Here is a 57,671-nt window from a genome sequence, read left to right as displayed (position 1 = left end):
CAATTTCAAAGATTTCTTAATAACAATAAAGCACATGCAGCAATTTGTACTGTTTACAGTGATAATATTCCTGTTTCTTCCGAGCTTCTTTTAGTTTCTGAAGATGCGATTTTTTCTTTCCTTGGCGGAACTAATGAACATTATTTTGATAAAAGGCCCAATGATTTTCTGAAAGTTGAAGCACTAAATTGGGCTCGATCAATAGATAAAAAATACTACGTTCTTGGTGGTGGATATGGTTTTGAAGACGGCATTTTTAAATATAAAAAATCTTTTTTTCCTAATGATGTAGTGTCGTATTACACAGGTAGAAAAATTATAAACAATAAAGTTTATAATGAACTCCTTAATAAAGTTAATAAAGTTAGGCTTTCTAATGGTTTACCTACTTTAGAAATACATGATGCTTCTTTTTTTCCTTTGTATAATAAACTTAATTGATTTTTTACTGAAAATTAAAGTGATATTAAATAATAGTAAGTTCTTATAATCAATGCTCAAACGACTTTTTGATATTTTATTTTCTATATTGGCTCTATTGTTTTGTGGCTGGATTATAGTCTTTTCTTTAGTTGTCGCAGCAATTGTCACCAAAAGTAATGGCTTATTTTTTCAAAAACGTATAGGTCGTTATGGCGTTACTTTTACAATAATAAAGATTCGTACTCTTGTAATTGATGCCGATGGTGCTATAAAAATATACAAAATAGGATTGTTTCTCAGAAAAACTAAACTGAACGAGCTTCCACAACTGGTAAACATACTTCTTGGTGACATGAGTTTTGTAGGCCCTCGGCCAGATGTAGCAGGATACTACAACAACTTGCAAGGGGAAGAGCGACTGATATTACAATTAAAACCAGGCTTGACGTCTGAGGCATCATTAAAATATTTTGATGAAGAATCGCTTTTACAACAACAGGAAAATCCAAAGGAATACAATGATACTATTATTTTTCTGGATAAAGTACAACTCAATTTACAGTATTATTACAACCATTCATTTGGGGGAGACCTGAAAATTATTTACAAAACATTATTGAGATATTTACAATGAACAATCAAAAAATATGGCTTTCATCCCCTCACATGGGCGGAAACGAGCAAAACTATGTAAACGAGGCTTTTGATACCAACTGGGTGGCACCCTTGGGGCCTAATGTAAACTGTTTAGAACAGGATTTGGAATCCTATTTAGGGCAAGATGCTGCTGTTGGAGCGCTCAGTTCGGGTACGGCGGCTATTCATTTAGGTTTGATTTTATTAGGGGTTCAAGCAGGAGATGTGGTGTTGTGCCAAAGCATGACCTTTTCGGCATCAGCAAACCCTATTTTGTACCAAGGCGCTACACCCGTTTTTATAGATAGTGAATCACAAACCTGGAACCTTTGCCCCATTGCTTTAGAGCAAGCCATCGTTAGTGAAATAGCCAAAGGTAAAAAGCCAAAAGCTATTATTGCAGTTCACTTGTATGGGGTTCCGTATCAAATTGAAGCTGTACGTGCAGTAGCCGATGCCTACCAAATCCCAATTCTGGAGGACAGTGCGGAGGCGTTAGGGAGTTCTTACAAAGGACAAAAATGTGGTACATTTGGTAATATTGGGGTGTTGTCTTTTAACGGTAATAAAATCATTACCACTTCTTGTGGTGGTGCTATTGTGACTCCTACCGCAGCCCTAAGGCAAAAAGCCGTTTTCTATGCGACTCAATCTAGAGATGATGCGCCACATTACCAGCACAGCGCCATTGGGTACAACTACCGCATGAGTAATATTTGTGCTGGAATTGGTAGAGGCCAAATGGAAGTACTGGATTCCCATGTGGCCAAACGCAGGGCGATGCATGATTTTTATGTTGATTTATTTCAGAACTACAGCGGTATTTCTGTATTTACAGTACCTAATGCCGATTATTTTGCTAATTATTGGTTGAGTGCTATTGTGGTAGATCCGCTTGTAGCAAATGGATTGACAAGAGAAACATTGCGATTAGCATTAGAGGCTGAAAATATAGAATCAAGACCGTTGTGGAAACCGATGCATTTACAGCCTATTTTTGAGAAGTATTCGTACTATGGCACTACAGTAGCTGAAACGCTTTTTGAAAATGGTTTATGTCTGCCATCGGGTTCCAATTTAGATGATGAAGCGCGTACGCGAATTAGAAATGTTATCGTGAAATTGATTGGCACATAAAAATTATGCCATAAAGTATAAGTTTAAAATAAGTAAAAAAACTTACAAATTGTTGAATTTAGTATTTCTAATTGAAATATTTTTTTAATAGAGTCTTCAATAAATTTGAATTAATAAAAAATAGTCAAGGTTGTTTTTTTAGTTGTGATAAGGTCATATTACCTATATTTGCAGTCTTAAAAATAAAATTTTAAAGAAGTTGTTCCAATAAAAATCAAATAGTATTTATGAAATATTCTCTTTCCATAGAAAAAATAGTTACGTTATTTTTTCTATTCTTATTTTTTTCATGTGCCTCTAAAAAAGATATTGTTTATTATCAGAGCATTGATGGTTTACAGAATCAAGAAAAGGGGAGTTCTTATGAAATTAAAATACAGCCGGATGATTTGTTGTCTATTATTGTATCGGCAGAGGATCCTGAAATTGCAGCCCCTTTTAATTTAAGCTCGGTTATTACACAACAAACCACAGACCTTAAAAACGTTGGAGGTCAAATGACTATGCAATTGTATTTAGTAGATGCGAATGGAAATATAGAATTTCCCATTATTGGAAAGTTAAAAGTGAGTGGGCTGACCCGGACTGATGTAATGCAAATGTTACATACTAAAATTGCGACCTATATTAAAAATCCAATCATCAACCTGCGTATCGCCAATTTTAAAATATCCATACAAGGAGAAGTAACGGCTCCAGGTTCGTATCCCGTAAATTCAGAGCGTATCACCTTAATTGAAGCACTTTCTATGGCTGGAGATTTGACCATTTATGGAAAGAGAAGCAATATACTGATTATAAGAGAAACCAATGGGGTGAAATCTTTTAATAGAGTTAATATTACCAATGCTAATTTTATAAATTCTCCGTTTTACTATTTGGTACAAAATGATGTCATATATGTGGAACCCAACAAAAGTAGAATCAATGCAGCAGCAGTAGGAACAAATACTGGAGTAATTATATCTATTTCTTCGCTGTTGATTACTTTAATTACCTTAATCATTACTTCTTCAAAATAAATAGTTTCAATGGAAAATAACATGTCAAACGAAAATCAAGAACAGGGTTTTCAAATAAAAGCTATTTTAGATCAGTATGCTTCCCACTGGAAATGGTTTGTCTTAGGTGTTTTTATCAGTTTACTGATCGCCTACCTTTATCTTAGATATACCACGCCGCAATATCAGGCTGCCACCACTATATTGGTAAAAGATGAAAACAAAGGAGGTATGCTTTCTGAACTTTCTGCTTTCGCCGACATGGGAATAGGGGGTAGCGGTATTAAAAATAATTTAGACAATGAAGTTGAGATTTTAAGATCAAGAACATTAATTGAGAGTGTTGTCAAAAAATTGAATTTGAATACAGCTTTTATAATTGAAGGGAATATAATTAAATCTGAAGTGTATAAGAATCCTCCTATTATGATTAATTTTCTGGATCAAAAGGATGGTTTTTTTGATAATAAAATGCAATTTAAATTTGTGGGAGTTACAGCCAATACATTTGAATTAAAAGATGTATTGCCAGAAGAAGGCACCCTAATTGAAAATAGTAATGTATTCAGATATGGTGAGTCTATTAAAACAAAATACGGGACTTTTGTTATTAATAAATCAGCTGCGCAATCAGAGGTGATAGATAATGATGATAGTCCAATTTTTATTGTCATTACGCCTCTTGAGAATATAGTTGAGGGTTTTAGAAATAGAGTTAAGATTACTCCTTTAAGCAAGACAAGTAGTGTAGTTGAAATATCTTTAATTGATCCGGTATTAACTAAAGCAGAAGATTTCTTAGATAATCTAGTGCAGAATTACAATGAAGATGCTGTAGCGGACAAGAATCTTATTTCTGAGAATACATCCAAATTTATTGCGAATAGACTAAAATTAATAACAGAAGAGCTGGAAGGTGTTGAGCAGAATGTGCAAAGTTTTAAAAACACAAATCAGTTAACGGACATTGAAACAGAAGCCAAGCTTTTTATAGAAGGATCTAGTGAATATGATAAAAAAGGAGTAGAAGCGGATATTCAATTGAATATTATTTCTTCCTTGCTGGACTTTATGAAAAAAAGTAAAAAATCAGACTTGTTACCCGCGAATATAGTAAGCGGTGAAGCAACGGAAATGATTAGTTCATACAATCAATTGGTTTTAGACCGTAATAGGATTTTGAAATCAGCTACAGAGGAGAATCCAACTGTGGTTAAAATAGACGAGCAACTTTCTTCTTTAAAATCAAGTGTAGCTTCAAGTTTAAGTCGCATGCAGTCTAATTTAAGCATTCAAAAAAGAAATTTAAACAGTCAGGAAGGACTTTTGAATTCTAAATTAGGGAGAATACCAATACAAGAACGTCAGTTTAGAGTGATTGCCAGACAACAAAAAGTAAAAGAAGAGCTGTATTTATATCTGTTGCAAAAAAGGGAAGAAACGGCCATTTCATTATCGGCAACTGAACCTAATGCCAGAGTAATCGATTCTGCCAAAGGTTTGAAAAATTCAGTAGCTCCTAAAAAAAATATTATATATTTAGCTGCTTTGCTGTTAGGAATTTTTGTGCCTTTTGGAATTATTTACCTTATAGACCTAATGGATACCAAAATAAAAAGTCGCTTGGATCTGGAAGGCAAGACAGCAATTCCATTTGTAGGTGATGTACCCACTTCAGATTCTCCTTCAGAGATTATAAAGTCAGAAAGCAGAACCAGCTCTGCTGAGGCGTTACGGATCATTCGGACAAATTTAGAGTTTATGCTTAGTAAAGTTCCAGAAGGTCAAGCCAAAACTATTTTTTTGACTTCTACTTTTCCTAAAGAAGGAAAGACCTTTGTCTCTGTTAATCTTGCGGCTACTTTTGCCTTGTCAGGTAAAAAAGTATTGTTGATCGGAATGGATATTAGAAACCCTAAATTAGACGAGTATTTAACGTTGCCTGATCGGGGTGTCACTAATTATTTATCTGCTAAAAATATAGTTCTGGAAGATTTGATTGTTAAATATGATGGATTTGAGGATTTTTATGTGCTTCCTGCAGGTATAATACCTCCTAATCCTGCAGAGTTGCTAATGAATAAGAAAGTGGATTCCCTTTTTGAAATCTTAAAAAAACAATACGATTACATTATTGTGGATACTGCTCCGGTGAGTTTAGTTACCGATACACTATTGATTGCTAAGCATGCAGATTGTTTTATTTACGTGGCACGTGCTAATTTTTTAGAAAAACGAATGCTCAATATTCCCAATACATTATATAAAGAACATAAACTGCCTAATATGTGCCTGCTACTTAATGATACTGATTCCACTAAAGGGTATGGGTACGGGTATGGGTATGGTGTCGTAGTAAAAAGAGAGCCATGGTATAAAAAAATAGTAAAAATGTAATTATTTAGTTGCTCAAAATTAAAAAAAGTTTAAAAAAGAAATGTTTTCTATTTTAAACTTTTTTGGGTTGTAGACACTTCGGATTTTTAAATACTTATTTTATTTTAGAAAGGATTTAATGAAAAAAAGATAAACGAATTAAAAACAGCAAAAAAAATTCGAATAACAAATTATTTATAGAATAAAATTGATTATGACTATTGAAAAAACACCTATTAAAGATTTAGTAATTATTACTCCAAGGCTTTTTGAAGATTCAAGAGGCTCTTTTTTTGAAGCGTATAATCAAGCCCAATTTTTAGAAAAAAATATCAATTATTCTTTTATACAGGACAATCAATCTTTCTCGAAAAGAGGTGTGATTCGGGGATTGCATTTGCAGATTAGCCCTTTTGCACAAGCTAAATTAGTACGGGTATTAGAAGGAGAAATCCTTGATGTAGCGGTAGATTTACGTAAAAATTCGGGAACTTTCGGACAGCATGTTAGTGTGATTTTAAGTGCAGCCAATAAAAAACAATTGGTAGTTCCTTCCGGATTTGCTCATGGATTTTCGGTTTTGAGTGAAACGGCTTCGGTACTTTATAAAGTAGATCAATTGTATGATAAAGAGAGTGAAAGAGGAATTCGTTTTGATGATCCTTCTTTAGCGATTGATTGGCAATTAGATTCTAGTGAAGTTATTGTTTCTGAAAAGGATTTGCTATTGCCTAACTTTAATCAAATCGACTGGACTTTTGAATAATAGAAAAAAAATTTTAGTGACAGGAGCCACCGGGCAATTGGGCTCGGAATTAAAGGTGTTGTCCAATAATTATGCTCAGTTTGAATGGGTTTTTGCAGATAGAGTGCAAGTTTCATTGGATGATCTTTCAGTGTTGCTTAGCCAATTAAAAAAGATACAACCAGATATAATCTTGAATTGTGGTGCTTATACCGGAGTAGATAAAGCGGAAACAGAAACTGAATTAGCTGATACTGTCAATCACTTGGCCGTTGGTATTATTGCTCAATATGCCAAAGATAATACAACAAAATTAATCCATATTTCTACTGATTATGTTTTTGATGGAACATCATCTGTCCCATTGGCCGAGGAAGCGATAACGCAACCTATTAATGCGTATGGAATAACCAAAAGAGCGGGAGAGTTAGTTTGTTTAAAAGTAAATCCCGATGCAATTATCATTAGAACGTCATGGGTGTATAGTAGGTTTGGAAATAATTTTGTAAAAACCATTCAGCGATTGTTACAAGAACGTGACAGTATTAGTGTGGTCAACGATCAAGTTGGTTCCCCAACTTATGGCGCCGATTTAGCTCAGGTAATGATGGATATTGTAGTGTCAAAAAATTGGATTCCCGGGATTTATAATTATTCCAATGAAGGCGAAATCAGTTGGTACGAGTTTGTATTGACTATCCAGAAAATAAGAGGATATACTTGTGAAGTGAACGGTATTCCCTCATCGGAGTATTCTACCCCAGCCAAGCGTCCAGCTTATTCTTTATTAGATAAGACAAAAATTAAATGTGTATATGGAGTTAGTATACCTCAATACACGGAAAGTCTGAAAAAATGTTTAGAGTTTAGTGCTTAAATTATTTGAACGAACAAAAATTAAATAATAATGAAGAAAATATTAATCACTGGAGGTGCTGGTTTTATCGGATCTCATGTAGTACGACTTTTCGTTAATAAATATCCTAATTATCAAATTTTTAATTTGGATGCTTTGACTTATGCTGGAAATCTAGAAAACATTATTGATATTGAGGCAGCATCCAATTATACTTTCATCAAAGGCGATATCGTTGATGCGGCATTTATAGATCAATTATTTACGGAGCATCAGTTTGATGGAGTTTTGCATTTAGCTGCTGAATCCCATGTAGATCGTTCTATAACGGATCCGTTATCGTTTGTAAAAACAAATGTTATTGGAACCATGAATTTATTGAATGCGGCTAAGGGTACTTGGCATGGAAATTATGGAGGAAAACGTTTTTACCATATCAGTACCGATGAGGTTTATGGCAGTTTAGGGACCGAAGGATTGTTTACAGAAACAACTGCTTATGACCCAAATTCTCCATACTCCGCTTCGAAAGCCAGTTCTGATCATTTTGTGCGGGCTTATGGCGAAACCTATGGTTTACCGTATGTGTTGACTAATTGCTCTAATAATTACGGACCTTTTCATTTTCCTGAAAAATTGATTCCATTGTTTATCAATAATATTATTCAAAACAAACCTTTACCCGTTTACGGCGATGGGAAATATACCCGAGATTGGTTATTTGTAGAAGATCATGCCGTTGCCATTGATTTGGTTTTTCACGAAGGCGTAAATCAGGATACGTATAATATTGGAGGTTTTAACGAATGGCAAAATATCGATTTGGTGCAATTGCTGTGCAAAATCATGGATGAAAAATTAGGTCGCCCACTAGGAACTTCGGCACAGTTAATTTCGTATGTAAAAGACCGCCCAGGGCATGATTTGCGCTATGCTATTGATGCCAGTAAGATAAACAAAGAATTAGGATGGAAACCCTCGGTTACTTTTGAACAAGGGTTAGAAAGAACGGTGAATTGGTATTTGGAAAATCAAACTTGGCTGAGTAATATCACTTCTGGAGCCTATACTTCGTATTATGAAAAACAGTATAATTAGTAATCAGTGACTACGTTTTATTGTTAAGTAGTTATTCTTCTGGTATCAGTGATTCTTTTTTATAGTTATCAGTTAAAATTTGATCGTTATTTAATATAAAAAATCAAACCCTTAACGGTTCGTTATCTTGGGGGTTACAAAGTATAAAGAATATGAAAGGAATTATATTAGCTGGGGGTTCAGGAACCCGTTTGCATCCATTAACGCTTGCTATGAGCAAACAAATGATGCCAGTTTATGACAAACCCATGATTTATTATCCATTATCTACTTTGATGATGGCAGGAATCAATGAAATATTAATTATTTCCACCCCTCATGATTTACCGAATTTTAAAAAATTATTAGGAGATGGAGCATCAATAGGATGTCACTTCAGTTATGCGGAACAGCCCATTCCTAATGGATTAGCACAAGCTTTTGTTATTGGAGAAGAATTCATAGGGAAAGACAGTGTGGCTTTGGTTTTAGGAGATAATATTTTCTTTGGAGCTAATATGGATGAATTGCTGCAGTCTAATACGAATCCTGAAGGAGGAGTTGTGTTTGCGTATCACGTTTCAGACCCGGAACGGTATGGTGTAGTTGAATTTGATGCTGATTTTAAAGCGCTTTCTATTGAAGAAAAACCTTTAAAACCCAAATCAAATTATGCGGTACCCGGTTTGTATTTTTATGATAATTCAGTGGTGGAAATTGCCAAAAATATTAAGCCAAGCGCGAGAGGGGAATATGAAATTACTGATGTGAACAAAGTCTATTTAGAAAAAGGAGGCTTAAAAGTGGGGATTTTAAGTAGAGGAACGGCTTGGTTAGATACCGGTACTTTTAATAGCTTAATGCAGGCGGGGCAATTTGTTCAGGTAATTGAAGAGCGTCAAGGATTGAAAGTAGGTTGCATTGAAGAAATTGCTTGGAGACAGGGGTTTATTTCAGAACAGCAGCTAAAAGCATTAGCCGAGCCCTTAAAAAAATCAGGGTATGGGGAATACCTTTTGGGATTATTGAAACAAAAACTTAACCAATAATAGAAATTTTAAATACTTATTTTTATATAAAAGATTGTTAGTTATAGTATGCGATAGTATATTGTATTGGGAGTAAAGGCTTATAAATAGTTTATTTGCTGAATTTACTATTGTCGTTCAGAAATTAATAAAATCATGTTGTGAAAAATTTATAAATTCCCTTTTAATTCAGGATTTAAGAATAGCATAAATTCATGCATAGTTTATTTTTAAGTTAGATTTTGTATTCTTTTTTTGCTTCGATGGGATTAGGATAAAATAAAAGTCAGTTATTGTTTGTTTTTGGTTATAGTTAAAAATAAGCAATTATTGGAACTTGAAAATAAAACACACTTCATTAAAAAAACATTGCCAGTTTGAGTATTTATTCAAATTTAAAAAATTGGTTATTGGCAATCGCTTCTTTCAATGGAGTTAAGTCTTTAATTACTATTTTTTGATCAAAAGCTGCAATGTGATTATCATGATGCACATCTGAACCTACATAAGTGTACATTCCTTTTTGCAGTAATTCTTCTGCTATCTTAGTAATGGCTGCGCCATAATAACCCACGATGGATAACATATTAAGCTGAAATAAACATCCTGCTCTTATAAGTTTAGTGTATTCATTAAAGTTATTGTGATAAAAAAGATAACGTTCAGGATGTGCTAGTACGGGAATGTACCCTGCCACTTGTAGATCAAAAAGTATTGAATACAATTGTATAGGTGCATTGATATAGGACATCTCTACTAATACATGCCTGCCTTTCAGTGTCAATAAATTGTCTGAATGAAACAGACGTACAAATTCATCATCCATTAAATACTCAGCAGCTGCTTTGAAAGGAACTACTAAACTATTCTTTTCTAGTTCTTGTATAGTAGAAGCTTTCTTAATGAGAATTTGTTCGGGAGTATTTTCCCAGACATGTTGTATGATGTGTGGTGTAGTAATGAATTGGGAAATACCAAACCCTTGAAGTGCTTTTGTAAGTCGTAGCGTGTCTTCAAATGTCCGGGCTCCATCATCAATACCGGGTAATAAGTGGGAATGAATGTCAATATGATGCTCCGGAATCAGATCCTTCAGCACAGGTTTAGATTTAAAAATTGAAAACATAGCGCAAATGTATGCAATTATTTTAATTTTTACGTACTGATCAATTTCAATTGATCAGTATTTCGGGGTTAAGATCAGAGTTCACAAAGTAATAGTCAATTGCTATTGGGTTATTGTATTTATAAAAGTTAGCATTTTTGAATTTGTTGTAGGAATGTCAAATTTAACTAAAGAGGATTGCGAAAAGATTAAATCTGTTATTTTGCAAATATTTAAAATAAAATCGTTCTAATGAGTATAAATCTAGATTAATTCATAAAACAAATGGTACTTTAATAGTAGTTATTACAATGTTAAACGCATATTATGGAGCGCTGTTAGAATCTAAAGGAAGAGTAATTTAGAGATAAATTATAGTTTAAGAACGGTTTTAGAGTTTATTTTTACTAATAGATTACCATATAAGTCGTTTTATAAGATAATATTGTTACAAAAGTTATATTTTAATAAACTGTAAGAATTTTAAAATCAAGTTTTTAGTAATTTTATATGCAAAAAATAGAATAGAATTGATTTGTTTTCATTTATCAACATATTAAATGTTATTTTTGTTTTGATTTATAAATAAATTTAAAAGCACTACTTTGAGTGATGTTAACAACGCGGATCCTTCCAGAATAAAATCGAATTTTTTTTCGAGAGAGAATTTGAAATTCAACATTCATAATTTGAGCTATCTGCCCAGATGGATTATTATTATGATGGATTTTTCAGTTTTAGTACTGTCGTTTTTTTTTACGATTCTAATATTTAAAGGAACGGGGCTAGACTACATAATTACACCTTACAGCTTCAGCTTCATAACCGCTCTCTTTGGAATTAATATCTTCTTTTTTTGGTTGTTCAGAACCTATTCTGGAATTATTAGGCATTCATCCTATATCGATGCTGTAAAGCTATTATTTTCGCAAATGGCTGTGCTTGTCTTATTCCTTATCTTTAATTTTATATTTGAACTGTATTATGGACAGAAAGCATTTTTGAATACGGCTATATTCATTAATATCGTACTGTCTTTTTGTGGTTTGTTTTTATATCGGGTGGTGGTTAAACAAACTTTTGAACTTTATTTTTCGGAAAAAAGTAATGAAAATTTAATACGGACTGTAATTTATGGAACGGATGCGAATGCAATATCTGTAGCCAATGCATTAAAATTTGAAACTCCATGTCGTTTCAAAATTGTTGGATTTGTAGACAAGAAAAATCAAAATGCATCCAAACGAATGTTGGATCTTCCTATTCTGGTGCAAAAGAAAAAGTTGCCGGCATTAATGCGTTCTATAGGAGCAGAAGGAGTTATTATAGCGGACAAGGCTTTATCTAAAGAGGAACAAATTATTATTGTTGATCAATGTTTAGAATATAATTACAAAGTCTATACAGTGCCCCTAATTTCGGATTGGGAAAACCAAAAAGAGATTTCTCAAAAAGTGAAAACCATACAAATTGAAGATCTTTTAGAAAGAAAGCCTATTGTGCTGGATAGTCAGTCGATATCAAATCAGTTAAAAGACAAAGTAATATTAATTACTGGTGCAGCAGGTTCTATAGGTAGTGAAATTGTAAGACAAGTTCTGATTTTTAATCCTAAAAAAATCATTATTTTAGATCAGGCAGAAACTCCATTACATCATTTAAAATTAGAAACAGATAGTATTAATACGAATGTGAAAATACGTACGGTTATAGGAGATATTAGAGATAGAGCCGCTATGGATATGGTTTTTAAATCGTATAAACCTCAGGTTGTTTTTCATGCTGCGGCATACAAGCATGTGCCACTGATGGAAGAAAATCCGTGCCAAGCAATTTTCACTAATATTGCAGGGACAAAAAATCTTGCCGATTTAGCGTGTTTGTATAACGTTAAAAAATTTGTCATGGTTTCCACTGATAAGGCGGTGAATCCAAGTAATGTGATGGGAGCTAGTAAAAGAATTGCTGAAAAATACGTCCAGTCCCTGCAGTTAAAAGATCAGATTGCGAAAGGTCCAGAAGCCACAAAATTTATTACGACTCGTTTTGGAAATGTTTTAGGGTCAAATGGTTCTGTAGTACCTTTATTTACTAAACAAATAGCCGAAGGGGGACCATTAACCATTACCCACAAGGATATTATTCGGTATTTTATGACAATACCCGAGGCCTGTCAACTGGTACTCGAGGCAGGTGCTATGGGAAATGGAGGTGAAATTTATATTTTTGATATGGGGAAACCAGTTAAAATTATTGATTTGGCCAGAAAAATGATAAAATTGGCTGGGTTTATTCCTGAAAAAGAGATTAAGATACAAATTGTTGGTTTACGACCTGGTGAAAAATTATACGAGGAGCTACTGAATGATACCTCAAAATCAATACCTACGCATCATGCCAAAATCATGATCGCGCAAGAAATTCAAGAAGAGTTTGAAGGGTTGCATACGGATATCAATGAGTTGATTCGTATTTCTAATTTGTTTACTAACGATGCAATTGTAGCACAAATGAAAAAAATTGTACCAGAGTTCAAGAGTATGAATTCTGCTTATGAAGTATTGGATAAGTAAAGTTGCTTTTTATATGTTATCAAAAAAAGGTTGTAAGTACTCGTACTCTGCAACCTTTTTTGGTTAAAATTTGCAACACATTATTTGCTGATTCAATGTTCTTTCTTAAAAAATTAATTTGTTGATTGCTTATTCTTAATTTTCAATAATATTTTTTTGAAACCAACTTCTTAAAAAAAAGTCTGTTAGATTCGAAAATACAAAATGATGGACAGTATAGGGGGGTAGTTATTTAAAATTTAAATGACTATTTTCATATTTTTGATTGTCTGTGTAATAACATTAACATAAGATGTTTTTTTAAATTTAAATTTAAGATTAATGTTACAGATGAGCAGTAATAGCCATATTTATTGCCCTTTAATTTCTTATTCTAAATTTGCTGTTAAAAGAATTAGTTTTTCATTTAAATTTTTTTTGGTAAAAACATCACTTTAAGCACAACTTTCTATCTATAGTTAAACATAATGTAATAATTATGTTGGCATATTCAATTTTTTATCAGGAATGGTAAAAAAAATATAATGTGTTAAATTTCATAAATAGTTGTTTCTTTAAGAAATTATTAAGAAGTTTGTGAAATAACTAATTCAAAACAAATTTAATATGAGATCAAAATTCAAATGGATTTTTTCATTGCTACTGGCTATGTCAATGCAATTTGTGTTCGCACAAGAAAAAACTGTTACAGGTGTAGTATCTGATGCATCTGGTCCTGTTCCAGGTGTGAATGTTTTAATTAAAGGTACTAAGTCGGGAGTACAGACCGATTTCGATGGTAAGTATTCTTTAAAAGCTAAAAGTGGAGACGTGTTAGTTTTTTCTTTTGTGGGTATGGCTGAATCTACTAAGGTAGTAGGCGGTTCAAATACCATTAATGTTACAATGCAAGATGGAGTAAGTTTAAATGAGGTAATTGTTCAAACAAATTTAGGGTATTTCTCTAAAGATTCAAGAAAATTATCTTCTTCTATTTCAACTGTTTCAGCAGATGAAATAGCTAAGCAGTCTCCTGCCTTGACTATTCAGAATGCCTTGCAAGGTCAAGCTGCGGGAGTACAGGTAACTGCCGCTAATGGAAAGCCGGGTGCTGCTGCCTTTGTTACTGTACGTGGAGCGGTAAGTATTACAGGTGGTACAGCTGAGGCTATTTATGTAGTGGATGGTGCTTTTGTTAGTGGGGCAGAAGCTTCCGCTTTAAGTTCAAATGACGTTGAATCTGTTTCGATTCTAAAAGATGGTGCTTCTGCTGCTATCTATGGAGTTCGCGGTGGAAATGGAGTTGTTGTAATTACTACTAAAAAAGGTAAAAATGCAAAAGCTAAATTTCAGTTTAATAATTCTCTTGGTTTTACTCAAAAAATTGCGGATCCATTTGATATGATGAACGCAGATGAAAAAATCCGATATGAAGGTTTAATTGGTCAAGGAGGGTCTATAGGGAAAACACCTGCTCAAGTGGCACTGCTAAGGTCATATGATCATAATTGGCAAGATGATTTGCTTAGAAAAGGATTTGTTCAAAATAGTAATATTTCTTATTCAGGTGGTAATGAGCAGTTTACTAATTTCATGTCTGTAGGTTATACGGAAGATTCAGGAATTATTGATAAATTGAAGGGTTTTAATAGAATTACGGCTAGGTATAATAGCGAGTATACTGCAAATCCAAATGTTAAAATTGGTTTCAATATTGGGGGTTCTTATGAGAAATTTAATGATTCAAGAGATCGTAATAATGCACAAAGCCCTATTAGAGCAATGTATGATTACAACCCTTACGAGCCTTTTTTTGCTAGAGATGTTAATGGAAATGTAATTAATGATGTTTTAGGAAACCCGGTTTACAATACAAGTTTACTTGCTGGTTTTCCAATTCAAGAAGCAATAGTTAATAATACTGAGCAACGTCGTTTCTTTAGATTATATGGTCGTCCGTATGTTGAATTAGGAATTATAAAAGATTTAAAATTCAAGACCCAGATGAATATGAATTACGAAAGATACCAACGTGAATCATTTATTAAGCCTTCGTCATTCTTAGATTTAATTGTGGGTGATCCTACTGCTAGAGGTCAAAAAACTGATAACGGTTGGGATTCATTAGAATATCAGTTGACAAATAGTTTGAGTTATAAATACAGTATCAATAATAAGCATAACTTTGAGTCTACTGTATTGTATGAGTACTTTAAGTCAAATTTCAGGTCATATTCCTTAACTAGAAAAGGATATGTAAATGGAGATTTGCCTACAGCAGGTACTGCGGTAGTTGGAGTTCCTAGCACTGGAAGAACTGAAAACGCTACAGTAAGTATATTTGCAAATGTTGATTATGATTTTGATGGTAAGTACTTAGTTTCGTTGTATGGTAGACAAGATGGTTCATCTGTACTGGGAAGTAACAATAAATATGAATTTGCAAAAGGAGCTTCTGTAGGATGGAATGTTACTAGAGAGTCGTTCATGAGTAATGTTACTTGGCTTAACAATTTAAAATTGAGAGCCTCTTACGGAGAGCTAAATTCAACAAATGGAATAGGAAGCTATACTGCTCAAAGTTTATTTAGTACCAGTCAATATGGAGGTAATATAGGAACTGTTTTAACAGGAAGTACAGTTGGAAATAATAATTTAAAGTTTGAAAAAGCAGAAAAATATGAAGTTGGTATCGAAGCTGCTGCTTTTAACAATTGGTTGACGTTTTCAAGCTCAATATTTCAAGATAAAAGAAATGATTTCATATACAGTGATAATACGACTGTTGGAACTGCATTTTCAACCCTTATTAATGCTGGTGACTGGACTTCAAAAGGAGCCGAAGTTGAATTGAAAGCATTTGCTATCAAAAATGAAAATACAACTTTGTCTTTTTACGTTAATGCAGCTGTTTTTGATAGAAAAATTAATGAACTAAACCGCCCTGGGGATCCTAATAATCAACTTTCAAGAGGTTTAACATGGAATAAAGTGGGTCGTTCACCTGATGATTTCTTTCTTGTACCTTATGCAGGAGTAAATCCTACAAATGGTCACGCAATGTATACAAAATTAGATGGTACTGTTACCGACGTTTATAGTGCTGGTGATCGAGCTTTTACTGGTAAAACTCCATATGCAAAATATGAAGGTGGTTTTGGAATGCAATTTGCTTACAAAGGTTTTGACATCTCAACTGACTTTGTATTTAAAGAAGGTAACTACACGTACAATTACATGTGGCAAAATATGGTTGCTGATGGTGCTGCACCAAATAGAAATCAGGCTGTTGCTGCTTTTGATTATTGGACTGCAACTAATACTACAGCTTCTTTACCGGCACCAAGACAATTGTCAGGTATAAATTCTAATCTTGAATCAGATCGTTTTCTAGAGGATGCAAGTTATATTAGATTTAGAAATCTAAATATTGGCTATAAGTTCACAAAGAAAGCATTCCCTAATTTACCATTAGATGAGTTTAGAATTTACACTCAGATGCAAAATTTATTCACATGGTCTAAGTTCAATGGAGATCCTGAGGTAGGTATCGGTAGTGCAGAGAGTCAAACAGGATTATTAGTACCTGGACAATTCGCATTGTATTCTTATCCTAATGTTCAAACATTCCTTTTTGGAGTATCAATTAATTTATAATTAAAATAATTATGAAAAAAATAATTTACCTTGTCGCTTTGTCTTTTGTATTAAATTCATGCGACGATGAAGATATAACATTCGCACCTTACAATGCCATCAGTGAGTCCATTGTTTTACGTAACGCTGCTGATTTTGAGAATATGTTAACCGGAGCCTACAGCTACATGATAAAAAACGGAGGTGATGGAGGTTACGGCTCTGAGTTTGTTATCGATTCTGAAGTGATGACTGATAATCTAATTCTTAAAGTAGAAGGACGTCAATCTAATGCAGATGGTTTTAGATTGCTTTCAGTGCCTAATAGTTCTCATTTTAATTATTATATTAGTGCCTACAGAGCTGCCGAAACTGCAACTAGAGTAATTGATAATATTAATATCATTCCTCAAGATGCTGCTAGAGATAATATAGAAGGACAGGCTCGTTTTATAAGAGCATTAAATAATTTTGATTTAGTTAGAATTTATTCTAAAATTCCTACTCAGGCACCTGATGCTAATGCTTCTTTAGGGATGTATTACTTAGATGTAATTGAACCTTTTTCTAAACCGTCTAGGCCAACGGTAGAAGCTACTTATAAAAAAGTAATAGATGATTTACTTATAGCTGCTGATAAAATTGGTACAACTAATGCGATTGCTTCTGGAAAAGCATCAAAGGCGGCTGTTTATGCTTTATTGTCTCGAGTGTATCTTTATTTAGGTGATTTTCCCAAGGTTATTCAATATGGAAATCTCGCTATAGCGGGAAATGCAGTTTGCCCAAGAGCTAATTTTGTAAATTTGTGGAAAGATGTAAACTCTTCTGGTGTTTTGTTTAAACTTAGAATTGATCAAGTAGATGGTGTAACTCCTGGTGTTGTATATAATCAGACAGTTGCAAGTGGTGTTCGTTCTGAGTTTGTTGTGCCTAAGAGTTTTTCTGATTTGTTCCAAACAACCGATATTAGAAAGGCTGCATACATCTCTACAAGTCCTTTTAATGGAATACCTTATAATCACGTTATCAAATATCTTGGTCGTCTTACTGGTAATCCAGCTATTGTTGACATAAAAGTGCTGCGTGTAGAGGAAGTGTATTTAAATATAGCTGAGGCTCAGTACCGAATTAATGGTGGAGGTTTAGCATTCCTTGATGCTGTAAGAGCTCAAAGATATTCGGCTTTCGTTTCTGGAAATGAAACTGGAGCTGCGTTATTGAATTCTATTTTACTGGAACGCAGATTAGAACTTGCTTTTGAAATGGATCGTTTCTTTACATTGAAAAGATTAGGTTCAGCAATGGTGAGAAACGCTGTGGAGGGTGATTACGCTAGTGGTCTTGGTACTAAAGTTGAAGCTACTGCTTTAACAATTCCTGCAGGTAGTTTTAAATGGCAACTTCCTATTCCTCAATTTCAGAGAGATTTGAATAGTAATTTACAACAAAATCCTGGATACTAATTTATTCATTTAGTATTTTCAAACAACCTCCCTTTTTTAACCATTTGGGAGGTTTTTTGTTTCAAGTTTTTTAATAAACAATAGTATACTAAAGTCAATACTTAATTTTTATAAATGAAAAAAATATTATTTTGCATATTGATTTTTCAAATTGCTACTGCACAAACCATAGAAGAACGAAAGAAAATTACACAGTCCTATGACAATGAAAAAATTAGTAATTTTATTATTAAATCATCTGAAGTGCATAAGGAGCAAAAAAGAAAAATTCGCAATTATAAGCTTCAGTATAAGTTGCTAGATTCGGAAACAAGTTCACTCCAGCGTATTTATGATGGTGTACCTATTTTTTACACAATCGAAAACGACGCTTCTGCTGCTACCATTCGCGCAAATTCATTGCAGCCTAACGGTGTTTTAGGTCTTAATTTAACTGGTATTGGCATTACAGCTGGAGTTTGGGATGGCGGAAAAGTCCGGGGAACACATCAGGAGTTTTCTGGGGCAAAGGTTTCTTTTGGTGATGGAGCAGTATCTCCTAGCGCTCATTCTACGCACGTTACTGGTACCATAATTGGATCAGGTGTTGTTGCTAGAGCTAGAGGTCTAGCATATCAAGCAAAAGCAAAAACTTTTTTTTGGGATAGTGATGTTGAAGAAATGACAAGTTTTGGTGGTGAGGGGTATTTAGTCTCAAATCACTCATACGGTTATGGTATTTCAAATTCTTTCGCGAGTGCCAGATTTGGTTATTATGATCAAACCTCGTCAGATTTTGATAAAATTTCAGAGGTTTTTCCGTATTATCAAATTGTTGTTGCAGCAGGTAATTCGCGAAATGGGGACCACCCACAAATAATAGCTAAAGGTGGTTTTGATATGCTTACGGGAGCAACCGTATCTAAAAATACAATTGTCGTTGCAGCTGTTAATTCAGTTTTAAATTATACAGGTCCATCGAGCGTGACAATGAGTTCGTTTAGTAATTACGGACCTACTGATGATGGGAGGATTAAGCCAGATATCAGTGCTAAAGGAGTAGGTGTATATTCATGCAACGGACCAAATGATAATACTTATGAAACGTTAAGTGGCACTTCAATGGCGGCTCCGGCAATCACAGGCTTAATTGTGTTGTTGCAGCAGCATTATAATAATTTGAATGCTACATTTATGAAAGCCGCAACAGCTCGTGGTTTGTTGTGTCATACCGCAGATGAAGCAGGGTTTTCAATGGGGCCTGATTATTCATACGGATGGGGCTTAGCCAATGGAGAAGAAGCAGCTAAACTAATTAGTTCAAACGGAAAGACTTCATTGATTTTAGAAACGAGTTTAACAGACAAAGTTGTTTTTACTAAACAGATCTTTATTTCTTCTCCAAGGGCATTAAATGTTTCTATAGCTTGGACTGATCCTGTTGCTTTGGGTGCTGTTGTTACACCAATAATAGAGGATAACCGAACAACTAACTTGGTCAATAATTTAGATCTTAAAATTATAAATGAATCTGGTACTGTTTATTTTCCTTGGAAATTAGATCCTACTTCTTTAAACAGTGCTGCTACTCAAAGTTCTGATAATAATGTGGATAACATAGAAAAAGTATTCATTGAAAATGCTCCTGCCGGAATATATACAATTCAAGTTACAAATAAGGGAAATTTGTATGGCGGTACTCAAGATTTTTCATTGATTGCTGGAGGAATAAATAATATGACTTTGTCTCTGACAGATTTTGATGACAGTAATACAATTAAATTATATCCTAACCCTGTTCAAGAAATTCTGTTTTTTGATTTGCCGGTAGCTTTCTCAACAACCGACATAGAAATTTATGATTTATCTGGTAAATTGATTCGTACGTTTAAATACGAACAAAAAAATAATATTAAAGTTTCTGATTTAACTTCTGGTTTGTATTTTATCAAATTTAGTAGTTCGGATAGGACTTTTAATTTAAAGTTTATAAAAAAATAGATAATATAAATGCCTATAAAAAAATATCCAACGGAAGTGTATGTTTTTTTATAGGCATTTATAATATACCTTTGCTTGATTAATTTTTTTCAAATTGACTAATTAGATTACTTTCAAATGAGAATATTTTTTTTGTTTTATAGTTTAGTATTGCCTTTGCTACTTTTTTCTCAAGAAAAAGAGAGTGTAAATTTGAGTCAGGATAGTAAATATAACAGGACTGATTCTATTAAAAAGAAAAAAGAAAAAATCGCAACCATTGATCTCTATAAAGTGATTACAATCGATAAGGACACCACTTATATTGACACCTCGCTTACCATTCAAAAAGAATACAGTCACAATTATTTACGAAAAGATATTTTTGGACTTTTACCTTTTGCTAATGATGGACAAACTTATAATACTTTACAATATAGCCTAAGTGATTTTTCACCGTTTCCGGAATTCGGTTTTAAAGCAAAGCATTTTAATTTTTTAGAAGCGAATCAAATACGATATTACTCTGTTGCAACTCCCGTAACTGAATTGTATTTTAAAACTACCGTAAGAAAAGGACAATCTGTGGATGCCTTTATTACCTTAAACACGTCTAAAAATCTTAATTTTTCTATTGCATACAAAGGTTTACGTTCTGAGGGGGAGTATATTAATCAATTGTCTAGTACGGGAAATTTCAGATTTACCACTAGTTACAATACCAAAAATAAACGATATTTTGCCAAAGCACATTTCACTTTCCAAGATATTTTAAATGAAGAAAATGGTGGAATAACAACCATAGGGGATTTTGAAAGTGAAGACCCAAACTATAACAACCGTCAAAGATTTGAAGTTTATTTTAATGATGCGAAGTCATTTCTAAAAGGGAAAAGAGTTTTTTTGGATCATAATTTTAGGATCAATCCTAAAAAAGGGACTAATAATTTATACTTGACACACCAATTTAATTATGAAAATAAATTTTTTGAATACAATCAGGTCACTGTTCCGTCAATTGTGGGTAGTGAAATAGTATTTCGTTTTGGGGATTCATTCCTTAGCAGTGGTATTAATGATCAAACCCGTTACAATAAAATGTATAATAGAGTCGGAGTATTATATGAGAATACTACTTTAGGGAATTTTCAATTTTTTGTAGATGATTTCAGATCTAATTATTACTACAATCAGATACTTATTTTTGATGATCGACGCATACCAAGCGCATTCAGTCAACAAATTAACAGTGTAGGTGGGCAATATGAGTACCGACTCAATAAATGGAACGGAAAATTTTTGTATTCCAGATCGGTTACAACACAGTCTCTATCTAATTTAGATGCGAAGTTACAATATGACCTGAATGATGAAGTTCAATTGGTATTTCAATATCAAAATATAAATAAACTACCAAATAATAATTATAATTTACACCAAAGTAGTTATGTGCAATACAATTGGTCTAATGATTTCAAAAACGAAAAAATAAATACATTTAAGGCCAATGCCATCTCGCCATGGGTTGATGCTGAATTACAATTTTCAGTTTTAAAGGATCATTTATATTTTAATAATACTTCAAATTCAGCTCAAACACTTGCTCAAACGCAAATTGTTACGCCCGCACAATATGATGGTACCATAAATTATTTGTCTGTTAAAGTTAGCAGAGAGTTGAAGTTCGGAAAATTTGCTTTAGATAATACTATTTTATATCAAAAAACAGCGCAACAGGACGCGATTCTGAACGTTCCTGAAATTGTAACGCGTAATACGTTTTATTACTCTAATTATTTGTTTAGAAAAGCGCTGTTTCTGCAAACAGGCATCTCACTAAATTATTTTTCCAGCTATTATGCCAATGAGTATAATCCTATTATCGGTGAATTTTTTGTGCAAAATGATAAACAAATTGGAAATCATCCAAATCTTGATTTTTTCATAAATGCAAAAATTCAACGAACGCGAATATATTTCAAAGCAGAACATTTTAACTCTTCTCTTACGGGGAATAATTTTTATGCCTCTCCCAATAATCCATCGCGTGATTTTACCATTCGATTTGGTTTAATTTGGAACTTCTTCAATTAATTTTTTCTTTATAATTACAACTTTAAAATAGATTTCTAGGGTGTTTTATCGTACCAGCACCATATCTTTATCTGTTTAAATAAAGCAAGTATTGTATGCGGTTATTATCCAGAACGTAAAATGTAGATAACAAGAAATATTTATAACAAAATACTATCTTTGCAGAGATATTTACAACAAACTACAATCTTAAATTCATACTATAATGCGCTACGCAGAAAATATATTAGGGACAATAGGTAACACTCCGTTAGTTAAACTGAATAGAGTAACTTCTGAAGTGGATGCTTTAGTACTAGCCAAAGTAGAGACATTCAATCCTGGGAATTCCGTAAAAGACAGAATGGCCGTAAAAATGATTGAAGACGCTGAGGCAAATGGAAACTTGAAACCAGGCGGTACTATAATTGAAGGCACTTCAGGTAATACGGGTATGGGATTGGCATTAGTAGCTATTATAAAAGGGTATAAACTGATTTGTGTGATTTCAGACAAACAGTCCAAAGAGAAGATGGATATCCTTCGAGCAGTAGGAGCTAAAGTAGTAGTTTGTCCTACAGATGTGGAGCCTACAGATCCTCGGTCTTATTATTCCGTTTCCAAACGATTAGCCGAAGAAACACCCAATTCTTGGTATGTAAATCAATACGATAATCCTTCTAATGCTATAGCGCATTATGAGCAAACCGGACCTGAAATTTGGGAACAAACGGGTGGTAAAATTACTCATTTTGTTGTGGGTGTTGGCACTGGAGGCACTATTTCAGGTGTGGGAAAATACTTGAAGGAGAGGAATCCAAATATTAAAATTTGGGGAATTGATACGTATGGGTCTGTGTTTAAAAAATACCATGAAACGGGAATTTTTGACGAAAATGAAATTTATTCTTACATCACTGAGGGTATTGGAGAAGACATCTTACCAAAGAATGTCGACTTTTCTTTAATTGATGGTTTTACAAAAGTAACGGATAAAGATGCAGCAGTATATACTCGTAAAATCGCTCTTGAAGAAGGGATTTTTGTAGGTAATTCAGCTGGAGCTGCAATAAAAGGATTGTTACAGCTTAAAGAACATTTTAAACCCAAAGATGTTGTTGTGGTTCTTTTTCATGATTCGGGAAGCCGCTATGTGGGTAAAATGTTCAATGACGATTGGATGCGTGAACGTGGTTTTCTGGAAGAAGTAATTACTAAAGCCGAAGATGTCATCAAAGATCATATTGATAAACCATTAATTGTGGTGCGTACCGAAGAATTAGTTTCGCACGCTATTGAAAGAATGCGTAAATATAAGATTTCTCAAATTCCCGTTATAGACGTTACTGGATTTGTAGGATCTGTTGATGAAAGCGATTTGTTTCAAAGTTATGTTGCTGACAAAGATGTTGCTGATAAACCTATAAAAGAAGTTATGGGAAAACCATTTCCAATAGTCAAATTTGGAACTTCAATTGAAGAGGTTTCTCGATTGTTTACAAAAGAAAATGAAGCCGTTCTGATTGAATTAGAAAATGGCAATCATCATATTATTACTAAATATGATATCATTGGTTCGATAAAATAAGTCTAGTCTAAATTTATTTCCAAACTGTATTCCTGCAATGTTTTAACGCTGCAGGTTTTTTTAGATTATATATTTGTTGCGTAATCTGCACGTATTCTTCATCAACAGAAACGTGAAAATTCCAGAACCAGTGAGTTTGTAGGAAGAAATGAAAAGAAAGTTGTAGAATGCTTTGAACATTTATAAATGATAGTATTTTTGCAAATTGTTAACCTTAAATTTTAAATCAAATTGACATTCACTGCTATAGATTTTGAAACTGCAATCGCTTTTCATCCCTGCGCAGTAGGGATAGTTACCGTAGAAAATGGAGTAATTGTAGATGAGTTTGTTAGTTTAATTAAGCCACCAAATAATTTGTATTCTCCTTTTACAATTCAAGTACATGGCATACACCCACGCGATACGGTGAACGCCAAATCATTTGCTCAAGTTTATCCTGAAATTCAAAAGCGTCTTCAGAACAGAGTAATAGTGGCGCACAATGAAAGTTTTGATAGAAACGTTTTAGCTAAATCCATGGCGTTATATAATTTAAATTATGCTGATTTGAATATAGCTTCTCGATGGGAATGTACTGTAAAAATTTACAAAGCCAAAGGATTAAAACCCACAAAATTGAGTGATTGTTGCCGAGAAATGAATATTGCCTTGAATCATCATGAAGCTTTGTCAGATGCTAGGGCTTGCGCCAAATTGTATTTAAGAAGATAAAGCAAACATAAACTTTACTAATTAACGGAAGTGATTTTCTATGAATTTGTGAAATCTGTATTTCATTTTTTAATTTTGATAATTTTTGTTTCTTTTTTACTACTTTAGTATTCAGTCTAATGTCTTAATTATGAAAGAAGATTTCCTCCATTACCTCTGGAAGTTCAAGAAGTTTGATGCCTTGAATTTAAAAACGTTTAACAATGAGGAAATCACAATTATAAATGTTGGACAATATCTTGAAGTGGCAGGTCCTGATTTTTTTAATGCTCAAATTACTATTGGTAGTCAAAAATGGGCAGGGAATGTCGAAATTCATCTTAAATCGTCGGACTGGTATGTGCATCATCACGAACAGGATGCAGGATATGAAAATGTTATTTTGCATGTGGTTTGGGAACATGATGTAGAGATTTTTAGAAAAAACAACAGTGAAATTCCAGTTTTGGAACTTAAAAATTATGTTGAAAAAAGTACTATAGAGAACTATGCATCCTTAGTAGCTCCAAAATCATGGATTTTTTGCGAAAAACAAATTAAAGAAATTGATGAATTTGTATTCAAAAACTGGCAGGAACGCTTGTTTTTTGAGCGTTTGGAAAGAAAATCAAAACCGATATTTGATTTGTTAGAACAAACCAATCAAGATTGGGAAGCGGTCTTGTTTTGTCTTTTGGCTAAAAATTTTGGTTTGAATACAAATGGTGAAATTTTTTTAAAAATTGCAAAAAAAATCCCTTTTTCGATCATCAGAAAAGAATGTTTTGAGGTCGATAATCTCGAAGCATTGCTTTTTGGGACTGCCGGTTTATTGGATTTTGAAAAAGAAGATAATTATTTCAAAGAATTGAAATTCAGGTATTTTTATTTAGCGCATAAATATCAATTGGAAAGAAGTTATATAGCGCCTGTTCAATTTTTCAAACATCGGCCTGATAATTTTCCAACGATACGACTCTCTCAATTGGCTAATTTATTCCATAATGAGCAAAATTTATTTTCTAAGATAAGTGTTCTAAATTCTTTAAAAAGCAGTTATGATTTGTTTGAAGTTGCTGCTTCAGAATATTGGTTTAACCATTACCAATTTGATAAAAAAAGTCCAGAGAAAAACAAAAAACTATCTAAACCATTTGTTGATTTAATTGTTGTAAATACTATAATTCCGCTTCAGTTTGCTTTTGCAAAAAGTCAGGGTAAAGAAATTTCGGAGGATTTAATTCGGTTATTGAATGAAGTTTCATCTGAAAAAAATGGGGTTATTGATAAATTTAATTCTTTCGGAATTTTATCAAAAAGTGCTTTTGATTCACAAACTTTATTGCAACTCAAAAATGAATATTGTGATAAAAGTAAGTGTTTAGAATGTGCCGTTGGGATGGAATTATTAAAAAATAATTAAATGTAATTAGTAAATGAATCAATCCGATAATTTTTGTAATTTTGTTTCTAATTCTTAACTTACAGAATGTCAGCAGTAATTAGACTTAAATTTTTTTTTGAGAAACACGGTTTTCATGTATCTTCTCGTCTGGCGGATACCTTAGGGATGCGGGCAAGTAGTGTACGGCTTTTTTTTATATATTTATCTTTTGTTACCGCGGGATTATGGTTTGCTGTTTATTTGACACTCGCTTTTTGGATGCGGCTTAAGGATTTGGTTCGTGCAAAACGTACTTCTGTTTTTGATTTATAAAAGTCTTTAAAATAAAAAAAGGGATTATAAAGTATTTTAAGTACTTCATAATCCCTTTTTTAGTAATGATGTAAACTATTTGTCTGGATTGTTTAATTTACTGTTTTTCTTTCCATATACAAAGTAGATGATAACTCCTAAAGCCATCCAGATTACAAGTCTAGCCCAGCTTTCGTTTGGTAAGGAATACATTAAAGCTAAACAAATTAATATTCCAGCAATAGGGACATAAGGAACGAATGGTGTTTTAAATGATCTTGGCGCGTCAGGCATTCTTTTGCGCATTACTAGAACTCCAATACATACTAACACAAAGGCTAATAATGTTCCGATACTTACCATGTGACCTAAATCACTCACGGGAACAAATCCTGCAAAAAGACTCACAAATACCATAAAGAAAAGGTTTGTTTTCCAAGGGGTTCTAAATTTCGCATGAATATCACTGAAGAAAGAAGGCAGTAAGCCATCTTTGCTCATTGTGTAGAAAACACGACTCTGTCCCATTAACATGACTAACATCACTGAAGTGTAGCCCGCTAAAATAGCAACAATTAAACCAGTTTGTAAAAACGTATATCCGGTTCTGGCAAATGCAGTAGCTGCTGGTTTAGCATCTCCTGCAAATTCATTATAAGGAACAAGTCCAGTCATAACATGTGCAAACAATACATATAGGATAGTACAAATAACAAGAGATCCTAAAATACCAATAGGCATTCCTTTCTGTGGATTCTTCGCTTCTTGTGCTGCGGTAGAAACGGCATCAAAACCAATAAAAGCGAAGAAAACGGTTCCTGCTCCTGCAGCAATTCCTGACCATCCAAACTCTCCAAAAACACCTGTGTTTTCTGGAATATATGGGGTGTAGTTTGCAGTGTCTATAAAACTCCATCCTAAAACAATAAACATGATAACTACAATTACTTTTACAACAACTAAAATGTTGTTTATAGAGGCAGATTCTTTTGTTCCTCTAATTAGTAGTAGCGATAACATAGAAACAATAAAAATCGCAGGAAGGTTAATTATACCTCCTTCAATAATAGTTCCGTCACTCAGTTTTAATGTTTCCCAGGGCGAGCATATTAAATCATGTGGCAGATGAACGCCATATTTATTTAATAGTTCGAGTAGATATCTAGACCAACTTACACCTACTGTAGCGGCTCCCAGAGCATATTCAAGCACTAAATCCCAACCTATGATCCAAGCCATGAATTCTCCCATAGTGGCATAAGAATACGTATAAGCGCTCCCGGCCACAGGTATCATAGACGCAAACTCAGCATAGCAAAGTCCTGCAAATGCACATCCTACAGCGGCTAAAATAAATGAAAGTGTTACTGCTGGCCCTGCATGTTCTGCAGCAGCAATTCCTGTTAATGAAAATAATCCTGCTCCAATAATTGCTCCAACTCCTAGCGCTACTAATGAACGTGAGGACAAAGTCCTTTTTAAACCTTTTTCAGATTCTGATGCCTCATTTAGCAGTACTGACAGTGGTTTAGTTTTCCAAATTGACATGGGTTATATAGTTTTGTTTGTTATTAAGCTCCAAATGTATAGTTTTTTATAAAAAATAAAAATAAAAATTTAAGTTTACTGATAAAATAAACGTTGTTTTACAATTTTTTTTCTCAAATAGGACAAGATTTTAAGTTTATTGAATTTTGAAATTAGATGGTGTTTGAAGAATTCATTTAGATTGATTCTATTTTGTAGGTATGAAAGAAAGTATATCATATATTAATTATAATTTTAACCTTGAATAAGTCAACTTTTATTTTTAGGTATTACACGGAAGTTAGATGTTTAAAATTTACTTATATTAAAGTATAGCTGTGGAATGACTTTTAAAATTATTAGATCTTACTTTAACTTTTCACGTGAGCAACGCACGGGTATTTTTATTTTGTTTTTTATAATCTTGATTTCGCAGTCTGCCTATTTTTTTATGGATTTTAACATTCCAATAAAAGAATATTCTGAAAAACAAAAATGGCTTTCGCTACAATCAGAAATGGATTCCATGAAAACGGATTCTAAAAGAGAAAAGACAAAGATTTTTCTTTTCAATCCGAATTTTATAACAGACTATAAAGGATACAGACTGGGGATGACAGTTCAGGAAATTGACCGTTTATTGGCTTTTAGAAAAGAAAATAAGTACGTTAACTCGGCTAAGGAATTTCAAGCTGTTACTAAAGTTTCGGATTCTCTACTAAGTGTTATAGCGCCTTATTTTAAGTTTCCGGATTGGATAAGGAGCCAGAAACTGAATAAAAAATTCGAGCAATATAATAAATACCCCAATCAGGCTTTTACTAAAAAAGGAAAAATAGTTTTAATTGATATCAATCAAGCAACAAAGGAAGATTTAATAAAAATTTATGGAATTGGGGAGGCTATTTCTTTGCGAATTCTAAAACAAAAAGAAAAACTAGGAGTTTTTGTTTCGATGGATCAAATGCAAGAGGTTTGGGGGTTGTCGCCTGAAGTGATCGTTAATTTGAATGCTCATTTTAAAATAGCAGTATTACCAGAATTTAAAAAAATAGATATCAATAATATTTCTTTGAAAGAGCTTTCGCAATTTTATTATTTTAGATACGCGTTAGCTAAGGAGATAGTGACATACAGAAGTATGAAAGGGAATATTAACAGTATTGAGGATTTAACAAAAATTAAAGGATTTCCTGTTGATAAAGCAAAAATAATTGACTTATATTTGGACTTTTAAAATAAAATAGTATCACAATGAATTTTGACTACAACGAAACGCAATCTATGATTGCACAATCTATAAGAGAATTTGCTGAAAAAGAGATTCGCCCAAACATTATGGAATGGGATGAAGCGCAAACATTTCCAGTACCATTGTTTAAAAAATTAGGTGAAATGGGCTTCATGGGTGTTTTAGTGCCAGAAGAACTTGGAGGTTCTGGATTAGGATATCATGAATACATCACGATTGTTGAGGAAATATCTAAAGTAGATCCATCGATTGGGTTGTCTGTTGCGGCACATAATTCCTTATGTACCAATCATATTTTGACTTTTGGGAATGAAGAACAAAAGAAAAAATGGATTCCAAAATTGGCCACAGCGGAGCATATTGGAGCTTGGGGCTTGACAGAGCATAATACCGGTTCTGATGCTGGCGGAATGAATACTACTGCTAAAAAAGAAGGTGATTTTTGGATCGTAAATGGAGCTAAAAATTTCATCACGCATGCTATTTCTGGGGATGTAGCCGTTGTGATTGTTCGTACTGGTGAAAAGGGAGATTCGAAAGGGATGACTGCTTTTGTTTTTGAAAAAGGAATGCCTGGTTTTACTTCAGGAAAAAAAGAAAATAAATTAGGAATGCGTGCCAGTGAAACAGCAGAATTAATTTTTGATAATTGCCGAATTCCAGATTCGAACAGATTAGGAGAAGTAGGGCAAGGTTTTATTCAAGCCATGAAAATCCTTGACGGTGGTAGGATTTCTATTGGAGCATTGTCATTAGGGATTTCCAAAGGGGCCTACGAAGCGGCATTAAAATATTCGAAAGAAAGACATCAGTTTGGTCAACCCATTTCTGAATTTCAAGGAATTTCGTTTAAGCTAGCGGATATGGCTACTGAGATTGAAGCTTCAGAATTGTTATTGCACAAAGCAGCTTTCTTAAAGGAGCAACACAGGCCTGTTACTACATTGGGTGCTATGGCTAAAATGTATGCTTCGGAAGTGTGTGTTAAAGTGGCTAATGAAGCCGTTCAAATACATGGGGGGTATGGTTATATCAAAGATTATCCTGTAGAGAAATTCTATAGAGATTCTAAACTATGTACCATTGGTGAAGGAACTACTGAAATTCAAAAAATAGTAATTTCAAGAAATTTATTAAAAGGATAGTTTTTAGAATTGTGGATATAGAAAGAAGAGTTAACATGCATTAAAATTGCATATTGACTCTTTTTTTTTGCGTGAAGGATGGAAGAGGAAAGCCCGCAATGCAATGAGGACTTATAACGGACAGCCTGACGGCGGGTGAAGAGGTGTTTTGCATAGGACAAAAGTCATGTTCGCCGGCACGCCCAAAAATAATCCATAATTCATGATTCATAATTCAAAATAATGTTTACTTTTGCACACTTAAAGAAAGGGGGTGTCTATATTATGTTAATTATACCAATTAAAGACGGAGAAAATATCGATAGAGCGTTAAAACGCTACAAAAGAAAATTTGATAAAACAGGGACTGTTCGTCAATTAAGAGCACGTACTGCTTTTATTAAGCCTTCAGTAACCAATAGAATCAAAATTCAAAAAGCGGCTTATATCCAAAATATGAGAGATAACTTAGAGAGTTAGTCAATATCTATTAAAATAAAATACCGTTAGTCATTAAAAGTTTTATAACTTTGATGCTAACGGTTTTTTTATGTCTACAACTATAAATGCATTTCGTAATTATCTCGAATTCGAAAAAAAATATTCTCCACATACTATAACAGCTTATTGTAAGGATATTGCCTCTTTTGAATCGTTCAATAAAATTCAATTTGATCAAGCAAGTATTGAGCAGGTTGATTACAGCCAAATTAGAAGCTGGATTGTGTATCTCGTAGACGAGGCAATCTCTAATGTGACAGTAAATAGAAAAATAGCTTCCTTAAAAGCATTTTATAAATTTCTATTAAAAATCAAGCAAATAAAGAGCAGTCCCTTGTCGAAGCATAAGGCACTTAAGGTTCCTAAAACACTGCAGATTCCTTTTTCTGAAAAAGAGATGGTGGATGTTTTGGTTTCAATGCAAAGTGCGATTGGATTTGAAGAGATCAGAAATAAGCTAATCATAGATTTGCTTTATACTACTGGAGTGCGAAGAACTGAATTGGTGCATTTAAAAATTATTAATATTGATTTGTCTGCTGGTACAGTTAAAGTGTTAGGAAAACGCAATAAAGAGCGAATTCTTCCCGTTTTGCCAATAGTAATGGATCAGTTTTCCTTGTACTTAGATGTAAGGTCTTCCTTGGTGGCGATTGTTGATAATGATTATTTCTTTCTCACAAAAAAAGGGTTAAAATTAAATGATTCTTTTGTGTATCGTTTAATAAATTCATACTTTAGTACTGTGTCGGAAAAAGTAAAAAAAAGTCCTCACATACTAAGACATACTTTTGCAACCCATTTATTAAACAGTGGTGCAGATTTAAATTCAGTAAAAGAATTATTGGGACATTCAAGTTTGGCATCTACGCAGATATACACACACAGCAGTTTGTCAGAACTAAAAGGTGTGCATAAAGATGCACATCCTCGTGGTCGAAAGTAATTTAAAAATGTTTAACAATTAAAAAAGATGATTATGAAGGTAAGTGTTCATGCAGTTAACTTTACTGTTGACAAAAAGCTAGTAGATTTTGTTCAAGAGCGATTGGACAAGTTAGAAAAGTATTATGATAAAGTAGTATCGGCAGATGTTTTTTTGAAGGTTGAAAAGACAAGTGATAAAGAGAATAAAATTGCAGAGGTGAAAATTAATGTACCTGGGGATGATTTTTTGGTTAAAAAACAATGTAAAACTTTTGAAGAGGCGGTAGAGCTATCTGCAGAATCTTTACAAAGAATGTTGGTAAAAAGGAAAGAAAAAATAAGTTCACACATTTAATATGATTTTTTTTTAAAAAATGTTTTGATTGAGAGATAAAATTTCTACATTTGCAGTCCGTTAGAAATAGCGGACTTTTTTTATTGATAATGCCAGTGTAGCTCAGTTGGCTAGAGCAGCTGATTTGTAATCAGCAGGTCGTGGGTTCGAGTCCCTCCACCGGCTCTTTTATTTGAAATATTGATAATTATGGTTTAGGGGAGATACTCAAGCGGCCAACGAGGGCAGACTGTAAATCTGCTGTGTAAACTTCGCAGGTTCGAATCCTGCTCTCCCCACAAAAAAGAAGTTTAGATTTCAGGATGCTGATTTTAAATCTACAATCGTAAATCTACAATCAGAATTCTCTGCCGACTTAGCTCAGAGGTAGAGTGCTTCCTTGGTAAGGAAGAGGTCACGGGTTCAATTCCCGTAGTTGGCTCAAGTAAGTAGGAAATAGAAATTAATATATAACAAGATTAAAAATTAAGTAAAATGGCAAAGGAAAATTTTAACCGTAACAAGCCCCACTTAAACATTGGAACAATTGGGCACGTGGATCACGGAAAAACTACATTAACTGCGGCAATTACAAAAGTATTGTCTGATGCAGGTTACTGTCAAGCAAAATCATTTGATCAAATTGATAATGCTCCAGAAGAAAAAGAAAGAGGTATTACAATTAATACATCTCACGTAGAGTATGAAACTGCTAATCGTCATTACGCTCACGTTGACTGTCCAGGTCACGCGGATTACGTAAAGAACATGGTTACGGGAGCTGCTCAAATGGATGGTGCTATTCTTGTTGTAGCTGCTACCGATGGGCCAATGCCACAAACACGTGAGCATATCCTTTTAGGTCGCCAAGTAGGTATTCCTAGAATGGTTGTATTCATGAATAAAGTGGATATGGTTGATGATGAGGAATTACTTGAATTAGTTGAGATGGAAATCAGAGACTTATTATCATTCTATGAATATGATGGAGATAATGGTCCTGTTGTTCAAGGTTCTGCTTTAGGTGGATTGAATAATGATCCAGCTTGGGTACCAAAAATTCTTGAACTAATGGAAGCTGTAGATTCTTGGATCGAAGAGCCTGTAAGAGATGTTGCAAAACCTTTCTTGATGCCTGTTGAAGATGTATTCTCAATCACTGGTCGTGGAACTGTAGCTACAGGTCGTATCGAAACAGGTGTTGCTAATACTGGAGATCCAGTTGAAATCATTGGTATGGGTGCTGAAAAATTGACTTCTACTATTACAGGAGTTGAGATGTTCCGTAAAATCCTTGATAGAGGAGAAGCTGGAGATAACGTAGGTATTCTTTTAAGAGGTATTCAGAAAGAAGACATCAAAAGAGGAATGGTTATTTGTAAGCCAGGTTCAGTTAAGCCACATGCTACTTTCAAAGCAGAGGTTTATATCTTGAAAAAAGAAGAAGGTGGTCGTCATACGCCATTCCATAATAATTACCGTCCACAGTTTTACGTACGTACAACGGATGTAACAGGTATCATTACTTTGCCAACAGGTGTAGAGATGGTTATGCCTGGGGATAACTTAACAATCGATGTTGTATTGCTTAGTGCAATTGCATTGAGTGTTGGTTTGCGTTTTGCTATCCGTGAAGGTGGTAGAACAGTTGGTGCTGGTCAGGTAACTGAGATAGTAGCATAATCCTATAAATAAATTAGAAAGCCAGTAACGGTTTTAACTGTTACTGGCTTTTAACAAACGGGCGTAGTTCAAGGGTAGAATAGCGGTCTCCAAAACCGTTGATGGGGGTTCGAATCCCTCCGCCCGTGCAAAAAATAAATCATAATGACAAAAGTTGTTAATTACATATCAGAAGCATTTGAAGAATTAAAGTCAAATGTAACTTGGCCAGCTTGGCCTGAGGTGCAACGCCTAACGATTGTTGTTGCTGTTTTTTCAGTGCTATTCGCCTTGGCAACTTGGGGAGTTGATGAGATTTTCGCAAAAGCTTTAGCTGGATTTTTTAACTGGATAAAAGGGTAATTTTTTTCTTATGGCAGATAATAATATTAAGAAATGGTATGTCGTTAGAGCAGTAAGCGGACAAGAGAACAAAGTGAAAGCATACATTGAAACTGAAATCGCAAGATTAGGGATGGGTGATTACGTTTCGCAAGTTTTAGTTCCTACTGAAAAAGTGGTTACTGTGAAAGAAGGAAAAAAAATAATCAAAGACAAAGTTTATTTTCCTGGTTATGTTATGATTGAAGCAAATCTTATTGGTGAAATACCTCATATAATTAAGTCTATAACAAGTGTTATCGGTTTTTTGGGAGAGATAAAAGGTGGAGAGCCTGTTCCTTTAAGAATTTCGGAAGTAAACAGAATGTTAGGTAAGGTCGATGAGTTGGCTGTAAATGCCGACACTCGTTCAATTCCTTTCAACATTGGTGAAACGATCAAGGTTGTTGATGGACCTTTTAATGGGTTTAACGGTACTGTTGAAAAAATTAATGAAGAAAAGCGTAAACTTGAAGTGATGGTTAAAATCTTCGGAAGAAAAACACCATTAGAATTAAGTTTTATGCAAGTAGAAAAAGTATAATTTTTTGTTACATCTATAATATCCATTGCAATCGCTTCCAATGATTGTAATGTTAAATTTTTTAAAAAATGGCTAAAGAAATTAGTAAGGTAGTAAAACTACAAGTTAAGGGAGGTGCTGCGAACCCGTCGCCACCGGTTGGACCTGCTTTAGGAGCTGCTGGGGTAAACATCATGGAATTCTGTAAGCAATTTAATGCTAGAACTCAAGATAAACCCGGCAAAATATGCCCAGTACAAATTACTGTGTATAAAGACAAATCGTTTGATTTTGTTGTAAAAACTCCTCCAGCAGCAGTTCAGTTAATGGAAGCTGCAAAGCTAAAATCTGGTTCTGGTGAGCCTAATCGTAAAAAAGTAGCTAGTGTTACTTGGGAACAAATTAGAGCTATTGCTGAAGACAAGATGCCAGACTTAAATGCATTCACTATGGAGTCTGCAATGAGTATGGTTGCTGGAACAGCTAGATCTATGGGTATAACTGTATCAGGAGACGCTCCTTTTTAATTAAGAGAAAGACATGGCAAAATTGACAAAAAAGCAAAAAGAGGCTGCTTCAAAAATTGAAAAGAACAAATTATACTCTTTAAAAGATGCTGCGGCATTAATAAAAGTAATTGCTTCTGCAAAATTTGATGAGTCTGTTGATATCGCAGTACGTTTGGGTGTAGATCCAAGAAAAGCGAATCAAATGGTTAGAGGTGTGGTAACATTACCTCATGGAACTGGTAAAGATGTTAAAGTACTAGCATTAGTTACTCCGGACAAAGAAGCAGAGGCTTTGGCAGCAGGAGCGGACTATGTAGGTCTTGACGATTATTTACAAAAGATAAAAGATGGTTGGACAGATGTTGATGTAATTATCACAATGCCTTCTGTTATGGGTAAATTAGGTCCATTAGGTCGTATTTTAGGACCTAGAGGTTTAATGCCTAACCCTAAAACAGGGACTGTAACTATGGATGTTGCAAAAGCTGTTCAAGAGGTAAAAGCTGGTAAAATTGACTTTAAAGTTGATAAAACTGGTATAGTGCATGCAGGAATTGGTAAAGTTTCTTTTGGAACAGAACAAATTGTTGACAATGCTCACGAAATTATTCAAACATTAATCAAACTTAAACCAACTGCGGCTAAAGGAACTTACATTAAAAGTATTTACCTAACTAGCACTATGAGTCCTGCAATTGCTTTGGACCCTAAAGCAGTATAATTGGTAGTTAAAAATTTTTAGTATGACTAGAGAAGAAAAATCAATTGCGATTGAAGTTTTAACTGCACAGTTAGCTGGTACAAACATTGTTTATGTATCTGATATTTCTGGAATGAATGCAGAGGCAACTTCAAACTTGAGAAGAGCTTGCTTTAAAGCAGGTATAAAATTAGAAGTTGTTAAAAATACCTTGCTTGCAAAAGCAATGGAAGCTTCGGCTAATGATTATGGAGAATTGCCTTCAGTTTTGACTGGTAATAGCGCTATATTCATTTCTGAAATAGCAAACGCTCCTGGTAAGATAATCAAGGATTTCAGAAAAAAATCAGCTAAACCTGTATTAAAGGGAGCTTATATTAATGCTGAAGTTTATATTGGAGACGATCAATTAGATGCGTTAGCAACTATTAAATCTAAAGAAGAGCTTATTGGCGAACTTATTGGATTATTGCAGTCACCAGCACAAAGAGTTATATCTGCTCTTCAGAACCAATTTGCAAAAAGCGAAGAAGTTACAGAAGAAGTAGAAGCATAATAAAACTGACTTTACAGTCCTGGTTTTATTTTAAAACGCGCACAATAAATAAATTATATTTTTACAAATCATTTTAAAACGATAGAAAAAATGGCAGATTTGAAACAATTCGCAGAACAATTAGTTAACCTAACGGTAAAAGAAGTTAACGAATTAGCAACAATATTAAAAGATGAGTACGGAATCGAACCAGCTGCTGCAGCTGTAGTAGTTTCAGGTGGTGGTGAAGCTGCGGCTGAAGACGTTCAAACAGAATTTACAGTTGTATTAAAAGCAGCAGGTGCTTCTAAATTAGCAGTTGTAAAATTAGTTAAAGAACTTACAGGTTTAGGTTTGAAAGAAGCTAAAGATGTAGTTGATAGCGCACCAAGTAATGTTAAAGAAGGTGTTTCTAAAGAAGAGGCTGAAGGGCTTAAAAAATCTTTAGAAGAAGCTGGAGCTGAGGTTGAACTTAAATAGTTAAACTTGCTTTAAAGAATAAGGTTTAGGTCTTGGGTTTAGTCACCCAATGACCTAAACCATTTTTCGTATAACAAAAGTCTACCATGTGTAATTACACAATAGTCTTTTAAAACAAATTCATTTTACCCATTACGAGGAAAAAAAATTAACAGATAATAAAAAAGTAGTTATCTTAAATTGGTTTTTAAAGATGTAATGGTTGTAAAAAGAAAAGTATAAATAAATCAATATTTATACAAAAAAATTACTTTTTTAATCAAAATTTTGTCCATTGATGATAACAAATCAGACTGAAAGATTGAATTTTGCCTCTACAAAAAATATTCCTGATTATCCGGATTTTCTAGATGTTCAGGTTAAATCGTTTAAAGATTTTTTTCAATTAGAAACTAAATCTGACGAAAGAGGCGACGAAGGGCTATACAATACCTTCATGGAAAATTTCCCAATTACTGATACAAGAAATAACTTTGTATTGGAATTTCTTGATTATTTTGTAGATCCACCACGTTACACAATTCAAGAATGTATAGAAAGAGGTCTTACCTATAGTGTTCCTTTAAAAGCAAGGTTAAAACTATATTGTACTGATCCAGAACATGAAGATTTTGAAACTATTGTTCAAGATGTTTATCTTGGTACAATTCCTTATATGACACCAAGCGGTACCTTTGTTATTAACGGTGCTGAGCGTGTAGTTGTTTCGCAATTGCATAGATCTCCAGGTGTTTTCTTTGGTCAATCGTTCCATGCAAATGGTACAAAATTGTATTCTGCCAGAGTAATTCCTTTTAAAGGTTCTTGGATAGAATTTTCTACAGATATTAATAGCGTAATGTATGCGTATATCGATAGAAAGAAAAAATTACCAGTTACTACTCTTTTTAGAGCAATTGGTTTTGAAAGAGATAAAGATATTTTAGAAATTTTTGATCTTGCTGAAGAAATTAAGGTTTCTAAGACAGGTCTTAAAAAATATATCGGTAGAAAGTTAGCTGCTCGTGTGTTGAATACATGGCATGAAGATTTTGTGGATGAAGATACTGGTGAAGTAGTTTCTATCGAACGTAACGAAATAATCCTTGATAGAGATACGATTATCGACAAAGATAATGTGGAAGAAATCATTGATTCTAACGTTAAATCTATTTTGTTGCACAAAGAAGATGCTAATCAAGGTGATTATGCGATCATTCACAACACGCTACAAAAAGATCCAACAAATTCTGAAAAAGAGGCTGTTGAACACATCTACAGACAACTGCGTAACGCTGAACCGCCTGATGAAGAAACGGCTCGTGGGATCATTGATAAATTATTTTTCTCTGATCAACGCTACAACTTAGGGGAAGTAGGTCGTTATAGAATTAATAAAAAATTAGGATTAGATACTCCAATGGAAAAGCAAGTCTTGACCAAAGAAGATATCATAACTATCGTGAAGTATTTGATTGAATTGATCAACTCTAAAGCAGAGATTGATGATATTGATCACTTATCAAACCGTCGTGTAAGAACAGTTGGAGAACAATTGTCTCAACAATTCGGTGTTGGTTTAGCACGTATGGCTAGAACTATTCGTGAGAGAATGAACGTTAGAGATAACGAGGTGTTTACACCAATAGATTTGATTAATGCTAAAACATTATCCTCTGTTATCAACTCTTTCTTTGGAACAAACCAGTTGTCTCAGTTTATGGATCAAACGAATCCACTTGCCGAGATTACGCACAAAAGAAGATTATCTGCACTAGGACCAGGTGGACTTTCGAGAGAAAGAGCCGGTTTTGAGGTACGTGACGTTCACTATACGCATTACGGACGTTTATGTCCAATTGAAACTCCAGAGGGACCAAACATTGGTTTGATTTCATCTCTTGGTGTTTATGCTAAAGTAAACGGAATGGGTTTCATAGAAACGCCGTACCGTAAAGTAACTAACGGAACTGTAGATTTAGTGTCTACTCCGGTTTACTTAAGCGCAGAGGAAGAAGAAGGAATGATGATTGCTCAGGCAAATATTCAAATGGATGCTACTGGAAAAATTACTGCCGAAGACGTAATTGCACGTCAAGAAGGTGATTTCCCGGTAATTGAACCAACACGTGTAGATTATACAGATGTTGCTCCAAACCAGATTGCTTCTATCTCTGCTTCTTTGATTCCTTTCTTAGAACATGATGATGCGAATAGAGCCCTGATGGGATCTAACATGATGCGTCAGGCCGTACCATTGATTCGTCCTGAAGCGCCAATTGTTGGAACTGGTTTAGAGCGTCAAGTTGCTTCTGACTCTAGAGTTTTAATTAACGCTGAAGGAGATGGAGTTATTGAATATGTAGATGCAAATATTATCACTATCAAATACGATCGTTCTGAGGAAGAAAGAATGGTAAGTTTTGAGCCTGATGAAAAAACATACAATCTAATTAAATTTAGAAAAACCAATCAAGGTACAAGTATCAACCTTAAACCTATCGTAAGAAAGGGAGACAGAGTGGTTCCTGGACAAGTATTATCAGAAGGATATGCAACTCAAAATGGTGAATTAGCTTTAGGTAGAAACCTAAAAGTTGCCTTTATGCCATGGAAAGGATACAACTTCGAGGATGCGATTGTAATTTCTGAAAAAGTAGTTCGTGACGATATTTTTACCTCTATTCACGTGGATGATTATTCATTAGAAGTTAGAGATACTAAATTAGGTAACGAAGAATTAACGAACGACATACCGAACGTTTCTGAAGAAGCTACTAAAGATTTAGATGAAAATGGAATGATTAGAATTGGAGCCGAGGTTAAACCTGGTGACATTCTTATCGGAAAAATTACTCCAAAAGGGGAATCAGATCCTACACCGGAAGAGAAATTGCTTCGTGCAATCTTCGGGGACAAAGCAGGTGATGTAAAAGATGCTTCATTAAAAGCGTCTCCTTCTTTACATGGTGTTGTTTTAGACAAAAAACTGTTCGCAAGAGCAGTAAAAGATAAACGTAAACGTACGCAGGATAAAGATGCTTTAGGAGCACTTGAAATGGAGTTTGAAGTTAAATTTGTGGAATTAAAAGACAAATTAGTAGAGAAACTTTTCTTGATCGTAAACGGAAAAACATCTCAAGGTGTAATGAATGATTTGGGTGAGGAAGTTTTACCAAAAGGTAAAAAATACACTCAAAAAATGCTTTATGCAGTAGAAGATTTTGCTCACTTAAGTAAAGGTCAATGGGTTGCTGATGATGCAACTAATAAAATGGTTAATGATTTAATTCATAACTATAAAATTAAATTGAACGATTTACAAGGGGCTTTACGTAGAGAGAAATTCACTATTACTGTTGGAGATGAATTGCCAGCAGGAATCTTGAAATTAGCGAAAGTATATATTGCCAAAAAACGTAAGTTGAAAGTTGGGGATAAAATGGCGGGACGTCACGGTAACAAAGGTATCGTTGCTCGTATCGTTCGTCATGAAGATATGCCTTTCCTTGAAGACGGAACGCCAGTTGATATCGTGTTGAACCCACTTGGTGTACCTTCACGTATGAACATTGGTCAAATTTATGAAACGGTATTAGGTTGGGCAGGACAAAACTTGGGTAGAAAATTTGCTACACCAATTTTTGACGGAGCGACTCTTGATCAAATCAATGAATTGACTGACGAAGCTGGAATACCACGTTTTGGACATACACATTTATATGATGGTGGTACAGGAGAGCGTTTCCATCAAGCGGCAACAGTTGGAGTTATCTACATGTTGAAACTTGGACACATGGTTGACGATAAAATGCACGCACGTTCTATAGGTCCATACTCGTTGATTACACAACAACCACTTGGAGGTAAAGCTCAATTTGGAGGGCAACGTTTTGGAGAGATGGAGGTTTGGGCACTTGAAGCGTATGGAGCATCAAGTACACTTAGAGAAATCTTGACTGTGAAGTCTGATGATGTTATCGGTAGAGCTAAAACTTACGAAGCAATCGTTAAGGGGGAATCTATGCCAGAACCAGGATTACCGGAATCATTTAATGTATTAATGCATGAATTGAAAGGTCTTGGACTTGACATTCGTTTAGAAGAATAAATAATAATTTGTCAGAGGTAGAGCCGTTCATTGTAACGTCTCTACTTTGGCATTTATATAAGTTTTTAGGATTTATACCCGTAACCCGTTCCGATTTTTTATTTAGACCCAATAGGTTTTATAAATAGCACTTCAAAAATTGTATTTGAAGTTTAGAGAAGTAATTCGAGGTAATAGTTTAATGATTAAAGAAAATCATAAATCTACAATCAATTTTTAATTGCAAATAAATCAAGAGTAAAAACTATGATGAATAATAGAAATAATAACAATAAAGATAAAAACCCTGTAAAAAGGTTTAATAAAATCTCCATAGGACTTGCTTCTCCTGAATCGATCTTGAAAGAATCAAGAGGTGAAGTATTGAAGCCAGAAACGATCAACTACAGAACGCACAAACCGGAGCGTGATGGACTTTTCTGTGAACGTATTTTTGGACCAGTAAAGGATTTTGAATGTGCTTGTGGTAAATATAAAAGAATACGTTACAAAGGGATCATCTGTGACCGTTGTGGTGTAGAAGTAACGGAGAAAAAAGTACGTAGAGACAGAGTAGGTCATATCAATCTTGTTGTGCCAATTGCTCATATCTGGTATTTCCGTTCGCTTCCAAACAAAATTGGTTATATCCTTGGTCTTCCATCTAAGAAATTAGATATGATTATTTACTACGAAAGATACGTAGTAATCCAAGCTGGTATCGCTAAAAATGCAGAAGGTGAATCGTTGCAAAGACTAGACTTTTTGACAGAAGAAGAATATTTAAATATTTTAGATACACTTCCTGCTGACAATCAGTATCTTGATGATTTTGATCCTAATAAATTTGTTGCCAAAATGGGAGCAGAGTGTATTATGGATTTATTGGCGCGAATTGATCTCGATGCCTTGTCTTACCAATTGAGACACAATGCTAACAATGAAACGTCTAAACAACGTAAAACTGAAGCGTTAAAAAGATTACAAGTTGTGGAATCTTTCCGTGAGTCTAACTTGAACCGTGAGAATCGTCCGGAATGGATGATTATGAAAGTGGTACCCGTTATCCCACCAGAATTACGTCCGCTTGTGCCACTTGATGGAGGTCGTTTTGCAACTTCAGATTTAAATGATTTATATCGTCGTGTAATTATACGCAACAACCGTTTGAAAAGATTAATGGAGATTAAAGCTCCAGAAGTTATCTTAAGAAACGAAAAACGTATGTTGCAGGAATCTGTAGATTCACTTTTCGATAATACGCGTAAAGCTTCTGCAGTTAAAACAGAATCAAACAGACCATTAAAATCATTATCTGATTCCCTTAAAGGTAAACAAGGACGTTTCCGTCAAAATTTACTTGGAAAACGTGTGGATTATTCTGCTCGTTCGGTAATTGTTGTTGGACCAGAATTGAAATTATCTGAGTGTGGTATCCCAAAAGATATGGCAGCAGAATTATACAAACCTTTCGTTATCCGTAAATTGATAGAAAGAGGAATTGTAAAAACGGTAAAATCAGCTAAGAAAATAATAGATAAGAAAGAGCCTGTAGTTTGGGATATCCTTGAAAATGTAATTAAAGGCCACCCAATATTACTGAATCGTGCTCCTACTTTGCACAGATTAGGTATCCAAGCATTCCAACCAAAATTAATTGAAGGAAAAGCAATCCAATTGCACCCTTTAGTTTGTACGGCTTTTAATGCGGATTTTGATGGGGATCAAATGGCAGTTCACTTACCATTAGGACCTGAAGCTATTTTGGAAGCACAACTATTAATGTTGGGTTCTCACAATATTTTGAATCCTGCAAATGGTGCTCCAATCACGGTACCTTCTCAGGATATGGTTTTGGGTCTATATTATATGACCAAAGAACGTTTGTCTACTCCTGAGCTTAAAATTTTAGGAGAAGGAATCACTTTTTATTCTGCTGAAGAAGTAAATATTGCTTTGAATGAAGGCAGATTAGAATTGAATGCTCGTGTGAAAATTAGAGCAAAACATTTTAATGAAGCAGGTGACTTGGTGTTCCAAATCATACAAACTACTGCAGGTCGTGTATTATTTAATGAAGTAGTACCGGAAGCAGCTGGATATATCAATGATGTATTGACTAAGAAAAACCTTAGAGATATTATCGGACACGTTTTAAGCGCTACCGATGTACCTACCACTGCGGCTTTCTTGGATAACATGAAAGATATGGGTTACAAATTTGCCTTCAAAGGTGGTTTGTCATTCTCTCTAGGTGATATTAGAATTCCAGATCAGAAACCTAAATTAATTGCGGATGCCAGAGAACAAGTTCAAGGTATTTCTGCTAATTATAACATGGGTCTTATCACTAATAACGAACGTTACAACCAAGTTATTGATGTATGGACATCAGCAAATGCACAACTTACAGAGTTAGCAATGAAAAACATTAGAGAAGACCAGCAAGGTTTCAACTCGGTGTATATGATGCTTGATTCTGGAGCAAGGGGTTCCAAAGAACAAATTCGTCAGTTGACCGGTATGCGTGGTTTGATGGCTAAGCCAAAAAAATCTACTGCTGGTGGTGGTGAAATTATTGAGAACCCGATTCTTTCTAACTTTAAAGAAGGGCTGTCTATCCTTGAGTACTTTATCTCTACTCACGGTGCGCGTAAAGGTCTTGCGGATACGGCTTTGAAAACGGCCGATGCAGGATATTTAACAAGAAGATTGCATGATGTATCTCAAGATGTTATTGTGAACATTGATGATTGTGGTACACTTAGAGGTGTTGAAGTATCAGCATTGAAGAAAAATGAGGAAATAGTTGAGACTTTAGGAGAAAGAATTTTAGGGCGTGTTGCATTGCAAGATGTAATAAATCCTTTGACAAATGATGTACTAGTACGTTCAGGTGAGCAAATCACAGAGGCATTGATGAAACAAATTGAAGCTTCTCCAATTGAGAAAGTAGAAGTTCGTTCACCTCTTGTTTGTGAAGCATTGAAAGGAATTTGTGCTAAATGTTACGGTAGAAATTTAGCTACTGGAAAAATGACTCAACGAGGAGAAGCTGTTGGTGTTATTGCAGCCCAATCTATTGGAGAGCCCGGAACACAATTAACATTACGTACATTCCACGTTGGTGGGGTTGCGGGTGGTATATCTGAAGAGTCTAGTATTGTTACCAAATTTAACGGTAAACTAGAAATTGAAGATTTAAAAACGGTTAAGGGAGAAGATAGTGAAGGTAATGCAGTTGATATTGTAGTATCTCGTTCTACTGAATTGAAATTAATCGATGAAAGAACAGGTATTTTATTAAGTACCAATAACATCCCTTACGGTTCCAGTATCTTTGTTAAAGACGGTCAGTCTGTTGCTAAAGGTGATGTGATTTGTAAATGGGATCCCTATAATGGAGTTATTGTTTCTGAATTTACCGGTAAAATTGCTTACGAAGAGTTAGAGCAAGGTCAATCATTCATGGTTGAAATTGATGAGCAAACTGGTTTCCAAGAAAAAGTAATTTCTGAATCTAGAGCTAAAAAATTAATTCCTACTTTATTGGTTTACGGTAAAGACAATGAATTGATTCGTTCGTATAACTTACCAGTTGGAGCCCACTTGATGGTTGAAAACGGGGAGAAAATTAAAGCAGGTAAGGTATTGGTAAAAATTCCTCGTCGTTCTTCTAAATCAGGAGATATTACAGGAGGTTTGCCAAGAATTACAGAGTTGTTAGAAGCTCGTAATCCTTCAAACCCAGCTGTTGTTTCTGAAATCGATGGTGTTGTTTCTTTTGGAAAAATCAAAAGAGGAAACCGTGAGATTGTTATCGAATCTAAATTTGGGGACATTAGAAAATACTTGGTTAAATTATCAAGCCAAATTCTTGTTCAAGAAAATGACTTTGTAAGAGCAGGGGTGCCATTATCTGATGGTGCAATTACTCCGGATGATATTTTAAGAATTCAAGGACCAGCAGCTGTTCAACAGTATTTGGTAAATGAAATTCAAGAAGTATACCGTTTGCAAGGGGTGAAAATCAACGACAAACACTTTGAAGTAGTAATACGTCAAATGATGCGTAAAGTAAGAGTTCAAGATCCAGGTGATACTTTATTCCTAGAAGATCAATTGATTCATACGAAAGATTTTATCGTTCAAAATGATAAATTATATGGTATGAAAGTAGTGGAAGATGCTGGAGATTCTAGTGCTTTAAAAGAAGGACAAATTATTACGCCTCGTGAATTGCGTGATGAAAATTCTCTTTTGAAACGCACAGATAAAAATCTTGTTGTGGCTCGTGATGTTGTTACTGCAACTGCAACACCAGTTTTACAAGGTATTACAAGAGCATCGCTTCAAACGAAATCGTTTATATCAGCTGCTTCTTTCCAAGAAACGACTAAAGTATTGAATGAAGCTGCTGTTGCAGGTAAAATCGATTACTTAGAAGGATTGAAAGAAAATGTAATTGTTGGACATAGAATCCCTGCCGGAACGGGTATGAGAGAATATGACCATACAATTGTAGGATCAAAAGAAGATTACAATGATATGATGGCTAACAAAGAGGAATATATTTATTAAGATATGAGTAATTCTAATCAACAACAAGAGCAAATTAATATAGAGTTAGACGAAAAAATTGCAGAAGGAATTTATTCTAATTTGGCAATTATTAATCATTCCTCGTCAGAGTTTGTTTTAGATTTTGTAAGTATCATGCCAGGTATACCTAAAGCTAAGGTAAAATCAAGAATAGTCTTGACGCCACAGCATGCTAAAAGATTGTTGAAAGCAATTGGGGAAAATATTCACCGTTTTGAAGTCGCTCATGGCGAAATAAAAGATACTGAACAAGCGCCAATTCCGCTTAATTTTGGTCCTGCGGGACAAGCATAATATTTTTAAAGGCTCCAGAAATGGAGCCTTTTTTATTTATAGAATAATATAAAGAATGGATATTAGCACTTCTATTATTATTGTTTATAATCTAAAAGTAATTTTTTTACAATTTTCCTACATTGTATAAATCAAATTTGAGGCTCAAAATTCATTACAATTTTGGGTATTTACAAATCGATATAGTGTTTAAGTCGAGTGTCACTTTCTATTTCTGCTCGACTACCTATTTTCTTCCTAATAAGCCTTTTGTTATTTGCTATCAATAGGTTTTCAGCAATTCAAGATTAACATAGCGTTAAGTCTACGGGGTAAACAACAAATTTGCGCTTTAAACGATTATAATGGTCATTCATCGGAAATGTTTTTTGTTCGATTTTAATTGATATACTTTCGTTCTCGGAATAGAAGAACAAGTTCTATTTATCATAAAAACAAATTAGTATGAAATATTTTTCTTTTAAAGCAAATAAAAAAAACGTGATAAACAGTTTAATTTTGTTTGTTTTTATTTTAGTATCTAATACTGCTGTTTTTGCTCAAACTACAAAAACTGTTGTTGAAGTAAATACAATTGATGGTACTACTATTACAAAACAAGAAAACGTTTCAGCCGTTTCATCTTCTAATACTATGAATTTTGTATTGTGGTTTATGGGTTCTAAACAAGATCCAAACAGTACAATAGCAACAGAAGGGACTACTACTAAAAAACAAGTTATTACTTCAGGTACAGCTCCAAATCGTTTGTTAATCAAAGCTTTTTTGAAAAAAGCAGTGAATTTGGAAAGTATGATTGCTTAGGTTTAAATGGATTTTCATAATTATACAAAAAAACGCTAATTTAAAAAATTAGCGTTTTTTTGTATAATTATTTTTCTAGTTTTAATTTTTTGTATGGTCAGTTGTCCATCAGGAATAATTATCTAATCCAAACGGTTATTCGAATTCTGAAGTGAAGAATAGTTTGACATTTGGATATTTATTTTGTGTCATTTGAATGGTAAAATCCGAATCCGCTAGGAATACTAATTGTCCGTATTTATCATGTGCCAGGAATTTCTGTTTTATTCTTCTAAACTCTTTGAATTCATCGCTTTTTAAATCGTTGGGTTTTACCCAACATGCTTTGTGTACCGGGAAATTTTCATACGTACATTTTGCACCGTATTCATGTTCTAAACGATATTGGATAACTTCGTATTGAAGAGCTCCAACAGTTCCGATAATTTTTCGGTTATTCATTTCAAGAGTGAATAACTGTGCAACACCTTCATCCATTAACTGATCAATTCCTTTGTCTAATTGTTTGGCTTTCATCGGATCAGCATTGTTGATGTACCTGAAATGTTCCGGAGAGAAGCTCGGGATTCCTTTAAAACTCATGATTTCTCCTTCGGTTAAAGTATCACCAATTTTGAAATTTCCGGTATCGTGTAAACCTACAATATCACCAGGATAAGAAATGTCGACAATTTCTTTCTTTTCAGCAAAGAAAGCATTTGGACTAGAAAATTTTAAATTCTTTTTTTGACGTACGTGGTAATACGGTTTGTTTCTTTCAAAAGTTCCTGATACAATTTTTATAAAAGCCAAACGGTCTCTGTGTTTTGGATCCATATTAGCGTGGATTTTAAAAACAAATCCCGTCATTTTTTCTTCTTTTGGATCTACTAATCGCGTTTCCGAATCTTTTGGTCTGGGTGATGGCGCAATTTGAACAAAACAATCCAATAGTTCTCTAACTCCAAAATTATTCAACGCCGAACCAAAAAATACAGGTTGTAATTTCCCGTCTAAATAATCCTGTCGATCAAATTTTGGATATACTTCATCTATTAATTCTAATTCTTCCCGCAATCGATCAGCAGGTTTTTGACCGATGATTTTCTCTAATTCAGGATTTTGGACATCAGAAAATGCAATGGTCTCTTCAATATTTTTGCGATTGTCACCACTAAATAAGTTGATATTTTGTTCCCATAAATTATAAATCCCTTGAAAGTCATACCCCATTCCTATTGGAAAACTTAGCGGAGTAACTGTTAAACCCAGTTTTTGTTCCACTTCATCCATCAAGTCAAAAGCATCTTTTCCTTCTCGGTCTAATTTATTGATGAATACAATTATTGGAATTTTACGCATTCTACAAACGGCTACTAACTTTTCCGTTTGTTCCTCAACACCTTTGGCAACGTCAACCACAACAATAACGCTATCCACAGCAGTTAAGGTTCTAAACGTATCCTCAGCAAAATCCTTGTGTCCAGGAGTATCAAGAATGTTAATTTTTTTGTCTTTATAATTGAATGCTAAAACGGATGTAGAAACCGAAATTCCTCTCTGGCGTTCAATTTCCATAAAGTCACTGGTAGCCCCTTTTTTAATTTTATTATTCTTTACAGCACCTGCTTCTTGAATTGCACCACCAAAGAGGAGGAGTTTCTCAGTAAGTGTTGTTTTTCCGGCATCAGGATGTGATATAATTCCGAAAGTTCTTCTGCGTTGTATTTCTTCTAAAAAGCCCATATTTATATAAATAGCTTGCAAAAGTACTATTTATAAATGCCAATTAAAAAAATACTATACGCTAAATGGATTTGGTGTGTTTTGAAGTCGTAATTCTGACAAATTTTGAATCGATATTAGAATTGTCTGTGATGCTTTTAGATGAAAAGAAAGGCTGCCTTTTCAGGCAGCCTTTGAAATATTGTTTACTACATGTTTATCGACCAAACGGAATAGCCATTTGGAGGGCATTGAATTTTTACCCATTTGTCTGCTTGTGTTGTTGGTAACCAAGTCGAGTTTCCGGTAAAATCTTTAATTTGGGCATTGACCCAGTTGGTTTGAATCCATCTTTCTTGCCAGGTTGATGAGTTGTTAAGGTAAACTACCAGTCCGGGGTTTCCGTTGTAGCCGTTTCTTCGGGCAATATATTCATCAGTATCGGTATATAGGATTGAGGTGGTCCCGGTCCCTTTATTATTATGAATCCAAATAAGGTTATCCATCTTTGTTTTATTCAACCATTCTTCATAGTCTCTGTAAAATATAGTTGGATATCCCTCGTGAGTCAAAATATAAGCGTAGGCTAACTCTTTCTTCCAAATTTCATCGGTGTCATGGTTAGAGACAAAAGTAACCGCTTTGTACGGGTTTCTTTTCCACATCATGTCATCATTCAATATGTTTAGATTGTTTCCGTCAAAAGCATCATTCATTTTATAATAACAGGCAAAATCAAACACCGAACTGTTTGCATTATTTGCCCACCATTCTAATGTGTTTACATTAGCGTCCCAATACTCACCAACTGAGAAACCACCTACATTAGCATTCCAATCTTTCACTACCCAAGGACCAAATCCCTTAACGTAATCAAATCTCCAGCCATCGAATTTCATTGTGTTCTTATAGTATTTCCCCACACCATCTGTTCTTTTCCAAAGCCAGTCTTGTACATTTGGCACCACATGGGCTAAGTCAGGAAAACCACCGAAAGCTCCTTCATCATTATTACCGTACGAATTTTTATAAAAATCAGCACTAGTTCTGGGGAATTTACCAGAAGCAACACCGGTGAAATTAGTATACGTTTGTGTTCCCGTAAAAGGATTGTTTTCTAACTGTCCGCCACTATTGTGATTGAGTACCATATCAGCATATACCTGCATATTTTCAATGTGTACTTTAGTAATTAGACTTTCAAGTTCCGTACGGGAACCAAATCTTGTTTCTATTGTTCCATTTTGATTGTAATTTCCAAAGTCAAAATAGTCGGTAGGATCGTAACCCATAGAAAAGGCTCCGTTTTGTGCTTTTGAAACTGGAGGGAGCCAGATGGAACCAATACCAGCATTAGACCAAGCAGTTATCTTGGTGTTTACAGTATTCCACCACGTTCCGCCCGCTGGCACATCCCAGTAAAAAGCTTGCATCATGACACCACCTCCGGGATTTGCCACGTATTTACTTGTTGCCGTATTTGAATGCTTGCCTGTGCTGAATGGATGGCCATCATGATGGGTTACATTAATAACTTTAAATTGCGCAGCAGCTTCTGTTGAATTGGTAATTAAATCATCATTTGAATTGCACGAGCAAAAGCCAACGAGTAATAGTGAGACTAAATGGGTTTTGAAATTTTGTTTTTTCATAAAAAATAATTTAGGTTAGATAATAGATTGGGTTTAAGTAGTACTAAATAAAATAGATATAGAGTAAGATTGTGAGAGATTTATTTTTATTATAATCAAAATAAATGAATCAAATAGGTGTTGTAAATTTAATTTTTTAGTTGTTTTTTTAGTAAAAATCTATTTTTTTAGCTAATTTATATAATTTATTACGTTAAGATCACAAGAAATTTTTTAATTTATAACGATAACGTTGTAGTGTTCACAACTTTTTTAGTAGAGCATTAAAAACTTGAACCTTAATATTTATTATTTGCATTTTATTGTTCCTGATTTTTAAGGGAGTGCGTCATTTTTTGGCATTTAAAAGCAACAGCATATTTTACTAAAAATCGATATATTTAACAACAGAATGAGTTTCTGTAATTGCGATTCAATAAATCACAAGCAATATTTAATTATTTACGTTTTATATTTCGTCTCGTTACGGTTTTCAATGCTTATCGGATCAATGAATAAACGGTCATATAATTTTTTGTTAATACTAGTTGCGAAACTTGTTTAATGTAATTGAATTGTTATTTTTGTTCGTTTTAAATTTAAAGAAAGGTTGTCACTTGTATTATAAAATTGACTTCACTTCTTGATTCTTAAAGTGTATATTTGCCCAAATTATTTAGATTCATCATTCTATAAATGGATCTAAAATAAAGATTCGTCACAAAAAAATATAAATTATAATAATGCCAACAAATAAAATTCAAATGAAATCTATTAATAATAGAATTGTATTTACTTTTTTTCTTTTGCTATTCACAAGTGTTTTCACAAATGCGCAAGAAATTATTAAGGATTCAGTGATTGCTCCAATTATTAAAATTCAAACTACTGGAAAACAAAAAATTGATGGTGTTATTGCTACCGTAGGAGACTATATTATATTAGATTCGGATATCGATAAATCATATCTTGAAATTTCTACTCAAGGGGGTTCAGTAAAAGACATCACCAGATGCCAGATGTTAGGCAAATTATTAGAAGACAAGTTATATGCACATCAGGCAATTCAAGATAGTATTGTAGTAACAGATGCTGAAATAAAAGGAATGATGGAAGATCGATTGAACTATATGATAGAGCAAATTGGATCTTTAGAAAAAGTAATTCAGTACTATAAAAAAGATTCTGAAGAAGAATTTAGAACTTATTTCTCTGATATTTTAAAAGAAGGGAAGTTAAGTACTGAAATGAGAAATAAAATTATTGCAGATGTAGAAATTACTCCTGAAGAAGTACGTAATTACTTTAAAACAATCCCCAAAGCGGATCTTCCGTATTTTGGTGTGGAGTTAGAAGTAGCACAAATTGTTGTCACTCCCAAAGTTTCTGCGGCTGATAAACAAAAAGTGATTGATAAATTAAATGGTTTCAAGAAAGAAATAGAAGAAGGTTCCAGTTTTTCCACTAAAGCTGTTTTGTATTCTCAGGATCCCGGATCTAGAGCTAATGGAGGTTTTTATAAAATGAATCGAAAAACACCATTTGTAAAAGAATTTAAGGACGTTGCTTTTAGTTTAGCGGAAGGTGAAATTTCAGCTCCTTTTGAAACGGACTTTGGTTTTCATATCATTTATGTGGAAAAAATAAAAGGCCAAGAAGTCGAGTTGCGTCATATATTGTTATCGCCAACTGTAACGGATGAGGCGCTTAATGAAGCCAAAGAAAAAATCACTTTAATCAGAAAGAGAATCGAAGACAAAGAGATTACGTTTGCGGAAGCAGCCAGAACAATCTCTGATGAAAAAGAAACCCGAGCGAATGGGGGTGCCTTAATCAATCCAAAAACACAAGATACTCGTTTTGAATTGACTAAAATGGATCCGGCTTTTTACAGTCAAGTTTCTAATTTGAAAGAAAATGAAATCTCGGCTCCAATACTAGATCAAGGCGAAGAGGGTAAGAAGAAATTTAAATTGATAACAGTTACCAATAGAATTGATGAACATGCAGCAGATTACGCAAATGATTATATCAAAATTAAAGATTTAGCTTTGAAAGACAAACAAATCACTGCAATTGGAAAATGGTTTAACGAAAAAATAAAAGAAACGTATATTAAAATTATTGGGGAATATAGAGATTGTGACTTTACAAACAATTGGTTAAAAAAGTAATTTTTTATTTTCGTAAGGTTTAATGAATATTTTTTAGATAAATAAATAAAAGAGTTAGTTTTATGATGTCATAATGCTAACTCTTTTTAATTTCAAAATACTTTATAAATGTCAGACGTATCAGCAATACATAACTTAGTTCAAAAAAGAAACGAGCTAAAAAAGGAAATCGCAAAAATTATTGTAGGTCAAGATGCTGTAGTAGATCAAATTTTACTTTGTATTTTTTCTGGTGGGCATGCTTTATTGGTTGGAGTGCCAGGATTAGCCAAGACATTGATGGTAAATACGTTGGCTCAGGCATTAGGGCTTGATTTTAAAAGGATTCAATTTACCCCTGATTTGATGCCTTCTGATATTCTTGGGAGTGAAATATTAGATGAAAACAGACAGTTTAAATTTATTAAAGGTCCTATTTTTTCAAATATTATTTTGGCGGATGAGATCAACCGTACGCCACCAAAAACTCAGGCTGCTTTGCTGGAAGCCATGCAGGAACGCTCAGTGACTATTGCTGGCGAAAATTATAAGTTAAATTTACCTTATTTTGTTTTAGCAACTCAAAATCCCATAGAACAGGAAGGCACCTATCCATTACCGGAAGCCCAACTGGATCGTTTTATGTTTGCCATAAAACTGGAATATCCTTCTTTCTTAGAAGAAGTTCAAGTGGTAAAACGCACCACCTCCGATATCATAAGTACTATAAATCCATTATTTACAGCACAAGAAATAATAGATTTTCAACACTTAATCCGAAGAATTCCTGTAGCGGATAATGTAATTGAATACGCCGTGACTTTAGTAAGTAAAACCAGACCTGACAATCCGTTATCAAATGATTTTGTGAAAAATTATTTGGATTGGGGAGCAGGGCCAAGAGCCTCTCAAAATTTAATTTTGGCAGCCAAAGCCAATGCGGCCTTCAATGGAAAATTTTCTCCTGATATTGAAGATGTAAAGGCTGTTTGTATAGGTGTTTTGCGTCATAGAATTATTAAAAATTACAAAGCAGATGCCGAGGGGATCACCGAAGAAATGATAATTTCGAAATTAATTTAATGCAAAATAGTAATTTAGAAAGGTTCTTTCTTTAAATAGGCACGCTTTATGGCTGTGTTTTAAAGGTGCAATTCCGACTTTGTCAAAAAAAACATTTTATATTGCTAAATATAATGTTTTAAGTTAAAAATATATGATTATTCTAATTTAATTCAATGTAATCGGTTTTTTTATAATAATAATTTTTAAAAAAGCTACTTCCGTTAAATTTTTTTAATTCTCATCTTTAATTCTTAAATTTGCACTACAATTAACAAACAATTCCTATATATTATGGCATTTGATATTGAAATGATTAAAAAAGTGTACGACAACATGACTACTCGTGTTGATAAAGCACGTGAGATAGTTGGTCGCCCACTTACTTTAACAGAGAAAATTTTATACAATCACCTTTGGGAAGGCACACCCTCTGTAGCTTTTACACGAGGTGCTGATTATGTGGATTTTGCACCAGACAGAGTAGCTTGTCAAGATGCAACAGCTCAAATGGCATTGTTACAATTTATGCATGCAGGAAAATCTAAAGTAGCGGTTCCTACAACGGTGCATTGTGATCACTTAATTCAAGCTAAAGTTGATGCAGTAACTGATTTGGCCAGAGCAAAAACACAAAGCAATGAAGTATTTGAATTTCTTTCTTCGGTGTCGAATAAATACGGGATTGGTTTTTGGAAACCAGGCGCTGGAATTATTCACCAAGTAGTTCTTGAAAACTATGCATTCCCAGGAGGAATGATGATTGGTACTGATTCTCATACTGTAAATGCAGGTGGTTTAGGAATGGTAGCAATAGGTGTTGGTGGTGCTGATGCAGTTGATGTTATGTCGGGAATGGCTTGGGAATTAAAATTCCCGAAATTAATTGGAGTAAAATTAACTGGAAAATTATCCGGTTGGACAGCTCCAAAAGACGTTATCCTTAAAGTAGCTGGTATCCTTACTGTAAAAGGTGGAACAGGCGCTATCGTTGAATATTTTGGTGAAGGTGCTACATCTATGTCTTGTACTGGAAAAGGAACTATCTGTAATATGGGCGCCGAAATCGGTGCAACTACTTCTACCTTTGGATATGACGCTTCAATGGGGCGTTATTTGCGTTCTACAAATAGAGCTGATGTTGCTGATGCAGCAGATAAAATTGCACCTTACTTAACAGGTGATGCTGAAGTATATGCAAATCCAGAATTGTATTTTGATCAAGTGATCGAAATTAACTTAGACGAATTAGAGCCACATTTAAATGGTCCGTATACTCCGGATTTAGCTACGCCAATTTCTAAAATGAAAGAGGAAGCGCTTAAAAATAACTGGCCTTTGAAAATTGAAGTTGGTTTGATTGGTTCTTGTACGAACTCTTCTTACGAGGATATTGCTCGTGCCGCTTCATTAGCCAAACAAGTGACTGATAAAAACTTAAAGATTAAATCTCAATTTACTATTACTCCAGGTTCAGAAGTAGTGCGTTACACAATAGAGCGTGACGGATTTATCGATATTTTCGATAAAATGGGCGCTACTGTTTTTGCCAATGCATGCGGACCATGTATCGGAATGTGGGACAGAGAAGGAGCTGAAAAAGAAGAACGCAATACAATCGTTCATTCTTTCAACCGTAACTTTTCTAAACGTGCCGATGGAAATCCAAACACTTTGGCTTTCGTGGGTTCACCGGAATTAGTAACTGCATTAGCTATTGCTGGAGATTTAGGGTTCAATCCCTTGACTGATACGTTAATCAATGAAAATGGCGAAGAAGTAAAATTAGACGCGCCAACAGGAAATGAATTGCCTCCAAAAGGATTTGATGCTGAAGATCCAGGTTTTCAAGCACCAGCCGAAGATGGTTCAGGTGTTCAAATTGCGGTTAGCGAAACTTCAGAAAGACTACAATTATTAGCTCCGTTCTTGCCTTGGGATGGAAAAAACATCACAGGGGCTAAATTGCTTATCAAAGCATTCGGAAAATGTACTACAGATCACATCTCTATGGCTGGACCATGGTTGCGTTTCCGTGGGCATTTAGATAATATTTCTAATAATATGTTGATTGGTGCGATCAATGCATTCAACCAAAAACCAAATACAGTTAAAAATCAGCTGAATGGTACTTACGATGCAGTTCCTGCTGTAGCACGTGCTTACAAAGCAGCTGGCGTTCCTTCAATTGTGGTAGGGGATCATAACTATGGTGAAGGGTCTTCTCGTGAGCATGCCGCTATGGAACCTCGTTTCTTAGGTGTGAAAGCAGTATTGGTAAAATCATTTGCTCGTATCCACGAAACAAACCTTAAAAAACAAGGTCTTTTAGGATTGACATTTGCTACTGAAGCCGACTACGATAAAATTCAAGAAGATGATACTATCAACTTTACTGATTTGGTTAATTTTGCTCCAGGAAAACCATTAACATTAGAATTTGTTCACGCGGATGGTACTTCAGATATTATCTTGGCAAACCATACCTACAACGAAGGGCAGATTGGTTGGTTCATAGCTGGCTCCGCATTAAACTTAATTGCTGCTGCTGGAAAAGCATAAGTACATTAAATAAATAGCTATACTCAAAACTCTCAGGGCAACTTGAGAGTTTTTTTTGATTTATTTTCAATTTATCTCAGGAGCTACTTCCAGCTGACCGTTTCAAGCTTTTCATAGCATTACCTTTTTTATAAGAAAGATAGGCGCTTCTTTCAGTTGCTCTTTGTTTCATTAAAAAGGGACTAATTTAGCTTCTAAAGGCTTTTTACTTGCATCAGGGCAAAGAAAAAAAAGACGAATTGTAGTCTTATCTGGAAATAATTATGAATAAATAGTTTGTCTATAAACAATCTTTTTTAATATATAAAAATAGTAAAAAATCAAAAAAAAGTCATATTTCCCTTTAAACAACGTTAAAATTGAAAAAAAATAGTTGTTTTATGATATTATAGTTTAAATTAGCAAATAAGAAAAATAAAATTATAAGCGAGCTTTTTTGATTTTTAGTACAAATCAGTTCTCGAATTAATAATTTACTTTCTGCGCAAGAAGAAAATAAAGTTGACTTGCGTTACTGTTCAAATTGCTTTTACAATAAGAACAAAAAATCAGCAAAAAATTAAATAGCACACATTTTTCCCTCTTTTTATCAAAGAGACTAGGATCTTTTATACTTTTTTGAAAGGAAAGTGTCAAAAAAAACCGAAGCGAGATTTAATAATTATATCCCGAAATCGCTTTGAATAATACAATGGGGTAATTAATTTGAAACAAATGAATATGAGGTTAAGGGCAACAGTAACATTAACATTAGTTTTTTTAAATAGTATCGTTCTTTTTTCACAAGAAAAAATCACAAAGCATACCATAGTAAAAGGGGAAACGATATCAAGTATCGCGGAGCAGTATCAAGTTAAGCAAAGCTCCATCTTTAAATTAAATCCTAGTGCCAAGAATCTTTTAAAACTTAATTCCGTTTTATTAATTCCTACTACTTCTGCAAAGAATACTGTCTCTTCAAACAAGGTTGCTAACAATCATTCCAATAAAGAACACGAAGTACAACCTAAAGAAACACTTTACGGAATCGCAAAAAAATATGGAATCTCTGCTAAAGAATTAAGTCAGTTCAATCCAACACTAGCATCATCGGAATTAAAAATTGGTCAAAAAATAATGATTCCTAATAGCGCAATTTCACTTGAAACAGCGAGCATGTTACCAAAAAAAGAAATCGCTGTTTTACCTCAATTAAGCGAAACAATCACTACTGGTTCTGGTTCCGAAACCTTTATTTGGGAAGTATTGCCAAAAGAAACGAAGTATTCTATCACCAAAAAATTTGGAATTACAATCAAGGAATTTGATCAAGCCAATCCAAGTTTAGGCCTCAAGACCCTTAGAGTAGGTCAGAAAATCAATGTTCCTGGAACTCCTTTAGTAAGCGTTGAGACAGGATTAGTTTCTCAAGATAATAAGGAGTTATCTAGAGTGATACTAAAAAGTGATCCGCCACTTCAAAACAGTATATCAAAATTAAAAGAAGTTGTAGTTTTAGAATCTGTTTCGGATTTATCAAAAACGGATAAAAGTTTAGTTTTTCAAACGGAATCAATTGAAAACAAGGCCTTACAGATTATTCTTCGAGAAGTGTTACCTAAAGAAACTAAATATGGTATTGCAAAACAATATGGTATTACGGTTCAAGAATTAGAGCAACAAAACCCAGAGGTCAAAAATAGACTTCCCGTAGGATATAAATTGAATATTCGTGCGGGTAATTTGACTAATGAAAATAAAGTTGTTCTCAACGAAGAACTTCGAAATGATAATACTGTTACCACTGCTAAAATTGATTTTAATAGTTCCGTACAACCTACTTTTAGCCATGAATTTTTAGATCAGTTAATAGAACGTGCATCAGAAAATATTGGATCACGGTATCGCACGGGGGGAACTACAAAATCCGGATTTGATTGCTCTGGTTTAATGTGTACTACTTTTGGCGCATTCGATATAAAATTACCAAGGACATCTCGTGAACAATCTAGTATAGGAACTAAAATTAATACAGAAGAAGCTCAAAAAGGCGATTTAATTTTCTTTAAGACTAACGGTAGAAGTCAAATTAATCATGTAGGAATGGTAGTTGAGGTGTGTGAAGGTGAAATTAAATTCATTCATTCCTCGGTGAGTAATGGAGTTATTATTTCCTCAACAAAAGAAAAATACTATGAGAAAAATTTCTCGCAGATAAATAGGGTTTTACAGTAAGATGTAATACACTTTATCGAAACGGCTCCATGTTTGGGGCTTTTTTTGTGCCTTTTTAAATATTGATTTCTCCT

Annotated in this window: 43 protein-coding genes and 4 tRNA genes (2 of these 47 only partly in view); 42 read left to right on the top strand and 5 right to left on the bottom strand. The window is 34.1% G+C overall.

The features are described 5' to 3' along the window. The 9 genes from ACNQF9_RS12410 to rfbA form a co-directional block, all read left to right on the top strand. A protein-coding gene (locus ACNQF9_RS12410) for a GNAT family N-acetyltransferase (RefSeq protein WP_417961019.1) crosses the window boundary here: on the top strand, positions 1 to 441 show its final stretch. The gene continues 636 nt to the left of window position 1, outside the view; only the last 441 of its 1,077 coding nucleotides appear in the window; its start codon lies beyond the left edge, outside the window; the stop codon is at positions 439 to 441. A gap of 52 nt (positions 442 to 493) precedes the next feature. Continuing rightward, a complete protein-coding gene (locus ACNQF9_RS12405; RefSeq protein ID WP_417961017.1) occupies positions 494 to 1,057 on the top strand; it encodes a sugar transferase in 564 nt (187 codons plus the stop codon). Beyond that, positions 1,054 to 2,196, top strand: coding sequence for a DegT/DnrJ/EryC1/StrS family aminotransferase (locus ACNQF9_RS12400; protein ID WP_417961015.1), 1,143 nt, complete (start codon positions 1,054 to 1,056; stop codon positions 2,194 to 2,196). Before ACNQF9_RS12405 ends, ACNQF9_RS12400 begins: the two co-directional genes overlap by 4 nt. A gap of 227 nt (positions 2,197 to 2,423) precedes the next feature. Continuing rightward, positions 2,424 to 3,218: a polysaccharide biosynthesis/export family protein gene (locus tag ACNQF9_RS12395; protein ID WP_417961013.1), complete on the top strand. Its 795-nt coding sequence runs from the start codon at positions 2,424 to 2,426 to the stop codon at positions 3,216 to 3,218. Positions 3,219 to 3,227: 9 nt separating this feature from the next. After that, positions 3,228 to 5,594, top strand: a complete 2,367-nt coding sequence (locus ACNQF9_RS12390) for a GumC family protein (RefSeq protein WP_417961011.1) — start codon at positions 3,228 to 3,230, stop codon at positions 5,592 to 5,594. A 193-nt stretch (positions 5,595 to 5,787) separates the two neighbouring features. Next, a complete protein-coding gene (gene rfbC / locus ACNQF9_RS12385) occupies positions 5,788 to 6,339 on the top strand; it encodes a dTDP-4-dehydrorhamnose 3,5-epimerase (RefSeq protein WP_417961009.1) in 552 nt (183 codons plus the stop codon). Continuing rightward, positions 6,332 to 7,195 (top strand): dTDP-4-dehydrorhamnose reductase, encoded by an 864-nt coding sequence (gene rfbD, locus ACNQF9_RS12380; protein ID WP_417961008.1) that lies wholly within the window; start codon positions 6,332 to 6,334, stop codon positions 7,193 to 7,195. Before rfbC ends, rfbD begins: the two co-directional genes overlap by 8 nt. A 30-nt stretch (positions 7,196 to 7,225) precedes the next feature. Then, on the top strand, positions 7,226 to 8,272 hold the full coding sequence (gene rfbB / locus ACNQF9_RS12375) for a dTDP-glucose 4,6-dehydratase (protein WP_417961006.1): 1,047 nt from the start codon (positions 7,226 to 7,228) through the stop codon (positions 8,270 to 8,272). Between the two features lie 152 nt (positions 8,273 to 8,424). Next, entirely contained in the window at positions 8,425 to 9,300 is an 876-nt protein-coding gene (gene rfbA / locus ACNQF9_RS12370; RefSeq protein WP_417961004.1) for a glucose-1-phosphate thymidylyltransferase RfbA, read from the top strand. 364 nt (positions 9,301 to 9,664) lie between these two features. Here the strand turns inward: rfbA and ACNQF9_RS12365 are convergent, their stop codons facing one another. Beyond that, on the bottom strand, positions 9,665 to 10,405 hold the full coding sequence (locus tag ACNQF9_RS12365) for a tyrosine-protein phosphatase (RefSeq protein WP_417961002.1): 741 nt from the start codon (positions 10,403 to 10,405) through the stop codon (positions 9,665 to 9,667). 584 nt (positions 10,406 to 10,989) lie between these two features. On the opposite strand from ACNQF9_RS12365, the gene ACNQF9_RS12360 reads away from it, so the two are divergent. The 9 genes from ACNQF9_RS12360 (at position 10,990) to ACNQF9_RS12320 (ending at position 26,068) form a co-directional block, all read left to right on the top strand. Then, positions 10,990 to 12,957, top strand: a complete 1,968-nt coding sequence (locus ACNQF9_RS12360; protein WP_417961000.1) for a polysaccharide biosynthesis protein — start codon at positions 10,990 to 10,992, stop codon at positions 12,955 to 12,957. Between the two features lie 606 nt (positions 12,958 to 13,563). Then, positions 13,564 to 16,593 (top strand): SusC/RagA family TonB-linked outer membrane protein, encoded by a 3,030-nt coding sequence (locus ACNQF9_RS12355; protein WP_417960998.1) that lies wholly within the window; start codon positions 13,564 to 13,566, stop codon positions 16,591 to 16,593. Between the two features lie 11 nt (positions 16,594 to 16,604). Beyond that, complete coding sequence (locus tag ACNQF9_RS12350; RefSeq protein WP_417990312.1) at positions 16,605 to 18,038, top strand: RagB/SusD family nutrient uptake outer membrane protein; 1,434 nt, start codon at positions 16,605 to 16,607, stop codon at positions 18,036 to 18,038. 114 nt (positions 18,039 to 18,152) lie between these two features. Further along, entirely contained in the window at positions 18,153 to 20,018 is a 1,866-nt protein-coding gene (locus tag ACNQF9_RS12345) for a S8 family serine peptidase (RefSeq protein ID WP_417990311.1), read from the top strand. A 117-nt stretch (positions 20,019 to 20,135) separates the two neighbouring features. After that, positions 20,136 to 22,091, top strand: coding sequence for a putative porin (locus tag ACNQF9_RS12340; RefSeq protein WP_417990310.1), 1,956 nt, complete (start codon positions 20,136 to 20,138; stop codon positions 22,089 to 22,091). A gap of 205 nt (positions 22,092 to 22,296) precedes the next feature. Continuing rightward, positions 22,297 to 23,658, top strand: a complete 1,362-nt coding sequence (locus ACNQF9_RS12335) for a pyridoxal-phosphate dependent enzyme (RefSeq protein ID WP_417960991.1) — start codon at positions 22,297 to 22,299, stop codon at positions 23,656 to 23,658. A 231-nt stretch (positions 23,659 to 23,889) separates the two neighbouring features. Then, positions 23,890 to 24,372, top strand: a complete 483-nt coding sequence (locus ACNQF9_RS12330; protein WP_417990309.1) for a 3'-5' exonuclease — start codon at positions 23,890 to 23,892, stop codon at positions 24,370 to 24,372. 130 nt (positions 24,373 to 24,502) lie between these two features. Continuing rightward, positions 24,503 to 25,774 carry a DUF2851 family protein gene (locus ACNQF9_RS12325; RefSeq protein ID WP_417990308.1) on the top strand — a complete coding sequence of 424 codons (1,272 nt, stop codon included), beginning with the start codon at positions 24,503 to 24,505 and terminating at the stop codon, positions 25,772 to 25,774. Positions 25,775 to 25,840: 66 nt separating this feature from the next. Further along, the gene (locus ACNQF9_RS12320; RefSeq protein WP_417960985.1) at positions 25,841 to 26,068 is read left to right on the top strand and encodes a PspC domain-containing protein; all 228 of its coding nucleotides are present in this window, start codon (positions 25,841 to 25,843) and stop codon (positions 26,066 to 26,068) included. A 75-nt stretch (positions 26,069 to 26,143) separates the two neighbouring features. On the opposite strand, the gene ACNQF9_RS12315 is transcribed toward ACNQF9_RS12320, so the two are convergent. After that, positions 26,144 to 27,595 (bottom strand): amino acid permease, encoded by a 1,452-nt coding sequence (locus ACNQF9_RS12315; protein WP_417960983.1) that lies wholly within the window; start codon positions 27,593 to 27,595, stop codon positions 26,144 to 26,146. A gap of 430 nt (positions 27,596 to 28,025) precedes the next feature. Here ACNQF9_RS12315 and ACNQF9_RS12310 point away from each other — a divergent pair, with 430 nt between their 5' ends. The 20 genes from ACNQF9_RS12310 (at position 28,026) to ACNQF9_RS12215 (ending at position 46,271) form a co-directional block, all read left to right on the top strand. Continuing rightward, positions 28,026 to 28,811: a ComEA family DNA-binding protein gene (locus ACNQF9_RS12310; protein WP_417990307.1), complete on the top strand. Its 786-nt coding sequence runs from the start codon at positions 28,026 to 28,028 to the stop codon at positions 28,809 to 28,811. Between the two features lie 17 nt (positions 28,812 to 28,828). After that, positions 28,829 to 29,971, top strand: coding sequence for an acyl-CoA dehydrogenase family protein (locus tag ACNQF9_RS12305; protein WP_417990306.1), 1,143 nt, complete (start codon positions 28,829 to 28,831; stop codon positions 29,969 to 29,971). 264 nt (positions 29,972 to 30,235) lie between these two features. Next, entirely contained in the window at positions 30,236 to 30,430 is a 195-nt protein-coding gene (rpsU, locus tag ACNQF9_RS12300) for a 30S ribosomal protein S21 (RefSeq protein ID WP_035670421.1), read from the top strand. A gap of 70 nt (positions 30,431 to 30,500) precedes the next feature. Then, positions 30,501 to 31,397, top strand: a complete 897-nt coding sequence (locus ACNQF9_RS12295; RefSeq protein ID WP_417960976.1) for a tyrosine-type recombinase/integrase — start codon at positions 30,501 to 30,503, stop codon at positions 31,395 to 31,397. A gap of 33 nt (positions 31,398 to 31,430) precedes the next feature. Then, entirely contained in the window at positions 31,431 to 31,733 is a 303-nt protein-coding gene (gene hpf, locus ACNQF9_RS12290) for a ribosome hibernation-promoting factor, HPF/YfiA family (protein WP_091164791.1), read from the top strand. 91 nt (positions 31,734 to 31,824) lie between these two features. Further along, positions 31,825 to 31,898 (top strand) — tRNA-Thr (locus tag ACNQF9_RS12285). A gap of 32 nt (positions 31,899 to 31,930) precedes the next feature. After that, positions 31,931 to 32,011 (top strand) — tRNA-Tyr (locus tag ACNQF9_RS12280). Positions 32,012 to 32,082: 71 nt separating this feature from the next. Beyond that, a tRNA-Thr gene (locus ACNQF9_RS12275) sits at positions 32,083 to 32,154 on the top strand. A 53-nt stretch (positions 32,155 to 32,207) separates the two neighbouring features. Then, a complete protein-coding gene (gene tuf, locus ACNQF9_RS12270) occupies positions 32,208 to 33,395 on the top strand; it encodes an elongation factor Tu (protein WP_417960974.1) in 1,188 nt (395 codons plus the stop codon). A 57-nt stretch (positions 33,396 to 33,452) separates the two neighbouring features. Beyond that, positions 33,453 to 33,523 (top strand) — tRNA-Trp (locus ACNQF9_RS12265). Positions 33,524 to 33,539: 16 nt separating this feature from the next. Then, positions 33,540 to 33,737, top strand: coding sequence for a preprotein translocase subunit SecE (gene secE, locus ACNQF9_RS12260; protein ID WP_417960972.1), 198 nt, complete (start codon positions 33,540 to 33,542; stop codon positions 33,735 to 33,737). A 10-nt stretch (positions 33,738 to 33,747) separates the two neighbouring features. Next, positions 33,748 to 34,299 (top strand): transcription termination/antitermination protein NusG, encoded by a 552-nt coding sequence (gene nusG / locus ACNQF9_RS12255; RefSeq protein ID WP_417990305.1) that lies wholly within the window; start codon positions 33,748 to 33,750, stop codon positions 34,297 to 34,299. A gap of 68 nt (positions 34,300 to 34,367) precedes the next feature. Next, positions 34,368 to 34,805: a 50S ribosomal protein L11 gene (gene rplK, locus ACNQF9_RS12250; RefSeq protein WP_066082293.1), complete on the top strand. Its 438-nt coding sequence runs from the start codon at positions 34,368 to 34,370 to the stop codon at positions 34,803 to 34,805. A 13-nt stretch (positions 34,806 to 34,818) separates the two neighbouring features. Continuing rightward, the gene (gene rplA, locus ACNQF9_RS12245; RefSeq protein ID WP_417960970.1) at positions 34,819 to 35,508 is read left to right on the top strand and encodes a 50S ribosomal protein L1; all 690 of its coding nucleotides are present in this window, start codon (positions 34,819 to 34,821) and stop codon (positions 35,506 to 35,508) included. A 22-nt stretch (positions 35,509 to 35,530) separates the two neighbouring features. Further along, on the top strand, positions 35,531 to 36,043 hold the full coding sequence (gene rplJ, locus ACNQF9_RS12240; protein ID WP_416856949.1) for a 50S ribosomal protein L10: 513 nt from the start codon (positions 35,531 to 35,533) through the stop codon (positions 36,041 to 36,043). A 90-nt stretch (positions 36,044 to 36,133) separates the two neighbouring features. Next, positions 36,134 to 36,502, top strand: a complete 369-nt coding sequence (gene rplL, locus ACNQF9_RS12235; protein ID WP_039109063.1) for a 50S ribosomal protein L7/L12 — start codon at positions 36,134 to 36,136, stop codon at positions 36,500 to 36,502. Positions 36,503 to 36,779: 277 nt separating this feature from the next. Continuing rightward, positions 36,780 to 40,592, top strand: coding sequence for a DNA-directed RNA polymerase subunit beta (gene rpoB / locus ACNQF9_RS12230; protein ID WP_131992164.1), 3,813 nt, complete (start codon positions 36,780 to 36,782; stop codon positions 40,590 to 40,592). A 246-nt stretch (positions 40,593 to 40,838) separates the two neighbouring features. Next, positions 40,839 to 45,152, top strand: a complete 4,314-nt coding sequence (gene rpoC, locus ACNQF9_RS12225) for a DNA-directed RNA polymerase subunit beta' (protein ID WP_417960967.1) — start codon at positions 40,839 to 40,841, stop codon at positions 45,150 to 45,152. Between the two features lie 3 nt (positions 45,153 to 45,155). Beyond that, on the top strand, positions 45,156 to 45,467 hold the full coding sequence (locus tag ACNQF9_RS12220; RefSeq protein WP_073354716.1) for a DUF3467 domain-containing protein: 312 nt from the start codon (positions 45,156 to 45,158) through the stop codon (positions 45,465 to 45,467). A gap of 444 nt (positions 45,468 to 45,911) precedes the next feature. Beyond that, the gene (locus ACNQF9_RS12215) at positions 45,912 to 46,271 is read left to right on the top strand and encodes a hypothetical protein (RefSeq protein ID WP_417990304.1); all 360 of its coding nucleotides are present in this window, start codon (positions 45,912 to 45,914) and stop codon (positions 46,269 to 46,271) included. Positions 46,272 to 46,406: 135 nt separating this feature from the next. On the opposite strand, the gene ACNQF9_RS12210 is transcribed toward ACNQF9_RS12215, so the two are convergent. Both ACNQF9_RS12210 and ACNQF9_RS12205 read right to left on the bottom strand, forming a co-directional pair. Then, a complete protein-coding gene (locus tag ACNQF9_RS12210) occupies positions 46,407 to 47,996 on the bottom strand; it encodes a peptide chain release factor 3 (RefSeq protein ID WP_417961237.1) in 1,590 nt (529 codons plus the stop codon). Between the two features lie 188 nt (positions 47,997 to 48,184). Further along, on the bottom strand, positions 48,185 to 49,627 hold the full coding sequence (locus ACNQF9_RS12205) for an alpha-amylase (protein ID WP_417960964.1): 1,443 nt from the start codon (positions 49,625 to 49,627) through the stop codon (positions 48,185 to 48,187). Between the two features lie 722 nt (positions 49,628 to 50,349). Between ACNQF9_RS12205 and ACNQF9_RS12200 the strand changes: the two genes are divergently transcribed. The 4 genes from ACNQF9_RS12200 (at position 50,350) to ACNQF9_RS12185 (ending at position 57,597) form a co-directional block, all read left to right on the top strand. Then, a complete protein-coding gene (locus tag ACNQF9_RS12200) occupies positions 50,350 to 51,780 on the top strand; it encodes a peptidylprolyl isomerase (protein ID WP_417960962.1) in 1,431 nt (476 codons plus the stop codon). Between the two features lie 108 nt (positions 51,781 to 51,888). Then, the gene (locus ACNQF9_RS12195) at positions 51,889 to 52,842 is read left to right on the top strand and encodes an AAA family ATPase (protein ID WP_417960960.1); all 954 of its coding nucleotides are present in this window, start codon (positions 51,889 to 51,891) and stop codon (positions 52,840 to 52,842) included. A 273-nt stretch (positions 52,843 to 53,115) separates the two neighbouring features. After that, positions 53,116 to 55,383 (top strand): aconitate hydratase, encoded by a 2,268-nt coding sequence (locus tag ACNQF9_RS12190; protein WP_417960958.1) that lies wholly within the window; start codon positions 53,116 to 53,118, stop codon positions 55,381 to 55,383. A gap of 714 nt (positions 55,384 to 56,097) precedes the next feature. Continuing rightward, positions 56,098 to 57,597, top strand: a complete 1,500-nt coding sequence (locus ACNQF9_RS12185) for a LysM peptidoglycan-binding domain-containing protein (protein WP_417960956.1) — start codon at positions 56,098 to 56,100, stop codon at positions 57,595 to 57,597. 55 nt (positions 57,598 to 57,652) lie between these two features. On the opposite strand, the gene ACNQF9_RS12180 is transcribed toward ACNQF9_RS12185, so the two are convergent. Further along, positions 57,653 to 57,671, bottom strand: the end of a protein-coding gene (locus ACNQF9_RS12180; protein WP_417960953.1) for a pyridoxamine 5'-phosphate oxidase family protein. It continues 491 nt past the right edge of the window; only the last 19 of its 510 coding nucleotides appear in the window; the start codon falls outside the window, past its right edge; it ends in the stop codon at positions 57,653 to 57,655.

Origin of the sequence: Flavobacterium amylolyticum (assembly GCF_048284335.1) — a bacterium.
Classification (GTDB): Bacteria; Bacteroidota; Bacteroidia; order Flavobacteriales; family Flavobacteriaceae; genus Flavobacterium.
This window is presented reverse-complemented; position numbering and strand designations above follow the sequence as displayed.

What these genes read in the sequence shown, in the direction of transcription:
- tuf (WP_417960974.1), top strand. Translation starts at nt 32,208, where the DNA reads ATGGCAAAGGAAAATTTTAACCGTAACAAGCCCCACTTAAACATTGGA.
- ACNQF9_RS12365 (WP_417961002.1), bottom strand. Translation starts at nt 10,405, where the DNA reads ATGTTTTCAATTTTTAAATCTAAACCTGTGCTGAAGGATCTGATTCCG.
- rpoB (WP_131992164.1), top strand. Translation starts at nt 36,780, where the DNA reads ATGATAACAAATCAGACTGAAAGATTGAATTTTGCCTCTACAAAAAAT.
- ACNQF9_RS12350 (WP_417990312.1), top strand. Translation starts at nt 16,605, where the DNA reads ATGAAAAAAATAATTTACCTTGTCGCTTTGTCTTTTGTATTAAATTCA.
- ACNQF9_RS12395 (WP_417961013.1), top strand. Translation starts at nt 2,424, where the DNA reads ATGAAATATTCTCTTTCCATAGAAAAAATAGTTACGTTATTTTTTCTA.
- ACNQF9_RS12215 (WP_417990304.1), top strand. Translation starts at nt 45,912, where the DNA reads ATGAAATATTTTTCTTTTAAAGCAAATAAAAAAAACGTGATAAACAGT.
- ACNQF9_RS12205 (WP_417960964.1), bottom strand. Translation starts at nt 49,627, where the DNA reads ATGAAAAAACAAAATTTCAAAACCCATTTAGTCTCACTATTACTCGTT.
- rpoC (WP_417960967.1), top strand. Translation starts at nt 40,839, where the DNA reads ATGATGAATAATAGAAATAATAACAATAAAGATAAAAACCCTGTAAAA.
- rpsU (WP_035670421.1), top strand. Translation starts at nt 30,236, where the DNA reads ATGTTAATTATACCAATTAAAGACGGAGAAAATATCGATAGAGCGTTA.
- ACNQF9_RS12405 (WP_417961017.1), top strand. Translation starts at nt 494, where the DNA reads ATGCTCAAACGACTTTTTGATATTTTATTTTCTATATTGGCTCTATTG.
- ACNQF9_RS12325 (WP_417990308.1), top strand. Translation starts at nt 24,503, where the DNA reads ATGAAAGAAGATTTCCTCCATTACCTCTGGAAGTTCAAGAAGTTTGAT.
- ACNQF9_RS12335 (WP_417960991.1), top strand. Translation starts at nt 22,297, where the DNA reads ATGCGCTACGCAGAAAATATATTAGGGACAATAGGTAACACTCCGTTA.
- hpf (WP_091164791.1), top strand. Translation starts at nt 31,431, where the DNA reads ATGAAGGTAAGTGTTCATGCAGTTAACTTTACTGTTGACAAAAAGCTA.
- rplJ (WP_416856949.1), top strand. Translation starts at nt 35,531, where the DNA reads ATGACTAGAGAAGAAAAATCAATTGCGATTGAAGTTTTAACTGCACAG.
- ACNQF9_RS12340 (WP_417990310.1), top strand. Translation starts at nt 20,136, where the DNA reads ATGAGAATATTTTTTTTGTTTTATAGTTTAGTATTGCCTTTGCTACTT.
- ACNQF9_RS12310 (WP_417990307.1), top strand. Translation starts at nt 28,026, where the DNA reads ATGGATTTTAACATTCCAATAAAAGAATATTCTGAAAAACAAAAATGG.
- ACNQF9_RS12200 (WP_417960962.1), top strand. Translation starts at nt 50,350, where the DNA reads ATGCCAACAAATAAAATTCAAATGAAATCTATTAATAATAGAATTGTA.
- nusG (WP_417990305.1), top strand. Translation starts at nt 33,748, where the DNA reads ATGGCAGATAATAATATTAAGAAATGGTATGTCGTTAGAGCAGTAAGC.
- rfbC (WP_417961009.1), top strand. Translation starts at nt 5,788, where the DNA reads ATGACTATTGAAAAAACACCTATTAAAGATTTAGTAATTATTACTCCA.
- ACNQF9_RS12185 (WP_417960956.1), top strand. Translation starts at nt 56,098, where the DNA reads ATGAATATGAGGTTAAGGGCAACAGTAACATTAACATTAGTTTTTTTA.
- ACNQF9_RS12390 (WP_417961011.1), top strand. Translation starts at nt 3,228, where the DNA reads ATGGAAAATAACATGTCAAACGAAAATCAAGAACAGGGTTTTCAAATA.
- rfbA (WP_417961004.1), top strand. Translation starts at nt 8,425, where the DNA reads ATGAAAGGAATTATATTAGCTGGGGGTTCAGGAACCCGTTTGCATCCA.
- ACNQF9_RS12315 (WP_417960983.1), bottom strand. Translation starts at nt 27,595, where the DNA reads ATGTCAATTTGGAAAACTAAACCACTGTCAGTACTGCTAAATGAGGCA.
- ACNQF9_RS12190 (WP_417960958.1), top strand. Translation starts at nt 53,116, where the DNA reads ATGGCATTTGATATTGAAATGATTAAAAAAGTGTACGACAACATGACT.
- rfbB (WP_417961006.1), top strand. Translation starts at nt 7,226, where the DNA reads ATGAAGAAAATATTAATCACTGGAGGTGCTGGTTTTATCGGATCTCAT.
- secE (WP_417960972.1), top strand. Translation starts at nt 33,540, where the DNA reads ATGACAAAAGTTGTTAATTACATATCAGAAGCATTTGAAGAATTAAAG.
- ACNQF9_RS12220 (WP_073354716.1), top strand. Translation starts at nt 45,156, where the DNA reads ATGAGTAATTCTAATCAACAACAAGAGCAAATTAATATAGAGTTAGAC.
- ACNQF9_RS12210 (WP_417961237.1), bottom strand. Translation starts at nt 47,996, where the DNA reads ATGGGCTTTTTAGAAGAAATACAACGCAGAAGAACTTTCGGAATTATA.
- ACNQF9_RS12320 (WP_417960985.1), top strand. Translation starts at nt 25,841, where the DNA reads ATGTCAGCAGTAATTAGACTTAAATTTTTTTTTGAGAAACACGGTTTT.
- ACNQF9_RS12355 (WP_417960998.1), top strand. Translation starts at nt 13,564, where the DNA reads ATGAGATCAAAATTCAAATGGATTTTTTCATTGCTACTGGCTATGTCA.
- ACNQF9_RS12345 (WP_417990311.1), top strand. Translation starts at nt 18,153, where the DNA reads ATGAAAAAAATATTATTTTGCATATTGATTTTTCAAATTGCTACTGCA.
- rplA (WP_417960970.1), top strand. Translation starts at nt 34,819, where the DNA reads ATGGCAAAATTGACAAAAAAGCAAAAAGAGGCTGCTTCAAAAATTGAA.
- rplK (WP_066082293.1), top strand. Translation starts at nt 34,368, where the DNA reads ATGGCTAAAGAAATTAGTAAGGTAGTAAAACTACAAGTTAAGGGAGGT.
- ACNQF9_RS12295 (WP_417960976.1), top strand. Translation starts at nt 30,501, where the DNA reads ATGTCTACAACTATAAATGCATTTCGTAATTATCTCGAATTCGAAAAA.
- ACNQF9_RS12305 (WP_417990306.1), top strand. Translation starts at nt 28,829, where the DNA reads ATGAATTTTGACTACAACGAAACGCAATCTATGATTGCACAATCTATA.
- rplL (WP_039109063.1), top strand. Translation starts at nt 36,134, where the DNA reads ATGGCAGATTTGAAACAATTCGCAGAACAATTAGTTAACCTAACGGTA.
- ACNQF9_RS12195 (WP_417960960.1), top strand. Translation starts at nt 51,889, where the DNA reads ATGTCAGACGTATCAGCAATACATAACTTAGTTCAAAAAAGAAACGAG.
- ACNQF9_RS12400 (WP_417961015.1), top strand. Translation starts at nt 1,054, where the DNA reads ATGAACAATCAAAAAATATGGCTTTCATCCCCTCACATGGGCGGAAAC.